The sequence below is a fragment of the Stenotrophomonas sp. 3(2025) genome, assembly GCF_052665395.1.
The window spans coordinates 1-52,577 of record NZ_JBQOIF010000030.1 but is presented as its reverse complement, the minus strand read 5'-3'; the positions used below and the strand labels follow the sequence as shown (position 1 = coordinate 52,577).

The 52,577-nt window shown below is 67.3% G+C and carries 46 protein-coding genes; 43 read left to right on the top strand and 3 right to left on the bottom strand.

The annotated features are described in order from the left end of the window. Window positions 1-317: 317 nt before the first annotated feature. The 41 genes from fliE to ACUXVE_RS18125 all read left to right on the top strand — a co-directional run bounded on the left by fliE (window position 318) and on the right by ACUXVE_RS18125 (window position 45,582). Window positions 318-683 (top strand): flagellar hook-basal body complex protein FliE, encoded by a 366-nt coding sequence (gene fliE, locus ACUXVE_RS18325; protein WP_025878997.1) that lies wholly within the window; start codon window positions 318-320, stop codon window positions 681-683. A gap of 12 nt (window positions 684-695) precedes the next feature. Continuing rightward, window positions 696-2,342 carry a flagellar basal-body MS-ring/collar protein FliF gene (gene fliF / locus ACUXVE_RS18320; protein ID WP_222389700.1) on the top strand — a complete coding sequence of 549 codons (1,647 nt, stop codon included), beginning with the start codon at window positions 696-698 and terminating at the stop codon, window positions 2,340-2,342. A 10-nt stretch (window positions 2,343-2,352) separates the two neighbouring features. Next, a complete protein-coding gene (gene fliG, locus ACUXVE_RS18315) occupies window positions 2,353-3,339 on the top strand; it encodes a flagellar motor switch protein FliG (protein WP_025878995.1) in 987 nt (328 codons plus the stop codon). After that, window positions 3,336-3,977: a FliH/SctL family protein gene (locus ACUXVE_RS18310; protein WP_140227014.1), complete on the top strand. Its 642-nt coding sequence runs from the start codon at window positions 3,336-3,338 to the stop codon at window positions 3,975-3,977. The genes fliG and ACUXVE_RS18310 overlap by 4 nt, the downstream gene beginning before the upstream one ends. Continuing rightward, window positions 3,974-5,374 carry a flagellar protein export ATPase FliI gene (fliI, locus tag ACUXVE_RS18305; RefSeq protein WP_080148829.1) on the top strand — a complete coding sequence of 467 codons (1,401 nt, stop codon included), beginning with the start codon at window positions 3,974-3,976 and terminating at the stop codon, window positions 5,372-5,374. Before ACUXVE_RS18310 ends, fliI begins: the two co-directional genes overlap by 4 nt. After that, the gene (gene fliJ / locus ACUXVE_RS18300) at window positions 5,371-5,838 is read left to right on the top strand and encodes a flagellar export protein FliJ (protein WP_025878992.1); all 468 of its coding nucleotides are present in this window, start codon (window positions 5,371-5,373) and stop codon (window positions 5,836-5,838) included. Before fliI ends, fliJ begins: the two co-directional genes overlap by 4 nt. Continuing rightward, window positions 5,838-7,001, top strand: coding sequence for a flagellar hook-length control protein FliK (locus ACUXVE_RS18295; protein WP_445514915.1), 1,164 nt, complete (start codon window positions 5,838-5,840; stop codon window positions 6,999-7,001). The genes fliJ and ACUXVE_RS18295 overlap by 1 nt, the downstream gene beginning before the upstream one ends. 198 nt (window positions 7,002-7,199) lie before the next feature. After that, window positions 7,200-7,715 (top strand): flagellar basal body-associated FliL family protein, encoded by a 516-nt coding sequence (locus ACUXVE_RS18290; RefSeq protein ID WP_025878990.1) that lies wholly within the window; start codon window positions 7,200-7,202, stop codon window positions 7,713-7,715. A 10-nt stretch (window positions 7,716-7,725) separates the two neighbouring features. Continuing rightward, window positions 7,726-8,730, top strand: coding sequence for a flagellar motor switch protein FliM (gene fliM, locus ACUXVE_RS18285; RefSeq protein ID WP_025878989.1), 1,005 nt, complete (start codon window positions 7,726-7,728; stop codon window positions 8,728-8,730). After that, window positions 8,727-9,062 (top strand): flagellar motor switch protein FliN, encoded by a 336-nt coding sequence (fliN, locus tag ACUXVE_RS18280; protein ID WP_025878988.1) that lies wholly within the window; start codon window positions 8,727-8,729, stop codon window positions 9,060-9,062. The genes fliM and fliN overlap by 4 nt, the downstream gene beginning before the upstream one ends. After that, window positions 9,059-9,466 carry a flagellar biosynthetic protein FliO gene (gene fliO / locus ACUXVE_RS18275; RefSeq protein WP_180167000.1) on the top strand — a complete coding sequence of 136 codons (408 nt, stop codon included), beginning with the start codon at window positions 9,059-9,061 and terminating at the stop codon, window positions 9,464-9,466. Before fliN ends, fliO begins: the two co-directional genes overlap by 4 nt. Before the next feature lies 1 nt (window position 9,467). After that, window positions 9,468-10,247, top strand: coding sequence for a flagellar type III secretion system pore protein FliP (gene fliP, locus ACUXVE_RS18270; RefSeq protein WP_099818390.1), 780 nt, complete (start codon window positions 9,468-9,470; stop codon window positions 10,245-10,247). 109 nt (window positions 10,248-10,356) lie between these two features. Then, window positions 10,357-10,626, top strand: coding sequence for a flagellar biosynthetic protein FliQ (locus ACUXVE_RS18265; RefSeq protein ID WP_005413254.1), 270 nt, complete (start codon window positions 10,357-10,359; stop codon window positions 10,624-10,626). 16 nt (window positions 10,627-10,642) lie between these two features. Next, window positions 10,643-11,434, top strand: coding sequence for a flagellar biosynthetic protein FliR (gene fliR / locus ACUXVE_RS18260; RefSeq protein ID WP_105164005.1), 792 nt, complete (start codon window positions 10,643-10,645; stop codon window positions 11,432-11,434). Between the two features lie 161 nt (window positions 11,435-11,595). Continuing rightward, a complete protein-coding gene (locus ACUXVE_RS18255; protein ID WP_222389704.1) occupies window positions 11,596-13,725 on the top strand; it encodes a putative bifunctional diguanylate cyclase/phosphodiesterase in 2,130 nt (709 codons plus the stop codon). Between the two features lie 166 nt (window positions 13,726-13,891). After that, the gene (flhB, locus tag ACUXVE_RS18250) at window positions 13,892-15,022 is read left to right on the top strand and encodes a flagellar biosynthesis protein FlhB (protein ID WP_033831035.1); all 1,131 of its coding nucleotides are present in this window, start codon (window positions 13,892-13,894) and stop codon (window positions 15,020-15,022) included. Beyond that, window positions 15,019-17,121, top strand: a complete 2,103-nt coding sequence (gene flhA, locus ACUXVE_RS18245; RefSeq protein ID WP_312402014.1) for a flagellar biosynthesis protein FlhA — start codon at window positions 15,019-15,021, stop codon at window positions 17,119-17,121. The genes flhB and flhA overlap by 4 nt, the downstream gene beginning before the upstream one ends. Before the next feature lie 145 nt (window positions 17,122-17,266). Then, window positions 17,267-18,886 (top strand): flagellar biosynthesis protein FlhF, encoded by a 1,620-nt coding sequence (gene flhF / locus ACUXVE_RS18240; RefSeq protein WP_093818244.1) that lies wholly within the window; start codon window positions 17,267-17,269, stop codon window positions 18,884-18,886. Then, a complete protein-coding gene (locus ACUXVE_RS18235) occupies window positions 18,873-19,760 on the top strand; it encodes a MinD/ParA family ATP-binding protein (protein WP_025878980.1) in 888 nt (295 codons plus the stop codon). Before flhF ends, ACUXVE_RS18235 begins: the two co-directional genes overlap by 14 nt. Further along, window positions 19,757-20,500: an RNA polymerase sigma factor FliA gene (locus ACUXVE_RS18230; RefSeq protein WP_025878979.1), complete on the top strand. Its 744-nt coding sequence runs from the start codon at window positions 19,757-19,759 to the stop codon at window positions 20,498-20,500. Before ACUXVE_RS18235 ends, ACUXVE_RS18230 begins: the two co-directional genes overlap by 4 nt. A gap of 19 nt (window positions 20,501-20,519) precedes the next feature. After that, window positions 20,520-20,912: a chemotaxis response regulator CheY gene (gene cheY / locus ACUXVE_RS18225; protein ID WP_005413247.1), complete on the top strand. Its 393-nt coding sequence runs from the start codon at window positions 20,520-20,522 to the stop codon at window positions 20,910-20,912. Further along, window positions 20,912-21,517 (top strand): protein phosphatase CheZ, encoded by a 606-nt coding sequence (locus tag ACUXVE_RS18220; RefSeq protein WP_025878978.1) that lies wholly within the window; start codon window positions 20,912-20,914, stop codon window positions 21,515-21,517. Before cheY ends, ACUXVE_RS18220 begins: the two co-directional genes overlap by 1 nt. A gap of 2 nt (window positions 21,518-21,519) precedes the next feature. Further along, window positions 21,520-23,346, top strand: a complete 1,827-nt coding sequence (locus ACUXVE_RS18215; protein WP_222389706.1) for a chemotaxis protein CheA — start codon at window positions 21,520-21,522, stop codon at window positions 23,344-23,346. Window positions 23,347-23,492: 146 nt separating this feature from the next. Then, a complete protein-coding gene (locus ACUXVE_RS18210) occupies window positions 23,493-24,233 on the top strand; it encodes a flagellar motor protein (protein WP_025878976.1) in 741 nt (246 codons plus the stop codon). 1 nt (window position 24,234) lies between these two features. Continuing rightward, window positions 24,235-25,248, top strand: coding sequence for a flagellar motor protein MotD (gene motD / locus ACUXVE_RS18205; protein WP_445514914.1), 1,014 nt, complete (start codon window positions 24,235-24,237; stop codon window positions 25,246-25,248). Between the two features lie 4 nt (window positions 25,249-25,252). Further along, a complete protein-coding gene (locus tag ACUXVE_RS18200) occupies window positions 25,253-26,035 on the top strand; it encodes a ParA family protein (protein WP_093818241.1) in 783 nt (260 codons plus the stop codon). Beyond that, window positions 26,032-27,396 carry a chemotaxis protein CheW gene (locus tag ACUXVE_RS18195; protein ID WP_445514913.1) on the top strand — a complete coding sequence of 455 codons (1,365 nt, stop codon included), beginning with the start codon at window positions 26,032-26,034 and terminating at the stop codon, window positions 27,394-27,396. Before ACUXVE_RS18200 ends, ACUXVE_RS18195 begins: the two co-directional genes overlap by 4 nt. 94 nt (window positions 27,397-27,490) lie before the next feature. Further along, window positions 27,491-27,799, top strand: a complete 309-nt coding sequence (locus ACUXVE_RS18190) for an STAS domain-containing protein (RefSeq protein WP_059064119.1) — start codon at window positions 27,491-27,493, stop codon at window positions 27,797-27,799. Beyond that, window positions 27,796-28,161, top strand: coding sequence for a response regulator (locus ACUXVE_RS18185; RefSeq protein WP_025878971.1), 366 nt, complete (start codon window positions 27,796-27,798; stop codon window positions 28,159-28,161). The genes ACUXVE_RS18190 and ACUXVE_RS18185 overlap by 4 nt, the downstream gene beginning before the upstream one ends. Before the next feature lie 45 nt (window positions 28,162-28,206). Next, window positions 28,207-30,186 (top strand): chemotaxis protein CheA, encoded by a 1,980-nt coding sequence (locus ACUXVE_RS18180; protein WP_025878970.1) that lies wholly within the window; start codon window positions 28,207-28,209, stop codon window positions 30,184-30,186. Between the two features lie 385 nt (window positions 30,187-30,571). Next, window positions 30,572-32,824, top strand: a complete 2,253-nt coding sequence (locus tag ACUXVE_RS18175; protein ID WP_222389708.1) for a methyl-accepting chemotaxis protein — start codon at window positions 30,572-30,574, stop codon at window positions 32,822-32,824. Window positions 32,825-33,037: 213 nt separating this feature from the next. Further along, window positions 33,038-33,811, top strand: coding sequence for a flagellar brake protein (locus tag ACUXVE_RS18170; protein ID WP_222389709.1), 774 nt, complete (start codon window positions 33,038-33,040; stop codon window positions 33,809-33,811). A 230-nt stretch (window positions 33,812-34,041) separates the two neighbouring features. Then, complete coding sequence (locus ACUXVE_RS18165) at window positions 34,042-34,533, top strand: chemotaxis protein CheW (protein WP_025878967.1); 492 nt, start codon at window positions 34,042-34,044, stop codon at window positions 34,531-34,533. 137 nt (window positions 34,534-34,670) lie between these two features. Then, window positions 34,671-35,054, top strand: coding sequence for a hypothetical protein (locus tag ACUXVE_RS18160; protein ID WP_025878966.1), 384 nt, complete (start codon window positions 34,671-34,673; stop codon window positions 35,052-35,054). 98 nt (window positions 35,055-35,152) lie between these two features. Next, window positions 35,153-37,528, top strand: coding sequence for a methyl-accepting chemotaxis protein (locus ACUXVE_RS18155; protein ID WP_222389710.1), 2,376 nt, complete (start codon window positions 35,153-35,155; stop codon window positions 37,526-37,528). 516 nt (window positions 37,529-38,044) lie between these two features. Further along, a complete protein-coding gene (locus tag ACUXVE_RS18150) occupies window positions 38,045-40,309 on the top strand; it encodes a methyl-accepting chemotaxis protein (protein ID WP_445514912.1) in 2,265 nt (754 codons plus the stop codon). A gap of 32 nt (window positions 40,310-40,341) precedes the next feature. Continuing rightward, a complete protein-coding gene (locus tag ACUXVE_RS18145; protein ID WP_032975462.1) occupies window positions 40,342-41,211 on the top strand; it encodes a CheR family methyltransferase in 870 nt (289 codons plus the stop codon). Continuing rightward, complete coding sequence (cheD, locus tag ACUXVE_RS18140) at window positions 41,208-41,804, top strand: chemoreceptor glutamine deamidase CheD (protein WP_025878962.1); 597 nt, start codon at window positions 41,208-41,210, stop codon at window positions 41,802-41,804. The genes ACUXVE_RS18145 and cheD overlap by 4 nt, the downstream gene beginning before the upstream one ends. Next, entirely contained in the window at window positions 41,801-42,874 is a 1,074-nt protein-coding gene (locus ACUXVE_RS18135; protein ID WP_222389714.1) for a protein-glutamate methylesterase/protein-glutamine glutaminase, read from the top strand. The genes cheD and ACUXVE_RS18135 overlap by 4 nt, the downstream gene beginning before the upstream one ends. Window positions 42,875-42,961: 87 nt before the next feature. Beyond that, window positions 42,962-44,557 (top strand): hypothetical protein, encoded by a 1,596-nt coding sequence (locus tag ACUXVE_RS18130; RefSeq protein WP_445514911.1) that lies wholly within the window; start codon window positions 42,962-42,964, stop codon window positions 44,555-44,557. A 44-nt stretch (window positions 44,558-44,601) separates the two neighbouring features. Continuing rightward, on the top strand, window positions 44,602-45,582 hold the full coding sequence (locus ACUXVE_RS18125; RefSeq protein ID WP_445514910.1) for a hypothetical protein: 981 nt from the start codon (window positions 44,602-44,604) through the stop codon (window positions 45,580-45,582). 128 nt (window positions 45,583-45,710) lie between these two features. Here ACUXVE_RS18125 and acnB read toward each other — a convergent pair whose 3' ends face one another. Genes acnB through ACUXVE_RS18110 form a run of 3 tightly spaced genes read right to left on the bottom strand, consistent with a single transcriptional unit; the run spans window position 45,711 to window position 48,976 of the window. Further along, the gene (gene acnB, locus ACUXVE_RS18120) at window positions 45,711-48,302 is read right to left on the bottom strand and encodes a bifunctional aconitate hydratase 2/2-methylisocitrate dehydratase (protein WP_445514909.1); all 2,592 of its coding nucleotides are present in this window, start codon (window positions 48,300-48,302) and stop codon (window positions 45,711-45,713) included. 41 nt (window positions 48,303-48,343) lie between these two features. After that, complete coding sequence (locus ACUXVE_RS18115; protein ID WP_025878956.1) at window positions 48,344-48,745, bottom strand: type II toxin-antitoxin system VapC family toxin; 402 nt, start codon at window positions 48,743-48,745, stop codon at window positions 48,344-48,346. Window positions 48,746-48,751: 6 nt separating this feature from the next. Beyond that, the gene (locus ACUXVE_RS18110) at window positions 48,752-48,976 is read right to left on the bottom strand and encodes an AbrB/MazE/SpoVT family DNA-binding domain-containing protein (RefSeq protein WP_025878955.1); all 225 of its coding nucleotides are present in this window, start codon (window positions 48,974-48,976) and stop codon (window positions 48,752-48,754) included. 190 nt (window positions 48,977-49,166) lie between these two features. On the opposite strand from ACUXVE_RS18110, the gene bamE reads away from it, so the two are divergent. Both bamE and acnA read left to right on the top strand, forming a co-directional pair. Next, window positions 49,167-49,538, top strand: coding sequence for an outer membrane protein assembly factor BamE domain-containing protein (gene bamE / locus ACUXVE_RS18105; RefSeq protein WP_093818232.1), 372 nt, complete (start codon window positions 49,167-49,169; stop codon window positions 49,536-49,538). Window positions 49,539-49,795: 257 nt separating this feature from the next. Then, a complete protein-coding gene (gene acnA, locus ACUXVE_RS18100; RefSeq protein ID WP_445514908.1) occupies window positions 49,796-52,549 on the top strand; it encodes an aconitate hydratase AcnA in 2,754 nt (917 codons plus the stop codon). The last annotated feature ends 28 nt before the right edge of the window (window positions 52,550-52,577 follow it).

Below are 52,577 nucleotides of genomic sequence, written 5' to 3'. Positions count from 1 at the left end.
GAGCCCGGTAAAGTACCGGGAACAGGTCGCGCTGGCCGCCTGATCCCCCAACTGTCCAACTTTAGGGGGTCACTTCATGGACGGGTTTACGGCGTCCCCCGCCACCGGACCCACCCCGCCATCCCACAGGAACCCCGCTTTTGCTTCGGCTGTTGCTGTTGAGGTTGCCGGCCAGCGGCCGGCACTACCGCGGGGCGCGGGGTGCAACCCCGCAAAGCAATACCCCCCTCACTTCACTGAACCGATCAGCCATTTCGGCACGGCACTTGCACTAGCTCCAGCAGACACCCCCATCCCTGTTTCTGGAACCGTTGCAGATGTCCCACTCCGTCACTTCGATCCTTTCCCAGATCCGCTCCTACCAGACCCAGGTGGGACAGCCCGCGCTCAACCCGCTGGCCGAAGCGCCGCGTAGCAATGCCCTGCCGGGCACGGTGCTGGATGCGCCGCAGGTCCAGCCTGCCAGCTTCACTGAAACCCTGCGCGGCGCCATAGCCGGCGTCAACGATGCGCAACAGAAATCCGGCGCGCTGGCCAAGGCCTTCGAACTGGGTGAACCCGGTGCCGACCTGGCCAAGGTGATGGTCGCCTCGCAGCAGTCCCAGATCGCCTTCCGCGCCACCGTGGAAGTCCGTAACCGTCTCGTCCAGGCCTACCAGGACGTGATGAACATGCCGCTGTAAGGATAGAACCGCATGGCCCTGTCGCTCTCCAAGGAATCCCTGAACGCCGAAAAGGCGGGCCAGTGGTTCGATCGGCTGCAAAGCCTGCAGATCACCCGTCGGCTCGGACTGATGGCGATGATCGCCGTGGCCGTCGCGGCCGGGCTGTTCGTGTTCTTCTGGTCGCAGAAGCCGGGCATGGTGCCGCTGTACACCGGCCTGGACCAGAAGGCCACCGCTGAAGCGACCGATCTGCTGCGTGCCGCACAGATTCCGTTCCAGCTGGACCCGGCCACCGGCGGCATCACCGTGCCGGAGAAGAACCTGCATGATGCCCGCCTGAAACTGGCGGGCTCGGGCCTGACCGACAGCGGCAAGCTCGGCTTCGAGCTGATGGAGCGCGACCCCGGTTTTGGTGTCAGCCAGTTCGTGGAAAGCGCGCGCTACCAGCATGCGCTGGAAACCGAGCTGTCGCGCACCATCAACACGCTGCGCCCGGTGCGCGATTCGCGCGTGCACCTGGCCATTCCCAAGCCCAGTGCGTTCACCCGCCAGCGTGACGTGGCCAGTGCCTCGGTCACCCTTGAACTGCGTGGCGGCCAGCAGCTGGAACGCAGCCAGGTTGATGCGATCGTGCACATGGTCGCTGCAGCCATTCCCGATCTGGCGCCGGAACGGGTGACCGTGGTCGACCAGAGCGGTCGCATGCTCAGCGTCAGCGACCCCAACAGCGAAGCGGCCGTCAACGCTGCCCAGTTCGAACAGGTGCGCCGCCAGGAAACCTCGTTCAACCAGCGCATCCGCGAGCTGCTGGAACCGATGACCGGCCCCGGCCGGGTCAACCCCGAAGTCAGTGTCGACATGGACTTCTCGGTGACCGAGGAAGCGCGCGAGCTGTACAACGGCGAGCCGCAGAAGCTGCGCAGCGAGCAGATGAGCGAGAACACCAGCAGCACGCCGGGCCCGCAGGGCGTACCGGGTGCCACCAGCAACAGCCCGCCAGGCCAGGCCACCGCACCGGCCACCGCGCAGGCACCGACCGAAAGCAGCAAGAACGCGACCCGCAACTACGAGCTGGACCGTACCCTGCAGCACACCCGCCAGCCGGCCGGCCGCATCAAGCGCGTGTCGGTGGCGGTGCTGGTGGACAACGTGCCGCGCGCCGGCGCCAACGGCAAGGTTGCACCGCAGCCGCTGTCGGCGGCCGAACTGACCCGGGTCGAGGCACTGGTCAAGCAGGCCGTCGGTTTCAGTGCCGAGCGTGGCGACACCGTGTCGGTGATGAATGCCCCGTTCGTGCGTGACACCACGCCGGTGGAGGGCCCGAACTGGTGGGAACTGCCGTGGGTGCACGATGCCGGCCGCATGCTGCTGGGTGCGCTGGTGGTGATGGCGTTGCTGTTCGGCGTGCTGCGCCCGGCACTGCGCGGCATCACCGGGCAGAACCGCACGAACGAAGAACTGGCGCTGGAACCGCACACCGCGGACGTGCAGCTGGTCGATGACGATGGCACCCCGCTGCCGGCGCTGGGCGCCGACCGGGTCAGCCTGGGCGGGCCGGAAGCACTGGCCCTGCCGGTGGATTCTTATGAGGAACGATTGCGGATGGCCCGTGAAGCCGTGAAGACCGACTCCAAGCGCGTGGCCCAGGTGGTCAAGGGCTGGGTGGCCAATGACTGAGGTCGCGCCCCTGACCGGCGTGCAGCGCGCCGCCGTCCTGCTGCTGTCGCTGGGTGAACTGGACGCGGCCGAAGTGCTGCGCCACATGGAGCCGAAGGAGGTGCAGAAGATCGGCATCGCCATGGCCACCATGTCCGACATCACCCGCGAACAGGTGGAACGGGTGATGGACCAGTTCAGCCAGGAACTGGGCTCGAAGACCTCGCTGGGCGTGGGCTCGGACGACTACATCCGCAACATGCTGGTGCAGGCGCTGGGCAGCGAGAAGGCCGGCAACCTGATCGACCGCATCCTGCTGGGCCGCAACACCACCGGCCTGGACGCACTGAAGTGGATGGACCCGCGTGCGGTGGCCGACCTGGTGCGCAACGAGCATCCGCAGATCATCGCCATCGTGATGGCGCACCTGGAAACCGACCAGGCTGCCGACGCGCTGAAGCTGCTGCCCGAGCGCACCCGCGTGGACGTACTGCTGCGCATCGCCACCCTCGACGGCATTCCGCCCAATGCGCTGAACGAACTCAACGAGATCATGGAACGCCAGTTCGCCGGCAACCAGAACCTGAAGTCGTCCAACATCGGCGGCGTGCAGTGCGCGGCCAACATCCTCAACTTCATGGACAGCGGCCAGGACCAGGCGATCCTCGGCGAGATCGCGCGCATCGACGCACCGCTGAGTGGCCGCATCCAGGACCTGATGTTCGTGTTCGACGACCTGGTGGACCTGGACGACCGGGAGATGCAGCTGGTGCTGCGCGAAGTCAGCGGCGAGCGACTGGGCCTGGCCCTGCGTGGTGCAGACATCAAGGTGCGCGACAAGATCACCCGCAACATGTCCCAGCGTGCAGCCGAGATCCTGCTGGAAGACATGGAAGCGCGCGGCCCGGTACGCCTGTCCGACGTGGAAGTGGCGCAGCGCGAGATCCTGGCCATCGTCAAGCGCATGGCCGATGAGGGCACTGTCACCATCGGCGGCAGCGCGGAGGCGATGCTGTGAGCAACGTCGTGCGCTGGCTCGCCCCGGACCTGCTGGCCCAGCCCGAACCGGTGCTGGACCAGGACGAGGCCTTCGAACTCACCGAGCCGGACCCGGAGCATGAGCCGGAGCCGCCGCTGCAGCTGCCGACCCTGGAGGAAATCCAGGCGATCCAGGACAGCGCCGAGAAGGAAGGCTTCGACCAGGGCCATGCCGATGGCTTCAGCCAGGGCCAGGCCGAAGTGCGCCGCTTGGTCGCGCAGATCGAGGGCATCCTCGACAACTTCGGCCGGCCGCTGGCACGCCTGGAAAATGAAGTGGTCGGCGCCCTCGGCGAACTGGCGGTACGCATTGCCGGTGCGCTGGTAGGCCGTGCCTACGAGGCCGACCCGGCGCTGTTGGGACAACTGGTCGGCGAGGCGATTGACGCCGTCGGCGGCAGCAACCGCGAGGTGGAAGTACGCCTGCACCCCGATGACATCAACGCCCTCGCCCCGTTGCTGACCCTGTCGCCGCAGCAGCGCCTGGTGCCTGATACCAGCCTGAGCCGTGGCGACCTGCGCGTGCATGCCGAAGCGGTACGCATCGACGGCACCCTGGAAGCCCGCCTGCGCGGCGCGCTGGACGCCGTGATCCGCCAGACCGGAGCCATCGCATGAATACCAATACCGCTTCCCAGCCGTCGCCGCCGGCCGACTGGGCCGTTGCCCGCAACCTGCGCCTGGCCAACCGCCTCGACGGCCTGAAGGTCGACACCGCGCACGGTCGCGGGCTGATCCGCGAAGGCGTGCTGCGGCGGGCGGTCGGCCTGACCCTGGAAGCGGTCGGCTGCGAAGCGCCGCTCGGCGCCAGCTGCAAGGTGGAAGTGGTTGACGGCGGCTGGGTCGATGCCGAAGTGGTCGGCTTCGCCGGCGAACGCACCTACCTGATGCCCAGCGCCGAACTGCACGGGCTGCTGCCGAATGCGCGAGTGGTGCCCTCGGCCCGTCGTGGCGGCGTGGAAGTGGGCGAAGGCCTGCTCGGCCGTGTCATCGACAGTGATGGCGTACCGCTGGATGGCAAGGGCCCGATCCGCGCTGAAGGCCACGTCGGCATGGCCGGCGTTTCGATCAATCCGCTGGCGCGCGAACCGATCACCCAGCCGCTGGACGTGGGCGTGCGCGCGATCAACGCGCTGCTGCCGATCGGCCGCGGCCAGCGTGTGGGCCTGTTCGCCGGCTCCGGCGTTGGCAAATCGACGCTGCTGGGCATGATGACCCGCTACACCGCCGCCGACGTGATCGTGGTTGGCCTGATCGGTGAGCGTGGCCGCGAAGTGCGCGATTTCGTTGAAAGCACGCTGGGTGAGGAAGGCCTGCGCCGCGCGGTGGTGGTGGCCAGCCCGGCCGACCGGCCGCCGCTGGCCCGCCTGCATGGCGCCTACCGCGCCACGGCCATCGCCGAGTGGTTCCGCGACCAGGGCCTGAACGTCCTGCTGCTGATGGATTCGCTGACCCGCTTCGCGCAGGCGCAGCGCGAGATCGGCCTGTCGGTGGGCGAGCCGCCCACCACGCGCGGCTATCCGCCATCGGTGTTCGCCAAGCTGCCGGCACTGGTGGAACGTGCAGGCAACGGCGCCAAGGGGCGCGGTTCGATCACCGCCTTCTACACCGTGCTGACCGAAGGCGACGATCCGCAGGATCCGATCGCCGATGCCGCGCGCGCGATTCTTGACGGCCACATCCTGCTCTCGCGCCGCGTGGCCGACAGCGGCCTGTACCCGGCCATCGACGTGGAATCGTCGGTCAGCCGCGTGGTCACGGAAATCGCCGACGAAGCGTGGCGCCTGCGTATCCGCAAGTTGAAACGGCTGGTCTCGGCCTACTCGGCCAACCGCGACCTGATCGCCATCGGCGCCTATCAGCGCGGCAACGACGCGGCCACCGATGAAGCCCTTGAGCGCTGGCCGGAAATCATGGAATTCCTCGGCCAGGATGTGGCCAAGGCCGCAGATCTACCGCACAGCCAGGCGGCGTTGCAGCGCCTGGTGGAACAAGAGAACGAGAGGCTGACATGATCCAGTCCAAGCGCATCGACCCCCTGCTGAAGCGGGCCCAGGAACACGAGGACGCGGTCGCCCGCGACCTGGCCGAACGCCAGAACGTGCTCGACACCCATCTGTCGCGCCTGGACGAACTGCGGCGCTACGCCGAGGAGTACGCCAACGCGCAGATGGCCGCGACCAGCCCGGCGCAGCTGTTGAACCGGCGCGCATTCCTGGACCGGCTGGACAGCGCGGTGGAGCAGCAGCAGCAGACCGTCAACGGCAACCTCGAAAAAGTGGAGGCCGAACGCGCGCGCCTGATCCTGGCCAGCCGTGACAAGGCCGTGCTGGAGCAGCTGGCCGCCAGCTACCGCGCGCAGGAAAAAGTGGTGACCGACCGCCGCGACCAGCGCGAGATGGATGACATCGGCGCACGCCGCGCGCGCCTGGCACAGACCGAAGACCAGGACGATGGCGAGCAGGGAGGCCGGTCGTGATGCCCTCCCCGTTGAGCAGCAACGCCAGCGCACCGACGCCCGGCGGCAGTGGCAATGCCGGCAGCGCACGCGCCTCGCGCAGCGATTCCGGCAAGGATTTCGGCCAGATGCTGCAGGGCGGCGGCGCGTCGACCGGCACTCCCGGTACCGCCACAAACGCCAGCAATCCGGCAACACCGGCCAACGCTGCAACACCACCCGACGGCAACCCGGGCAAGGCGACGCCGCGGCCGACCGACGGCGAAGCAGCCGCCACGGAGGCCAGCACATCGACACCTGCTGTACCGGCGACGTCGGCAGCCAGCGATGACAAGGACACCCCGGCCAACGCGGACGACGCGCCCTGGCCACCACTCGGATTGGCCGGCCTGATGCTGGCCGTGCCCACCGGCGTCGATCCGGCGCCTGTGCTGCCGCCGCCAGCGGCCAGCGATGCCGAAGGCGGCGCGCTGCCCTCCACTGCACTGGCACCCGCGACCGCCGCAGTGGCGACCAACGCGAGCCAGGGCGCGGCAGCGCCGACCGCCAGCGCTCCGGCATCCGCTGCCGGCGATGATGAGGCCAGTGGCCTGCCGTTGCCGGAGCTGGTGATGGGTGGCAAGGCATTGGATCGTGCCGACGACGGTGACAGCCTGCAGATCGGCGACCGCGCACCGCCGGCGCCGCTGCAGCCCCCCCTGCCCGCCGCCCTGCAGGACCTGAAGGCCGCACTGGCCAGCAATGCCGTCTTCAATGGCGAACCGACTCCGAAGCCGGTGCTGGGCGATGATGGTTTCGACCAGGCCATCGGCGCGCGCATCGGCTGGCTGGCCGACCAGAAGATCGGCCATGCCCACATCCGCCTCAACCCGGAAGACCTGGGGCCGGTGGACGTGCGCCTGCAGATGAACGGTGACAGGGTCCATGCCAGCTTCAGCAGCCCGCATGTGGATGTACGCCAGGCGCTGGAAAGCAGCCTGCCGCGCCTGCGTGAACTGCTCGGCGAGCAGGGCTTCCAGCTGGCCCATGCCGATGTCGGCCAGCAGCACAGTGGCGACGGCACTCCGGGCAGCCCGGCGGGCGGCGGCGGTCGTGGTGGTGACGGAGAACCGTCACTGGGCGACACCACGGTGTCGGCGTCGCAGCTGATCCGCCAGCGCGGGTTGTTGGACGCGTACGCCTGACCGTGCGTGCCGACCAAGGTCGGCACCTGGCAGAACACGGGTAGCGCGGGCCATGCCCGGCGGATTCCCGACATTCCGCCGGGCATGGCCCGGCGCTGCCGATATGAACACCCGACGGAATTCCGTCACCGCCCTCCCCGGCCACTCCGGCACACCCCTTGCATATCCCGGTGAAGCAACCCTCAGGAGCTTCACCCCGTGGCCGCAGCCGCTGACAAAACCAAGAAGACCGCCGACAAGGACAAGACCGCCAAGCCGCGCAGTCCGATCCTGATCACCGCCCTGGTCGCCGTACTGGCCGCCGGTGCCGCCGGTGGCGGCGTCTGGTTCTTCACCCAGTCCAAGCACGAAGACAAGACCGCGCAGGCGCCGAAGAAGACCACCACCCCGGCCCCGGCCCAGTACTTCGCGCTGGAACCGGCATTCGTGGTCAACCTCAACGGCTCTATCGACGGCCCGCGCTACCTGCAGGTGGAAGTGCAGCTGATGACCCGCGATCCGGCCGCGCTGGAAGCGATCAAGACCCATGCCCCGGCCATCCGCGCGCGCCTGCTGATGCTGTTCTCGCAGGTCAGCCCGCAGCAGATCGCCGACATCGCCGGCAAGCAGAAGCTGCAGGCCGATTCGCTGGCCGAAGTGCAGAAGGTGCTGAAGGCCGAGACCGGCAGCAACGGTGCCGACGACCTGCTGTTCACCAGCTTCGTGACCCAGTAAGGGCTCCCCGATGAATGACCTGCTGTCCCAGGATGAGATCGATGCCCTGTTGCATGGCGTGGACAGTGGCGCGGTCGAAACCGAGCCGGACGCCCCCAGTGGCGAAGCACGCTCCTACGATTTCGCCAGCCAGGACCGCATCATCCGCGGTCGCATGCCGACCCTGGAAATGGTCCACGAGCGCTTTGCGCGCCTGTGGCGGATCGGCCTGTTCAACCTGATCCGGCGTTCGGCCGAACTGTCCGTGCGCGGCATCGAGCTGATCAAGTTCAACGACTACATGCACTCGCTGTATGTGCCGACCAACCTGAACCTGATCCGCTTCAAGCCACTGCGCGGTACCGGCCTGATCGTGTTCGAACCGACCCTGGTGTTCGCCATCGTCGACAACTTCTTCGGCGGCGACGGGCGCTACCCGACGCGCATCGAAGGCCGTGAGTTCACCGCCACCGAGATGCGGGTGATCCACCTGCTGCTGAAGCAGACCTTCGCCGACCTGCGCGAAGCGTGGGCACCGGTGATGGACGTGGAGTTCGAGTACATCAACTCGGAGATCAACCCGCACTTCGCCAACATCGTGACGCCGCGCGAATACGTGGTGGTGTGCCGCCTGCATGTCGAACTCGACGGCGGTGGCGGTGACATCCACGTGACCCTGCCCTACTCGATGCTGGAGCCGATCCGCGAACTGCTCGACGCCGGCATCCAGAGTGACCGCAACGACCGCGACGAGAGCTGGGGCCGCACCCTGCGCGAGCAGCTCAACGTGGCCGAAGTGACCCTGTCCAGCGTACTGGCCAGCAAGCGCATGACCCTGCGCGACCTGACCCGGCTGAAGGTCGGCGACATCCTGCCGATCGACCTGAGCCCGCAGGTGCCGCTGTGCGTGGAGAACATCCCGGTGTTCACCGGTGAGTTCGGCGTCGCCAACGGCATGAACGCCGTAAAGATCACCGCTACCCATCCGCCGGGCACCCGTCCGCGCGTACCCGTCATCCAGGAAGACCCGCAATGAACGATATCGACGCCCTCGAACCGACCCCGGCCCAGTTCAGCAACCTGCAGGCCGATGAAGCGACCGGCCCGGATTTGAACCTGGACGTGATCCTCGACGTGCCGGTGACGCTGTCGCTGGAAGTCGGCCGCGCCCGCCTGCCGATCCGCAACCTGCTGCAGCTCAACCAGGGCTCGGTGGTCGAGCTGGAACGGGGTGCCGGCGAATCGCTGGACGTGTTCGTCAACGGCACGCTGATCGCCCATGGCGAAGTGGTGGTGATCAACGACCGCTTCGGCGTGCGCCTGACCGATGTGGTCAGCCCCAGCGAGCGGATCCGGAGACTGCGTTGAGCCTGCTCGCCGCCACCGCCCTGGCCGTCGCCAAGACGGCCCCGCAGATCGGCCAGCATGCGCCGGCCGCACCGAGCCTGTTCGGTGCGGTGCTGGCCCTGCTGGCAGTGCTGGCCCTGGTCATCGGCCTGGGCTGGCTGCTCAAGCGCCTGCCCGGCAGCGGCTTCCGCCCGGCCGAGGGCATGAAGCTGGTGGCGAGCCTGAATGTCGGCGCCAAGGAGCGCGTGGTGGTGGTCGAGGTCAATGGCCAGCAACTGCTGCTGGGCGTGACCGCCGGTGGCATCAACGCCCTGCACACCCTGCCCGAACCGCTGCCACCGCCTGCGCCGGTACGCGTACCCGACCTGAAGAACCTGCCGAATTTCGCCCAGCTGCTGCAACAGCGGCTGCGCAAGGACCCCTGACATGCGTGTGACCCGTTCCCGTCTTGCCACCCTGCTGCCGTGGCTGAGCCTGATCGCCCTGTGCCTGCTGCCTGCGTTGGCGTTCGCCGCCCCGGGTGCGCCGTCCACGCCGCTGCCGGACATCAACGTCGGCAAGATCGGCGGTGCGCCGGTCAGCCTGCCGTTGCAGACACTGCTGTTGATGACGGCGATCACCCTGATCCCGTCGATGCTGCTGGTGCTGACCTCCTTCACCCGCATCATCATCGTGCTGGGCCTGCTGCGGCAGGCGCTGGGCACCGGCCAGACGCCGTCCAACCAGGTCCTGCTGGGCCTGGCCCTGTTCCTCACCGCGATGATCATGCTGCCGACCTGGGACAAGGCCTGGAGCACCGGCATGGCGCCGTACCTCAATGGCGAGATCGACTTCCAGACTGCCTGGACGCTGACCACCACGCCGCTGCGCGCCTTCATGCTGGCGCAGATCCGCGAGACCGACCTGATGACCTTCGCCGGCATCGCCGGTCACGGCACCTACGCCAGCCCTGATGCGATTCCGTTCCCGGTGCTGGTTGCGTCGTTCGTCACCAGCGAACTGAAGACCGCCTTCGAGATCGGCTTCCTGATCTTCATCCCGTTCGTGATCATCGATCTGGTCGTGGCCAGCGTGCTGATGTCGATGGGCATGATGATGCTGTCGCCCATGCTGGTCTCTGCGCCGTTCAAGATCCTGCTGTTCGTGCTGGTCGATGGTTGGGTGCTGACCGTCGGCACGCTGGCGGCCAGCTTCAATCCGGCCTGATCCGAAGGTCAGCCGAGCATGGCTCGGCTCTACAGAGGCGACGCCGGGCAGTGCCGGACGCCGCATTGACCACCGCCGGGCGTGGCCCGGCGCTACCGATGGAACCATGATGTCCCCCGAACTTGCCTTGACCGAACTGCGTGGCGGCCTGATTACCGTGCTCTGGGTGGCCGGCCCGCTGCTGCTGACCGTACTGGTGGTCGGCGTGGTGGTGGGCGTGGTGCAGGCGGCGACCCAGCTCAACGAGCCGACCATCGCCTTCGTTGCCAAGGCCGCAGCCCTCACTGCCGTTTTGTTTGCACTGGGCAGCCTGCTGATCGGCCATCTGGTCGAATTCACCACGCTGCTGTTCCAGCGCATCCCGCACCTGATCGGCTAGACGGACGCGCACGCAGATGGACGCCGCCACCCAGATGGCTGCCGACGGCCTGAACGCCTTCGGCATGATCGGCACTGTGCTGTGGACCATGCTGCGCATCGGCGCAGTGGCCATGGCGATGCCGATGATCGGTACCCGCGCCGTGCCCGGCCGGGTGCGGGTGATGCTGGCCGGCACCCTGGCAATTGCGTTGGCGCCGCTGCTGCCGCCGGTACCGGACTGGACCGGTTTCGACGCCGCTACCGTGCTGACCATCGCCCGCGAGCTGGCGATCGGCGTGGCCATCGGTTTCATGCTGCGGCTGGTGTTCGAGGCTGGCGCCATGGCCGGCGAACTGGTCGCCCAGGGCACCGGCCTGGCGTTTGCACAGATGAGCGACCCGCTGCGCGGCGGCACCTCCGGTGTCATCGGCCAGTGGTTCTATCTGTTGTTCGGCCTGCTGTTCTTCACCGCCAACGGCCACCTGGCACTGATCTCGCTGGTGGTGGACAGCTACCGCGCCCTGCCCATCGGCGCGCCCCTGCCGGACCCGCATGCCTTCTTCAGCATCGCCCCGACCTTCCTGCTGACCGTGCTGCGTGGCGCGCTGACTCTGGCCATCCCGCTGACCGTGGCGATGCTGGCGGTCAACCTGGCCTTCGGCGTGCTGGCCCGCGCCGCGCCGGCACTGAATCCGATCCAGCTGGGCCTGCCGGTCTCGCTGCTGCTGGGCCTGTTCCTGCTGACCCTGCTGGTCGGTGAAATGGGGCCGCCGGTGCAGCGCCTGTTCGATGCTGCCTTCCAGGCCGCCGATGCGGTGACCCGCTGACGTGGTCGTCACGTTCTGCTGCTTGCCGTCCCCCCCGGTGCCCGCGTTAGAGTGAATGCGCAGCGACCGGGGGGACGCTGCAACCGGCGGCTCTGGTCGCCTGCCTTGCGCATGCCCCACCGTAGTTTTTCCGTTGACAGGCAGGTCCGGGAGACTGACGAATGCTGGTAGGCACGTACAACCCATGGCTGGTGGCGACCTCACTGCTGGTTGCAGTGATGGCGTCCTACACCGCACTGGCGATGGCCGGGCGCACCGTCACCGCGCCCGGCAAGGGCGCGACCTGGTGGTGGCGCCTGGGCGGCGGTTTTGCGATGGGGCTGGGCATCTGGTCGATGCACTTCATCGGCATGCTCGCCTTCGACCTGCCCATTCCCTTGGGCTACGACCTGCCCATCACCCTGCTGTCGCTGGCACTGGCAATCGGCTCGTCGGTCTTCGCGCTCTGGCTGGTATCGCTGCGCACCCTGCCCCATCCCCGCCTGGCCGGCGGAGCGCTGCTGATGGGCAGCGGCATCGCCAGCATGCACTACGTGGGCATGGCCGCAATGCGCATGCAACCGGGCATCGACTACCAGCCGGTGTGGCTGCTGCTGTCGCTGCTGGTCGCGGTGGCCGCGTCGTGGACTGCCTTGTACGTGGCCTTCCGCCTGCGCGCGCAGCACACCCGCATCGGCGACCGCCTGGCCGCCGCCGGCCTGCTCGGCCTGGCCATCGTCGGCATGCACTACACCGGCATGGCCGCTGCCCGCTTCCCGGAAGGCAGCGTCTGCGGCGCAGCGGTGGGCGATGGCCTGCAGAACAACTGGCTGGCGATGCTGGTGGTGGTGCTGACCGTGGCGATCCTGGCGGTGGTGCTGGTGGTGTCCTGGCTGGACCAGCGGGTGGAGGCGCAGCTGTTGCGCCTGCGCAATTCGCTGCTCAGCACCTCCCTGACCGACGCCCAGCAGGAACTGACCCAGGCCGCGCTGCATGACCCGCTCACCCGCCTGCCGAACCGGCTGCTGCTGCAGCGGCGCATCCTGCAGGCTCTGGCCGAGGCCGAACAGGGCGGCAGCCGCTTCGCGGTGATGTTCATGGACCTGGATGGCTTCAAGCAGGTCAACGATGCCTATGGCCACCAGGCCGGCGATGCGCTGCTGGTGGCCGTGGCAGAACGCACCCGCCAGCTGCTGCGGCCGCACGACATGCTGGCACGGCTGGGCGGCGACGAATTCGTGCTGGTGGTGCGCATCGAACAGGACGAGGACCTGCCGACCCTGGCCCGGCGCATCCTGCAGGCGGTGGGCAGCGGCCCGCTGCTGCCGGACCACGAGCTGCAGGTGAGCGCCAGCATCGGCATCGCGATCTGCCCTGACCATGCCGCCAGCGAACGTCAGCTGATGGCCTTCGCCGATGCAGCGATGTACCAGGCCAAGGAGTCGGGCCGCAACGCGTTCGTGCTGTTCGCCGACTGGATGAACGACAGCGCCGAGCAGCAGTTCCGCCTGCTGGCCGACCTGCGCCGGGCAATCGGCAGCGAGCAGTTGTTCCTGCATTACCAGCCGAAGATCCGCGTGGCTACGCAGAAGGTGGCTGGCGCCGAAGCACTCATCCGCTGGCGTCACCCGGAACAGGGCCTGATTCCGCCGGACCGCTTCATCCGCCTGGCCGAGCGCAGTGGCGCCATCAACGAGATCGGCCGCTGGGCACTGGACCAGGCCTGCCAGCAGCTGCGCCATTGGCACGATGCCGGCCACGAAGGCTGGACGATGTCGGTGAACCTGTCACCGGTGCAGTTCAGTTCGCCGCACCTGCTGCAGGACGTACGCGAGGTGATCGAGCGCTACGCGATCGCCCCGCGCAACCTGGTGCTGGAGATCACCGAAAGCACGGTGATGCGCGATACCGATACCAGCCTGCGCCTGCTGCAGAGCTTCTCCGCCCTGGGCGTCGGCATCTCCATCGATGATTTCGGCACCGGCTACTCCAGCCTGCTGTACCTCAAGCGCCTGCCGGCCACCGAGATCAAGATCGACCACGCATTCGTGCGCGACCTGGAACACAGCGCCGAAGACGTGGTGATCGTGTCGGCCATCGTTGCGCTGGGCCATGCGCTGGACATGGACATCGTGGCCGAGGGCGTGGAGACCGCCGCGCAGCGCGCCTACCTGGAGCGGCTGGGCTGCGACTACCTGCAGGGATTCCTGCTGGGCCGCCCGGTGGACGCGGCCCGCTTCATGCAGCTGCACGACCTGCCACGGCCACGGGTGGAACTGGCGCAGAGCCCGCCGGACCGGCCCCCGGGGTAGCGCCGGGCCATGCCCGGCGGATGCAATGATCCAGGCTGCCCGCTCACCGGGCATGGCCCGGCGCTACCGGTACCTGCTCCGGCAGGCGCCAACTTCGGTTGGCACATGCACCCGCAACGGAACGATTCTTGCACGCACCCCGGCATCCCCTGCTGCAGTGCCTGTGATGTCCGAGAACGAATCCGCCGGCGAAAAAACCGAACAACCGACAGAAAAACGCCTGCGCGACGCCCGCGAACAGGGCAACCTGCCGCGCTCGCGTGAACTGGGCACGGCCGCCGTGTTCGGCGCCGGGGTGATCGCGGTAATGGCCATGAGCGGCTCGATGGCCAGCGGCGCCAGCGCCTGGATGCGCCATGCGCTCAGCCCCGAACAGAGCCTGCGCCAGCACCCGAAGGCGCTGTTCGGCCACTTCGGCGACCTGCTGCTGCAGCTGATGTGGGTGATCGCCCCGCTGGTGCTGGTCTGCCTGCTGGCCAGTTTCCTGGCGCCGGTGGTGATGGGCGGCCTGCGCTGGTCGGCCAAGGCGATGATGCCCGACATCAACCGCATGAACCCGATGAGCGGGCTCAAGCGCCTGTATGGCCCGGAAGCCATCGCCGAGTTCATCAAGTCGCTGCTGCGGGTGGCCTTCGTCGGCGTCGCCGCCGGCATGGTGGTCTGGACCAGCTTCAACACCCTGCGCGGGCTGATCCACCAGCCGCTGGAAACGGCCATCGGCGACGGCCTGGGCTTCACCCTGCGGCTGCTGCTGGCCACCGCCGGGGCGATGCTGGTGCTGGCCGCCATCGACGCGCCGTACCAGCGCTGGAACTGGATGCGCAAGCTGAAGATGACCCGCGAGGAGCTGCGCCGGGAGATGAAGGAAAGCGAAGGCAGCCCGGAAGTGAAGGGCCGCATCCGCCAGCTGCAGCAGCAGATGGCCAACCGCCGGATGATGGAGGCGGTCCCCACTGCCGACGTGGTGGTGGTCAACCCCACCCACTACGCGGTGGCCCTGAAGTACGAAGGCGGGGCCATGAATGCCCCCACCGTGGTCGCCCTGGGCGTGGATGAAACCGCCTTGCGCATCCGTGAAGTGGCCGACGGCAACAAGGTCGCCATCGTCTCTGCCCCGCCTTTGGCACGCGCCTTGTATCGGGAAGGCCAACTCGGCAAGGAAATCCCCGTGAGACTGTATTCAGCCGTCGCCCAGGTCCTCTCTTACGTCTACCAGCTGCGCAGCTGGCGGACCGGCCCGATGCCGTCCACGCCACACATCCAGGTTGATGAGTTCGGCAACGGGGGCCGTCCATGAGCGCCCAGGCATCCAGCTTCAATACCCGCCGCGCGCTTGAAATGATCCGCCAGGGCCTTGGCGCGCCGCTGATCGTGCTAGCCCTGCTGGCCATGGTCGTGGTGCCGCTGGCCGCGCCGGTGCTCGACGCACTGTTCACCTTCAACATCGCCATCTCGCTGATGGTGCTGCTGGCGGTGGTCTACGTGAAGCGCCCGCTGGATTTCACCATCTTCCCGATCGTGCTGCTGATCACCACCATGCTGCGGCTGGCGCTGAACGTGGCCTCCACCCGCGTGATCCTGCTCAACGGCCAGAACGGCCACGATGCAGCCGGCAAGGTGATCGCCGCATTCGGTGAATTCGTGATCGGCGGCAACTACGCCGTCGGCATCGTGGTCTTCGCGATCCTGACCATCATCAATTTCGTGGTCATCACCAAGGGCGCCGGCCGCGTCTCGGAAGTGACCGCGCGCTTCATCCTTGACGCCATGCCCGGCAAGCAGATGGCGATCGACGCCGACCTCAACGCCGGTTTGCTGACGCGCGAGGAAGCCAAGCTGCGCCGCGAGGAAGTACGCGAGGAAGCGGACTTCTACGGTGCGATGGACGGTGCCAGCAAGTTCATCCGCGGCGACGCGATCGCCGGCATCCTGATCCTGTTCATCAACATGCTGGGCGGCCTGGCCGTGGGCGTGCTGCAGCATGGCATGCCGTTCGGCGATGCCGCCGCCACCTACACCCTGCTGTCGATCGGTGATGGCCTGGTGGCGCAGCTGCCGGCGCTGCTGGTCTCCAGCGCGGTGGCGATGCTGGTTACCCGTGCCTCGCGCTCGCAGGACATGGCGCAGGCGATGACCGGCCAGGTGTTTGGCCAGTACCGTGCGCTGGCCATCACCGCCGGCATCCTCGGCGTGGTCGGCCTGGTGCCGGGCATGCCCAACGTCGCTTTCCTGACGCTGGCGGCCATCCTCGGCTTCATCGCCTGGAAGGTGTACCGCAAGGGCCTGGTGCCGGCGCAGGCCGACACCGCTGCAGGCGATGCCAACGCACTGAACGCGCTGGGCCGCCCCGCGGCCCCCGCACCCACCGCGGAACTGAGCTGGGACGAGCTGCGCCCGGTCGATCCGCTGGGCCTGGAAGTGGGCTATCGATTGATTTCGCTGGTGGACAGCAACCAGGGCGGCGAGCTGATGCCGCGCATCAAGGGCGTGCGCCGCAAGCTGACCCAGGACGTCGGCTTCCTGATTCCCTCGGTGCACATCCGCGACAACCTGGAACTGCCGGCCAACGGCTACCGGGTACTGGTGCATGGCGTGCCGGTGGCCACTGCCGAGATCCATCCCGACCGCGAACTGGCGCTGGACCCGGGCAGTGCCCTCGGCCCGCTGGAAGGCATCGCCGGCAAGGATCCGGCCTTCGGCCTGGATGCGACCTGGATCCAGCCACACCAGCGCGCCCAGGCCGAAACCCTGGGCTATACCGTGGTCGACCCGGCCACGGTGGTGGCCACCCACCTTTCGCACCTGATCCGCGAGCACGCACCGGAACTGCTCGGCCACGAGGAAGTGCAGCACCTGCTGGCCAACCTGGCCAAGAGCGCGCCCAAGCTCGTCGAAGATCTGACGCCGAAGGCGCTGCCGCTGTCGGCGGTGGTGCGCGTGCTGCAGAACCTGCTGGTCGAACGCATTCCGATCCGCCAGCTGCGCAAGATCGCCGAAGCACTGGTCGAACACGCCCCGCACAGCCAGGACCCGGCCACGCTGACCGCCGCCGTGCGCACCGCACTGGGCCGCTTCATCGTGCAGGAGATCGCCGGAATGTCGGCGGAGCTGCCGGTGTTCACCCTCAACCCGCAATTGGAACGTGTCTTGCAGGAGTCCACGCAGGGCAACGGCGCCGCGCTGGAACCCGGACTCGCTGAGCGACTGCACCAGAGCCTGGCCGAATGTGTCAGCAAGCAGGAAGCCCGCAACGAGCCCGCGGTGGTGCTGGTACCTGGCCCGGTGCGAGCCGCGCTGGCCCGCCTGGTCCGCCACAGCGTTCCGTCGCTGTCGGTCCTGGCCTACAGCGAGGTGCCGGAGGACAAGCGCCTGAAGCTGGTCGGAACGATCAGCTGACGCAGCCCTGCAACGCGCCAGAAAACAGACACCACTTTCAAACACCCGCAACAGACAGATTCCGAGGGGAACCCGAACCGTGCAGACCACCGACCATCCGCGTTCTCCGACCGCCACTCCGCCGACTTCGTCCCGTGACCACAGCATGAAAATCAAACGATTCGTCGCCGCCGACATGCGCTCGGCCATGAACCTGGTGCGCAAGGAACATGGTCCTGATGCCGTGATCCTGTCCAACCGCCGGATCGAGGAAGGCATCGAGATCGTGGCCGCCGCCAACTACGATGAGAGCGCCGTACAGCGCGCCCTGGAAGCGTCGCGCCGCGACGTGGCACCGCCGCCCGCGCCGAAGCCGCGCAGCGCGGCCGACGCAGTGATCGCCGCGGTCACCCGCCGTCGCAGCGGCACCCCGGCACCGGAGCCGGTGGCCGCCACCACCTCGGCCGTCGCCGCTCTGGCCCGCGCCGCCGTCGGCGCTACCGGCCGCACCCTGGACAGCGCCGACGAGATCGTGCCGACGCGTGGCAGCACCGGCTTCGCCTCCACCCTGGCGCGTGCCGCCGTCAATGAAGCGACGCTGCCGGAACAGATCTTCGCCCCGTTTGCCGACGCCATCGTGGCGCCCTCGCCTGCGGCAGCCGCGCCGGTGAACCGCGCCCGCTTCCAGATCGACCCGCCGCTGGAAGACAGCGCGCAGATGCCGGCAGTGACGCCGCCGCCGTTGCCGGTTGCACTGCAGGCCACCACGGCCCCCGAAGACGAAGCCTCACGCGCGCCGGTTGCCGTGCAGCCGACCGAGGCTGCACCGGCACCGATGCCGGCGCTGGCGCCAGCACCCGCGCTGACCCTGGTCGCCGATGACGCCGAGATCCGCCACCTGCGCCAGGAAGTGGCCGGCATGCGCCAGGTGATCGAGCGCGAGATGAACCGCTTCACCGACGAGCGCCTGCGCGGTAGTCCGGTGCGCGCTACGGCACTGGACCTGATGGACGAGTACGGCTTCGATGCCGGCATCGCCCGCGACGTGGCCATGCAGATCCCGCTGGAAACCGAAGCGCATCGCGGCCGCGGCCTGATGCTGGGGCTGATCTCGCGCAAGCTGCCGATCGCCCCGGTCGATCCGATGGAGGAAGGCGGCGTGATCGCCCTGGTCGGCCCGACCGGCGCCGGCAAGACCACCACCATCGCCAAGCTGGCCTCGCGCTTCGCCGAAGCCCATGCCGCCCGCGACGTCGCCCTGGTCACCACCGATACGATGCGCATCGGCGCCCGCGAACAGCTGTACGGCTACGGCCGCCAGCTCGGCATCGCCGTGCACGAGGCCAACAGCGGTACCGACCTGGACCAGCTGCTGGAACGCCTGAAGGACTACAAGCTGGTGCTGATCGACACCGCTGGCCTGGGCCCGCGCGACCGTGCGCTGGCCGCCCAGCTGCAGTGGCTGCGCGCCGCCCGCCAGGTCCGCACCCTGCTGGTACTGCCGGCCAACACCAGCTTCGGCGACATGGACGAGGTGGTCCGCCGCTTCGGCGCGGCCAACCTGCAGGGCCTGGTGCTGAGCAAGCTGGACGAGACCGGCCGCTTCGGCAACGCCCTGTCGGTGGCGGTGGACCACAAGCTGCCGATCACCTGGGTGACCGATGGCCAGGACGTCCCGGACGACCTGCACCGGGCCAGTGCAGCCAATCTTGTACTTCGCCTTGAAGATTTGCGCCGCGCGGCCGATATGCCCTGCAACCCGGAGTTGAACCATGCCGTCGCGTGAGTACGCCAAGCTGACCACCACCTTCCCGCTGACGGCGACCCGCAGCGAGCCGCTGGGCCCTGTGCGCACGATTGCCGTGACCGGCGGCAAGGGCGGCGTCGGCAAGACCAACGTATCGGCCAACCTGGCCGTGGCGCTTGCCGGAATGGGCAAACGCACCCTGTTGCTGGACGCCGACCTGGGCCTGGCCAACATCGACGTGATCCTGGGCCTGAGCCCCACCAACACCCTGGCCGACCTGGTCGCTGGCCGCTGCAGCCTGGATGACGTGATCATCGAAGGCCCGAACGGCGTGCTGGTGGTACCGGCTGCGTCCGGCCGCCGGCACATGGCCGAGCTGGCCCCGGCCGAGCATGTCGGCCTGGTCAACGTGTTCTCCGAACTGGAGCGCGAGCTGGACATCATGGTGGTGGACACCGCCGCCGGCATCACCGACGGCGTGCTGACCTTCTGCCAGGCCGCGCAGGACACCGTGGTGGTGGTCTGTGATGAACCGGCCTCGATCACCGACGCCTATGCGCTGATCAAGGTGCTGTCACGCGAACGTGGCGTGGACCGCATCCAAGTGGTGGCCAACATGGTGCGCGACCCCAACGAAGGCCGCGTGCTGTACGAGAAGCTGACCCGCGTCTGCGAGAAATTCCTCGCCGATGTCTCGCTGAACTACCTCGGCTGCGTGCCGCAGGACGACTGGCTGCGCCTGTCGGTGCAGCGCCAGCAGCCGGTGGTGAAGGCCTATCCGTCCAGCCCGTCGGCACTGGCGATCACCGAGATCGCCCGCCGCACCGCCCGCTGGCAGGCACCGACCGAGCCGCGCGGGGGCGTCGAGTTCTTCCTCGAACGCATCATCAAGCAGCGCGGGGTGGCCGCATGAAAGGCGCCGCCCAGTACAGAGAGGTCCAGCGCACGGCGGCCAACGAGGTCATCGCCCAGCACTCGGACCTGGTGCGGCGCATCGCCCACCATCTGGCCGCACGCCTGCCGGCCAGCGTTGAGGTGGACGACCTGATCCAGGCCGGCATGATGGGCCTGATCGAAGCCTCGCGCAGCTACGACGCCGACCAGGGCGCCTCGTTCGAGACCTACGCCTCGATCCGCATCCGTGGTTCGATGATCGATGAGATCCGACGTGGCGACTGGGTACCGCGTTCGGTGCACCGCCGTGCGCGTGACGCTGCGGCCACCATCCGCCGCCTGGAGCAGAGCACCGGCCGCGCCGCGAGTGCCACCGAAGTGGCCGCCGCGATGGAGATGCCGCTGCCCGAGTACCTGCGCCTGATGGAGGACGCCTCGCGCGGCCAGGTACTGAGCCTGGAGTCGCGCATTGAAGACCAGGGCGAGCTGGACACCGTCGCCCAGGGCGGCCCGACCCCGCAGCAGGTGTTGGAGCGCGGTGAATTCGGCCGCGAGCTGGGCAATGCCATCGGCCACCTGCCCGAGCGCGAACAGCTGGTGCTGTCGCTCTACTACGAGCAGGAACTGAACCTGAAGGAGATCGGCGCAGTGCTCGGCGTGAGCGAGTCGCGGGTCTGCCAGATCCACGGCCAGGCGGTCCTGCGCCTGCGTGGCCGACTGAAGATTTTCGAGGCGGCCGACGCCGGCCTCGAGAGCTGATCAACAAAGGAACTCTGCTTTGAACAAGAACATGCGCATCCTGATCGTCGACGATTTCTCGACCATGCGTCGTATCGTCAAGAACCTGCTGGGCGATCTGGGCTTCACCAATACCGCCGAAGCCGAGGACGGGCATGCCGCGCTGTCGCTGCTGCAGAGCCAGCCGTTCGACTTCGTGGTCACCGACTGGAACATGCCGGTGATGACCGGCATCGAACTGCTCAAGGCCATCCGTGCCGATGCCAAGCTGAAGACCCTGCCGGTGCTGATGGTGACTGCCGAAGCCAAGCGCGAGCAGATCATCGAAGCGGCGCAGAACGGCGTGAACGGTTACATCATCAAGCCGTTCACCGCACAGACGCTGGAAGAGAAGCTCGGCAAGATCTTCGAACGCCTGGCGGCCAGCGCTTGATGGATACCACGGTCGACAAGAGCGCCCTCGCCCTGCGCCTGCAGGAAGCACTGGATGCACTGGAATCCGGCGACGAGGCGGCGTGGCGCCAGCGCATCGACGGCCTGGTCGCGCTGCGCACCCAGCCGATGATGAGCGGCCTTTCGCGGCTCGCCCGCGAGCTGGGCCAGGCGCTGGGCGAACTGCCGACCGTGCCCGATGAAGCCGGCGAGCTGGACGATGCCTGCGCGCGCCTGGACCACGTGGTGGCGATGACCGAACAGGCCACCCACCGCACCCTGGACCTGGCCGAAGAGTGCCGCAGCCTGACCGAACAGCTGCGCGCCGACGGCCTGCAGCCGGGCCAGGACGTACAGCTCGACCGCATCCGCCACAACCTCACCGAGATCGCCCTGACCCAGAGCTACCAGGACCTGACCGGGCAGATCATCCGTCGCGTGGTGGGCATCGTCCGCCGCGTGCACGAAGGCTTCGGCGCGCTCGGCCTGCCGCCGGAACAGCATCGCACCGATCCGGAACTGGCTGGGCCGGCACTGAAGGGACTGGACCGCCATGCGGTCTCGCAGAACGACGCCGACGACCTGTTGTCGGATCTGGGGCTGTAACCATGGGCGCAGTAGCCGACGACATCACTGCCGATTTCATCATCGAGGCCCAGGAGATCCTGGATCGCCTCGGCGAACAGCTGGTGTCGCTGGAACAGGCACCGCAGGACAATGAACAGCTCAACGCGGTGTTCCGCGGCTACCACACGCTGAAGGGCGGCGCAGGTTTCCTCGGCATCACCGCAATGGTCGAGCTGTGCCACGCCGCCGAGGAAGCGCTGGGCGCCGCACGCGCCGGCCAGGCCGTCCTGCAGGCGCATCACTTCGATGCCGCCCAGCAGTCACTGGATTACCTGCAATCGATGCTTGACGCGGTGTCTTCGGGCACCGAGCCGGGCTTTGCCCCGCCCGAACTGGTCGCCCAGTTCGACGTGCATGGCGGCGGCGCTGCCGCGCCTGCGGCCGCGACGCCGGGTGCGGGCGGCGGCGACCTGATCACCGACGACGAATTCGAGGCCCTGCTCGACCAGCTGCATGGCGGCAAGGCGCCGACAACCGTGGCGGCGGCGAAGAAGGCCGACGACATGATCAGCGAGGACGAGTTCGAGGCATTGCTCGACCAGCTGCACGGCGGCGCCGCCCCGGGCAGCAACACCACCGCAGCGGCTGTTGCGGCACCGGCACCGCGACCGGCGCCCTCGCCGGCCCCGCCCGCTGCCAAGCCCGCACCCAACAAGCCTGTCGCCGAAGCCGAACACACCGTGCGCGTGGACACCAAGCGCCTGGACGCCATCGTCAACCTGATCGGCGAACTGGTGCTGTCACGAAACCGGTTGAAGACGCTGCGCACGCGCCTGCGCGACGAAGAACTGGACCGCGCCGTGTCCACGCTGGATATCGCCACCGCACGCCTGCAGTCGGCGGTGATGCGCACCCGCATGCAGCCGGTCGGCAAGGTGTTCTCGCGCTTCCCGAAGGTGGCGCGCGACGTTGCGCGTTCGCTGAAGAAGGAAGTGGACCTGGAACTGATCGGCGCCGAAACCGAGCTCGACCGCAACCTGGTCGAAGCGCTGGCCGACCCGCTGGTGCACCTGGTCCGCAACGCCATCGACCATGGCGTGGAAATGCCTGACCTGCGCGAAGCGCAGGGCAAGCCGCGGATGGGCCACGTGCGCCTGTCGGCACAGCAGGAAGGCGACTACGTCAGCATCGAAGTGCAGGACGACGGTGCCGGCATCGATCCGGAAAAACTGCGCGCCAAGGCGCGCGAGAAGGGCCTGATCGATCCGGAAGCCGCCGCCCGCCTGAGCAGCGAGGAATGCCTGCACCTGGTGTTCCTGCCGGGGTTCTCGACCAAGCAGCAGGTCACCGACATTTCCGGCCGCGGCGTCGGCATGGACGTGGTGCAGTCACGCATCCGCGAACTGAGCGGGCAGATCCAGATCCAGTCGGAACTGGGCCGCGGCAGCCGCTTCATGATCCGCGTACCGCTGACCCTGGCGATCCTGCCGACCCTGCTGGTGCAGGCCGGCGAAGACGTCTACGCGCTGCCGCTGGCCCGTGTGATGGAAGTGCTGCATGCGCCGCGCACCTCGCTGGGCTGGTTCGACGGTCGCGCCGTGCTTGACCGTCGCTCGCACACGCTGCCGCTGGTGGACCTGCGGCAATGGCTGGATGTGACGCCGGCCGCCTCGCCCCTGCTGACGATCGTCGTGCTGCAGGCCGGTGAAGCACGCTTCGGGCTGGTGGTGGACCAGGTGCGCGGCCGTGAGGAAGTGGTCATCAAGCCACTGCCCAGGGCCCTGCGCGGCCTGCGCGGTTATGCCGGTGCAACCTTGATCGGCGATGGTCGCATGGCCCTGATCCTGGACGTGGATGGGCTGCGCTGAAGCCCGCCGGGCATGGCCCGGCGCTACCGGAAACGGCCCCGCAGGGTAGCGCCGGGCCATGCCCGGCGACCCGAAAACTGTGACTACCGTCTGTACACGACCTACCGGTGTCTCAAGTCCCATTCATACAAGCCGATACCGGACCCATGGATAGACTCAGCCTCATTGGACTTTTCCTCGCCCTGGCCTCGCTGGTCGGTGGCAGCATCCTCAAGGGCGCCGGCCTGGCGTCGTTGTGGTCGCCTGCGGCGTTCGTGATCGTCATCGTCGGCACCATCGCCGCCATCCTGCTGCACACCTCGCCAGCGGTGTTCAAGCACGCCTTCAAGATCGTGCGCTGGGTCGTGCGGCCGCCGCACAGCGACCGTCGTGAACTGATCCAGCAGATCGTGGAGTGGAGCAACATCGCCCGCCGCCAGGGCCTGCTCGGCCTGGAATCGCAGGTGGAAGCGCAGCAGGACCCGTTCCTGCGCAAGGGCCTGCAGCTGCTGGTGGACGGCGTTGAACCCGAATCGATCCGGCACATGCTGGAGATCGAACTGGGCAGCCAGGAGCACCAGGACCAGGCCGCTGCCAAGGTCTTTGAAAGCATGGGCATCTATGCGCCCACGCTGGGCATCATCGGCGCCGTGCTCGGCCTGATCGCGGTGATGAAGAACCTCGCCGACCCGAGCAAGCTCGGCCACGGCATCGCCGCCGCGTTCACCGCCACCATCTACGGCATCGCCTCGGCCAACCTGCTGTTCCTGCCCATCGCCGCCAAGCTGAAGGGCGTCATCGCCCATTCCAGCCGCGACCGCGAAATGGTCATCGAAGGCCTGATCTCGATTGCCCAGGGCGAGAACCCGCGCAACATCGAAACCAACCTCTCCGGCTTCCTGCACTGACATGGCCCGCCGCAAGCACCACGAAGAGCACGCCAATCACGAGGCATGGGCCATCCCCTATGCCGACCTGATGACGCTGCTGCTCGCCTTCTTCGTGGTCATGTACGCAATCTCCTCGGTCAACGAGGGCAAGTACCGGATCATGGCCGACGCCCTCACCGATGCCTTCGGTGGTGCGCCGCGCACCATCAATCCGGTGCAGGTGGGCAACAAGCAGGTGCAGGGCGGCGGCTGGGACAGCCCGTCGGTGATCAAGTCCGGCACCAAGATCGGGCCGTCCGCTCCCGCGCCCTCGCACGACCCCACCCTGCTGCCGGCGATGGCCTCGCAGATGCGCATGCCGGTGTCGGTGCACGACCAGGAACAGATCGCGCGTGCCGAGCGCCAGCTCAACAGCATCGCCGACCGCCTGACCGCGGCGCTGGCGCCACTGATCGACCGCGGCATGATCAGCGTGCGCCGTACCGAACTGTGGATCGAAGTGGAGATCAACAGCGACATCCTGTTCCCGACCGGCTCGGCGGCGCTGGACGTGCATGCGCGCGACACCCTGGCCAGCCTGGCCGGCGTGCTGCGCGACGTGCCCAACAGCGTTCGCGTGGAAGGACACACCGACAACGTGCCAATCGCCACCGCCACCTTCCCGTCCAACTGGGAACTGTCGGCCGGGCGCGCGGCCAGCGTGGTGCATCTGTTTGCCGACCAGGGGCTGCAGCCATCGCGGCTGGCGATGGTCGGCTACGGCCAGTTCCGCCCGCGCGAAGCCAACGACACCGCACAGGGCCGCAATCGCAACCGGCGGGTGATGGTCATCATCCTGGCCGACACCAGTCATTCGGTGGACCCGCTCGGCGAGCGCCTGAATGCCGCCACCGGCGCTGCCCGCGGCGCCAGCAAACAGGCCGCCACCGCACCGGCCACCACCCCCACTTCCCCCATCGCACCGGTGCAGTTGCCACCGGTGCCGGCTGGCAGCCGTGTCGGCGCCGCCGTTCCCCCGGCAATGAAGGAGTAATCCGATGCGCATCTGGGCAGTCGCCAACCAGAAGGGCGGAGTCGGCAAGACCACCACCACCCTCGCCCTCGGTCGCGGCCTGGCCGCGCTCGGCCACCGCGTGCTGCTGATCGATCTCGATCCGCATGCCTCGCTGACCCGCGCCTTCGGCGTGCCGATCGAGCCGGCACCGACCGGCGTGCTGGAACTGTTCGGCGCACCGCCGGCCGACCTGTCCGCGCTCAGCCATGCCAGCAACATCGGCGGACTCGATTACGTGTGCGCACAGGCCTCACTGGCCACGCTGGAACGACGCAGCGCCAACCAGCCCGGCCTCGGCCTGGCCCTGCAGAACGCGCTCGCCCGCCACCAGGGCCAGCACGACTACATCCTGCTGGACTGCGCACCGACCTTGGGCCTGCTGATGATCAACGCACTGGCCGCGGCCGATCGCCTGATCATTCCCACCCAGGCCGAGCCGTTGGCCCTGCACGGCCTGGATGGCATGGTCCGCACCGGCGAGATGGTCGAGCGTTCGCGCCGCCGGCCGCTGCCGATCTCGATCCTGCCGACGCTGTTCGACCGCCGCACCCGCACCGGCAATGAATCGCTGCGCGCCATGCAGGACCGCCACGCAAGCCGCGTCTGGGAAGACGCGATTCCGATCGACACCCGCATCAGCAACGCGGCCGGCCTGACCCTGCCGAGCATCGGCGAGGACTACCCGGGACGCGGCCTGGCGGCCTATCGACGCGCGTTGAACTGGATCCTCGGTGAGGACGCACGTGCCCTGGAGCAGGCAGCATGAACACCACCGGCATGCTGGACGACTATCTGGACGAGCTGCTAGGCGACATTGCCGCCACACCGGTCGCCGCTGATGCCGCGCCACGCCCGACGAGCGCAGCGGCCGACGGCGAGCGCGAGCCGACCTGGGACGATCTGCCGGCGGAAGTGATCTACGAAACCGACGCCGTCGCAGCCGTCCCGGCCAACGATGATGCGGCGCTGGAAGCCGCCTTCGACGCGGCCGCCACGCCTGCGGCCGACGCCGAACGCGAGCCGACCTGGGACGATCTGCCGGCCGAGGCCATCTACGAAACCGACGCCGTCGCAGTGGCCCCGGCCAGCGACGATGCTTCGCTCGAAGCTGCCTTCGCCGCCGTTGCCACGCCCGCGACCGATACCGGGCGCGAGCCGACCTGGGACGATCTGCCGGCAGAAGTGATCTACGAAACCGACACCGTCGCAGCCGCTCCGGCCAACGATGATGCGACGCTGGAAGCCGCCTTCGACGCTGCTGCCGCACCTGCCGCCGACGCCGACCGCGAGCCCACCTGGGACGATCTGCCGGCCGAGGTTGTCCATGAAACCGCGCCCGTGGCCACTGCCGCTGTCGCACCGCCCGCGCCGGAACCCACCTGGGATGACCTGCCGGACGAAGTGATCTACGAAACCGACGCCGCCGACAGCCTGGCGCACACCGACAGCCCCGGATTGCAGGCCGCCTTCGAAGCCGCCGCCGACGGCGAGGTGGTTGCTGACATCGCTGCGCCGGCCGTTGCCAAGGCCGCCGCGCGTCCCGCACCAGCACCGATGCCATCGATGACCCGCGCCGCTGTCGCACCGCCGCCGCAGTTCGCGGTGGACACCCCCTCCAGCAACCGCCCCGGTTCCTGGCAGGAGCTGCAGGCCCAGGCGCATCAGCCCGCCAGCAGCCCGCATCCGCAGAATCGCCGCGCCGGCGAACGCACGTCGCGTTGGCTGCGCCTGCGCTGTGGCACCCAGGCCTACGCGCTGGAACTGCTGAAGGTGCAGGAAGTGGTGCTGCCGGTGCCGTTGCTGCCATTGCGCGGCACTGCCCCGGAAATGCTCGGCATCATGAACCTGCGTGGCCAGGTGGTGCCGGTGATGGATCTCGGCCTGCACCTGGGTGCGGCCTCCGCCGAGGATGACGCGCAGACCCGCATTGTCGTGCTTGAAGAGAACGGCGAGACCCTGGGCCTGCGTGTGTCGGCCGTGGAGGACGTCGCCAACCTGACCGACTCGCAGATCGAGCCACCCGATACCGCCCGCATCTGCCAGATCTCCAATGAACTGTTCCGTGGCGTGGCCCGCATCAGCCAGCGGCCGATGATCCTGCTCGACGCCACGCAGCTGCTGGGGTGAATCCGTGCTCTGAATCGGCGCGCAGCGCCGATACCCCTAAAGAACCGCCCCACGGTGCCGTTATGAATGCTGGAACCGTTTGTCCGGAGCAACGATGAGCACTGTCGAACTGGGTGAGGATCTCGGCATCGAGAGCAGCACCGAGCTCAAGAACCGCCTTTCGCCCTTGGTGGCGGAAGCAGGCGAGCTGACCCTGGATGCAAGCCAGGTCGGCCGCATCCACACCGCCAGCGTGCAGGTGCTGTGCGCCTTCGTGCAGGCCCGCCGCGAGGCAGGCCTGGGCACCGGCTTCCACGGTTGCACTGCAACCTTCCGTGACGCTGCACGCCTGTTGGGCGTCACCCAGGCCCTGGGCCTGGACGTACCCCATGACAACCTGAAATCTGTGGAGAACGCTGCATGAGCGCACGTATCTTGGTGGTGGACGATTCGGCGTCGATGCGCCAGATGGTTTCCTTCGCCCTCACCTCGGCCGGTTTTGCCGTCGAAGAAGCTGAAGACGGCGCGGTCGCGCTCGGACGTGCCAAAGGCCAGCGCTTCAATGCGGTGGTCACCGACGTCAACATGCCGAACATGGACGGCATCGCGCTGATCCGCGAACTGCGCCAGCTGCCGGACTACAAGTTCACGCCGATGCTGATGCTGACCACCGAGTCGGCAGCGGACAAGAAGTCCGAAGGCAAGGCCGCCGGTGCCACCGGCTGGCTGGTCAAGCCGTTCAATCCCGAACAGCTGGTCGCCACCGTGCAGAAAGTGCTGGGCTGATCGCCCCGCACTGCTCCCCCTCTTCGCTTCCGGATCGCCACTGCCATGAGCATGGACCTGCAACGCTTCCACGCCACCTTCTTCGAGGAGAGCCGCGAAGGCCTCGACGCCATGGAGGCTGGCCTGCTGGCCCTGGAATCGGGACAACAGGACCCGGAGATCATCAACTCGGTGTTCCGTGCCGCCCACTCCATCAAGGGTGGCGCAGGCACGTTCGGCTTCGATGCCATCGCCGGGCTGACCCACGTGCTGGAGACGCTGCTCGATGAGCTGCGGGCCGGCAAGCGCGCACTGGAAGGCAACGCCGTCGATGCGATGCTTTCGTCGGTGGACGTACTGCGCGCCCTGTTGCGCGAGGCCGAGCATGGCCAGCCCGCCGATCCTGCAGCGGTTGCTGCGGTGAAGGCGCGCCTGGAAGCGGTGCTGTCCGGACAGGCGCCCGCCGCCGCTGCACCCGCTGCCGCCAGCAAGGTGGACGACACGCCGGAAGCCTGGCAGATCGGCTTCACCCCGGCACCGTCACTGTTCATGAGTGGCAACGACCCGTTGCGCATCATCCGCGAACTGGAACACCTGGGTTCGCTGCAGGTGGCCGCGCGCATGGATCGCCTGCCCGGCTTCGCCCAGCTCGACCCGCTCGAAGCCCACCTGGCGTGGGACCTGGGCCTGGTCGGCAAGGTGCCGCGCAGCAAGATCGAAGATACCTTCGCCTGGGTGCTGGACGACTGCGAATTGGACATCCGTCCGGCCGCACCGCCAAGCCTGGCCACCCAGGCACCGGCCGCCGCGCCGGTCGCTGCCCCTGCGCCCGCCGCTGCCGCACCGACGGCCAGTACCGGCGCCAGCCAGGAAGCAGAAACCTCCATCCGTGTCAGCGTCGACAAGGTCGATGCACTGATCAACCTGGTCGGTGAGCTGGTCATCACCCAGGCCATGCTCAAGCAGGTCTCGCACGCACTGGACCCTGTGCATGCCGAGAGCCTGTTCGCCGGCCTGGACCTGCTTGAACGCAATACCCGCGACCTGCAGGAGGCCGTGATCGGCGTGCGCATGCTGCCGGTCGACGCAGTGTTCCGCCGCTTCCCGCGCCTGGTCCGCGACCTGTCCGGCCGCCTGGGCAAGCACGTCCGCCTGCGCACCATCGGCGAAGGCACCGAGCTGGACAAGGGCCTGATCGAGAAGATTGCCGATCCGCTGGTGCATCTGGTCCGCAACTCCATCGACCACGGCCTGGAAATGCCCGACGTGCGTCGCGATGCTGGCAAGGACGAGACCGGCACGATCACCCTGGCGGCCTCGCACCAGGGCGGCCACATCGTCATCGAAGTCAGCGACGATGGCCGCGGCCTGAACCGCGAGAAGATCCTGGCCAAGGCGCAGGAACGCGGCCTGGCCGTACCGGACAACCCCACCGACTCGCAGGTCTGGGACCTGATCTTCCAGCCCGGCTTCTCCACCGCCGATGCGGTCACCGACCTCTCCGGTCGTGGCGTGGGCATGGACGTGGTCCGCCGCAACATCCAGGCGCTCGGTGGCGAGGTGCAGATTGAAAGTGGCCTCGGCACCGGCACGCGTACGCTGATCCGGCTGCCGTTGACCCTGGCCATCCTCGACGGCATGACCGTGGCGGTGGCCGGCGAAACCCTGATCCTGCCGCTGGCCTACGTGCTTGAAGCACTGCAGCCGCAGCCCGACGACATCCGCAGCATGGCCGGCGAAGGCCGCGTGCTGCGCGTGCGTGGCGAATACCTGCCGATCCTGTCGCTGAGCGAGTACTACGGCTATGGCCAGCGCGCACCCGGCAGTGAATCGCTGGTGGTGGTGGTTGAAGGCGATGGCCAGAAGATCGCGCTGGAAGTGGACGAACTGGTCGGCCAGCAGCAGGTCGTGGTGAAGAACATCGAGAACAACTACCGCCGTATCGGTGGGGTTTCCGGTGCCACCATCCTCGGCGATGGTCGCGTCGCCCTGATCGTCGACATCGGCGGCCTGGTGCGCTCGCTGCGGGTGCCGCAGGCCGCCTGATCTGCGCTACACGTTGTACCTGACCGCCGCCCTCCGGGGCGGCGGTTTTCGTTTGCGCGCGGGCGCCGGCAGCATTCGTACCCACGCGCAACGCGGCGGCGCCCACAACTGTGAACTCCGTCGTCCTGCGTCGTGAACCTGATCGAGCGCATGGTTTCGCCTGAAACCACGCCGTTACTGCGAAAGCCCCGCCACTGCTTGCTTTCCGTTGGTTTCCCCTACGCCAGCGAATGTGACATCGGTCCATAAAGTACGGCGCAGCTGCGCCGCTATCTCGGGTTGACGGCAGTCACCGATCCTTCACCCGGCACCACCGTTCCCTCCTGCAACGACCTTTTGCCCGCGGCGCCGCCGCCGGTATTCTGCCCACCCTGGAGCACCCTGCATGAAGTGGTTCCACGATCTGCCCATCGCCCGCAAGCTGGCTGTGGGATTCACCCTGACCACCCTGATGACCGTCGTGCTGGGTGCGTTCGCCCTGGTCCGCCTGTCCGAAGCCAACGCGCAGCTCAGCGCGATGGCCTCCAACGATATTCCGTCGGTGCAGTACCTCGGCGAAGTGCGCTCGCAGCTCGGTGAGTTCCGTACCTACGAACTGGCCCAGATCAGCATGCTGGACCAGCCGGAGAAGGTGGCCGACTACAACAAGCGCATGAACGACACCGCCACGGTGGTGCGCCAGCAGCTGGCCGCCTACGCCGCCCTGCCGGCCGGGGCCAAGGAGCGTGCGCTGTACCAGTCCGTGCAGGCCGACATCGATGGCTACTTCGCAGCCAACACCAAGCTGCGCGAAGCGGCCACCGCCGGTGATGGCGAATTGGCCCGGCAGATCTCCGACGAACAGTCGCGCCCGCTGCGCCGCAAGGCCTTCGAGGACCTCAAGACACTGGGCGCTTACAGCAGCTCGCTCATGCAGGGCAAGATCGACGCCGCCAATGCGACCCACCGCAACAGCATGCTGGCCATCATCGCCGCCATCGTGCTGCTGGTCGTGGTTGCCGCCACCCTGGCCGTGGTCATCTCGCGCGCCGTGGTCGGCCCGCTGGGCAAGGCCGTGCAGGCCATCCAGGCCGTCGCCCGCGGCGATCTCAGCGTCACTACCCAGGCCACCGGCAAGGATGAGGCGGGTCGCATGCTGGCGGCCACCGCGGAGATGACCGCGATGCTGCGTCGCTTCTCCGAGCAGACCCAGCTGATGGCACAGATGCATGCCGGTCCCGATATCAGCCACCGCATTCCGGAAGACTTCCCGGGTGTCTATGGCCAGCTCGCCGGCGGCATCAACACGGTGATCTTCGAACACCTCGATGCAATCCGTGATGCCATCGATGTGCTCAACCAGTACGCCACCGGCAACCTCGCCCCCGATGCGCGCCGGTTGCCGGGCAGCCGCGCGATCCTGCACGAATCGATGGATGCTGCCAAGGCCAGCCTGCTGGCCATCAACACGCAGATCCAGCAGCTGGCATCGGCCGCCGCCGCCGGCGACTTCAGCCAGCGCGGCGATGCGCAGCGCTTCAATCACGATTTCCGCTTGATGATCGAGCAGCTCAACAGCATGATGGAGGTCGCCGACGGCAATCTTGGCCAGCTCTCGCAGCTGCTGCAGTCCATCGCCGCGGGCGACCTGACCGCACGCATGGACGGCCAGTTCCACGGCGTGTTCGCCCGCATGCGTGACGATGCCAACACCACCGTCGCACAGTTGACCCAGATCGTCAGCCAGATCCAGGCCAGCACCTCGAGCATCACCCTGGCCTCGGGCGAAATCGCCTCGGGCAACAGTGACCTGTCGCGCCGTACCGAACAGCAGGCCGCCAATCTGGAAGAAACCGCCGCCTCGATGGAGGAACTGACCTCCACCGTGCGCCAGAATGCCGAGCACGCCCGCCAGGCCAACCAGCTCGCCATCGGCGCGCACGGCGTGGCCTCGCAGGGCGGCGAAGTGGTCGGCCAGGTGGTCACCACCATGTCGGCCATCGAAGCGTCCTCGAAGAAGATCGCCGAGATCATCTCGGTCATCGACGGCATCGCCTTCCAGACCAACATCCTGGCGCTGAATGCCGCAGTGGAAGCGGCCCGTGCAGGCGAACAGGGCCGTGGCTTTGCCGTGGTCGCCAGCGAAGTGCGTACCCTCGCCCAGCGCTCGGCCGCCGCCGCCAAGGAGATCAAGGGGCTGATCGACGAATCGGTCGGCAAGGTCGCCGAGGGTTCCAGCCTGGTCCACCAGGCCGGCAGCACCATGGGCGAGATCGTCGCGTCGGTGCAGCGCGTGACCGACATCATGGCCGAGATCTCCGCCGCCTCGCAGGAACAGTCGGCCGGCATCGAGCAGGTCAACCAGACCGTGGTGCAGATGGACGAAACCACCCAGCAGAACGCCGCGCTGGTGGAAGAAGCCACCGCCGCCGCGCGGGCGATGGAAGACCAGGCCGCACAGCTGGGCGAGGCCGTCGCACGCTTCCGCCTGGCCGCACCGAGCGCGGGCAATGCGCTACCGCGCGCAGCCATGGCCGTGGCCGTGGCCAGCAGTGCTCCGCGCAAGGCGGCGCCCGCATCCATCGCCGCACCTGCGCGCGTGCGCAAGCCCGTTGCGCAGCCGGCCCTGGCCGGTGACGGCGACTGGCAGGAGTTCTGATCGCAGCATCGGGGTGGCCGCGCGCCACCCCGTCAGCGGAAAGGCAGCGCCGGGCCATGCCCGGCCCGGGCACCACGCTTGCCCGACCGCCGCGGGCATGGCACAACGGAGCAAACGAGTGCGTTCGGTGCTACATAAATCCGCAACGCAGCCGATACCTCTTTCGAGCCACGCGCCCACACGCGTCGGCGCCCGCCCCTGACCACAGATTCCATGTCCGACGGCCACGACACTGCACTGCCCGAAGTCCATGCGGCCGACGCCGCGGATGATCGCTTTCTGGTCCGCAACCCCCGCCAGGTGAGGCAGCTGCTGCGTTCACTGATCGACCAGCGATCACTGATCAACGCCCATATCGACGGCCGCGATCGATCCTTCCCCACCGCCCTGCTGGAACTGGACGACGACGAGGATTTCCTGCTGCTCGATGGCAGCCCGCAGGAGGCCTCCAACCGCGCCGCCGAACAGTCCGACCACCTGCTCTGCTTCGCCCAGCTGGAACGGGTACTGGTGCGTTTCCGCCTGCATGACCTGCAGCGCGTGGACAACGAGGGCCATGTGGCGTTCCGCGCACCGCTGCCCGATGAACTGGTGCACCTGCAGCGGCGCGAACTGTACCGGCTGGAGACCCCCATCACCGACTCACCGCAATTGCTGCTGCCAGCGGGCGAGGCCCGCGCCGAAGCCTTGTCGATGCGGGTGGTGGACATCAGTGGCGGCGGCCTGGCGGTGACCGTGCCCACCGACTGCGCCATCTTCAGCCTGCAGCAGCGCTACCGGGCGCAGCTGTCGATGCCCGATGGCCCGGACCTGCAGATCGAACTGGTGGTCTGCAACCTGCTGCCGCAACGCCTGCCCAACGGCACCGAGGTCAAGCGCGTCGGCATGCGCTTCGACGACCTGCCGCGCGGCGGCGACAGCGCCATCCAGCGCTACATCTTCCGCATCGACCGCCAGCGCAAGGCACGCCGCAACGGCGAGCTCTGACACCCCCACGTTGGGTAGTGCCGGCCGCTGGCCGGCAACCTCGAAACCGCGTGGATACCGGTGCCAGCAGATCCACGCCATGCGTGGACGCAGGAGCCAGTAGACCCACGCCATGCGTGGATGCAGGAACTGCCGGCCAGCGGCCGGCACTACCAGATGCCTAAAGTCCCCCACCCAGGGGCCGATATCGAGCCTGACACCGGCACTTCCGGCAGAACCAGGACCCCTCGATGAACGACAAGAACAGCTCCGCCGCCGGCGCCGATGGCGAATTCCTCAGCTTCACCCTCGGCGCCGAGCACTACGGCGTGGACATCCTCAAGGTGCAGGAAATCCGCGGCTACGACGCCGTCACCCGCGTCCCCGATGCCCCGGACTACATCAAGGGCGTGATCAACCTGCGCGGCACCATCGTGCCGGTGATCGACCTGCGCCTGAAGCTGCGCCTGGAAGACGCCCGCTACGACGCCTTCACCGTGATGATCGTGCTCAACGTGGAAGACCGCGTGGTCGGCATTGTGGTCGACAGCGTCTCCGACGTGATCCCGCTGTCGGCCGAGCAGATCCGCCCGACCCCGGAATTCGGCGCGGCCGTCGACACCCGCTTCATCTCCGGCATCGGCACCCACGACGACCGCATGCTGATCCTGCTGGATATCGAAACCCTGCTGGACAGCGCCGACATGGGCCAGACCAACGTCGTCGAAGACGCTGCCGCCTGAGCAAACGGACCTTTTTCACGTTTCTGTTACGCAGCCCTTCAGTTCCCCTCATCCACGCCGATAGGGGGACAGAAGCCGGTCGCGCAGGAACGCGCCAAGGCCGGATCCACCATCACCATCCCCGGAGAATCACCCCGATGAAGTCCCTGCTTGCGTTCGTTTCGGCTGCCGTCCTGGCCACCACCGCTTCCTCCGCCTTCGCGCAGTCGGCCGAGATGATTCCGCCGGAGATGGCACCGCGCGCCGTCGGCAAGGACGGCATGGTCTGCGGCAAGGTCGAAAAGGCCCGCTTCGCAGAAGGTTCCGAAGGCCAGCCGACCTTCCTGTACATGGGCGGCGCCTTCCCGCGCCACACCTTCTCGGCACGCATCGCCGGCGAGAACCGCGGCAAGTTCTCCTTCCCGCTGGAAACCCTGGAAGGCAAGACCGTGTGCGTGATCGGCAAGATCCAGCGCGACGCCTCGCGCGCGGAAATCGAAGTCAGCTCGCCGTCCAGCCTGAAGCTGGCCAACATCAAGTAATCCGCTGTCCGTCAGACCGCGCCGGCCAGCGTGCCGGCGTGGCTGTTGCAACCGGGCCCCGCGCCCGGCCGCGTCTGCCTTAGGAGATCGCAACGCCCATGCCGTGGATCAACAACCTGAAACTGATGCCGAAGCTCATGCTGACCTTCGGTGTCCTCTTGCTGGTGATGCTGCTGCAGGGCATCGTCGCCTACCGTGGCCTGCATTCGCTGAACAACGTGACCACCGAACTGGCTGGTTCACGCATGGAGAGCATCCGCATGGCCGGCGAGATGCGCGGCATGCTCGGCGAGTACCGCAACAGCGCCTACCAGCAGCTGATCCGCGCCAGCGACGACGTCAAGGCCGACGCCCGCAAGCAGGCCGTCGAACTGCGCACCAGCATGGACAAGTCGATCAAGGACTATCCGAAGCTGGTCGACAACGCACAGCAGAAGAAGCTGTTCGACACCTTCGCCAAGGACTGGAAGGACGCGCTGGCCTCCTATGACAGCGTCACCGAAATGCTGGAGCTGGACCTGCCCGACGATGCGATCGACACCTTCGTCGGCGAAACCCGCACCAAACACCGCAAGGCCGGCGCCGCGCTTGAAGCGCTGATCGCCGAAGACAACCGCCTCGCCCGCGCCTCGCGCGACGAAGCCGCCTCCACCTATTCCGCCTCGGCCGTGCTGACCGTCATCGCCCTGCTCGGCGGCGCCGCGCTCGGCCTGGTGCTGGTGTGGCTGTTCGCCCGTGCCCTGGTCGGCAGCGTGCGTGGCGCTGTCTCGGTGGCCAACGACGTCGCCGGTGGCAAGCTTGATGGCCATATCGACGTCAGCCGCCAGGACGAAGTGGGCGAACTGATGCAGGCCATGCAGCGCATGCAGCGCGACCTGCGCGAGCGCACCGAAACCGACCAGGCCATCGCCCGCGAGAACCTGCGCATCCGCACCGCGCTGGATTACAGCTCGACCGGCGTCTACCTGACCGACCCCAACAACACCATCGTCTACAGCAACCGCGCCCTGCAGCAGACCCTGGCCCAGTACCAGGACGAGCTGCGCCGCGACCTGCCCGACTTCGACGTCCACGCCTCACTGGTCGGCAAGCCGGTCACCGTGCTTGAACACCGCGGCGAGATGGACAACACCCTGCTGGCCAACCTCAAGCAGCATGGCGTTGCCCGCCGCCCGATGCAGTATGGCGATGCCCAGTTCGCCCAGGTCGTGTCGACCATCCGCAACGAAGACGGCGACACCGTCGGCTACGTGGTGGAATGGCGCGACCGCACCCAGGAAGCGCAGGTCGAGGCGGAAGTGGCACGGGTGATCGCCCAGGCCGCTGCCGGCGACCTGTCCGGCCGCATCGATGCCAACGACAAGGAAGGCTTCTTCCTGCAGCTGGCCCACCAGATCAACGGCCTGCTGGACGCCAACTCGGGCAGCATCGAACAGATCTCCGGCCTGCTCGCCGCACTGTCGCAGGGTGACCTGACCGTGCGCATGCACGGCGACTACCAGGGCGTGTTCGCCCGCATGCGCGACGATGCCAATGCCACCGCCGCGCAGCTGAGCGAGATCGTCACCCGCATCAAGCAGTCCAGCCGTGCGATCAGCTCGGCCGCCGGTGAAATCGCCTCCGGCAACAGCGACCTGTCGCGCCGCACCGAACAGCAGGCCGCGAACCTGGAAGAAACCGCCGCCTCGATGGAAGAACTGACCTCCACCGTGCGCCAGAACGCCGAGCACGCCCGCCAGGCCAACCAGCTCGCCATCGGCGCGCACGGCGTGGCGTCGCAGGGTGGCGAAGTCGTCGGCCAGGTGGTCACCACCATGTCGGCCATCCAGGCCTCGTCGAAGAAGATCGCGGAAATCATCTCGGTGATCGACGGCATTGCCTTCCAGACCAACATCCTGGCGCTGAACGCCGCGGTGGAAGCAGCCCGTGCCGGCGAACAGGGCCGCGGCTTCGCCGTGGTCGCCAGTGAAGTGCGCACCCTCGCCCAGCGCTCGGCCGCTGCCGCCAAGGAGATCAAGGGCCTGATCGACGACTCGGTCGGCAAGGTCAACGACGGCTCGGCACTGGTGCACAAGGCCGGGGCCACCATGGGCGAGATCGTTGCCTCGGTGCAGCGCGTGACCGACATCATGGCCGAGATCTCCGCTGCCTCGCAGGAACAGTCGGCCGGCATCGAGCAGGTCAACCAGACCGTGGTGCAGATGGACGAAACCACCCAGCAGAACGCCGCGCTGGTGGAAGAAGCCACCGCCGCCGCACGTGCGATGGAAGAACAGGCGGGCCACCTCAGCGAGGCGGTCTCGATCTTCGTGGTCGACGAAGCCGAAGCCGTGGTCGCCACGCGCGCACCGGCACCACGCGCGCCGGCACCGGCAGCCCCGGGTCCGGCAGCGGCCGCAGCGCCAGCCCGCCGCAGCACCGGCGGCCGATCCATGGCCACCGAACTGGCTGATGGAGACTGGCAGGAATTCTGATTCCTGCCTGACCTGAGGCACGAAAACGCCCCGGCCCTGCGCTGGGGCGTTTTCCTTTGCGGCCTCGCCAGGTGTTGTCCAGCCAATGGCGCAGTGCTTCGGGGTCAGATCCGTTTTCCGTAGGAAAACGGATCTGACCCCTCTTTCCAATTGGAAACTCAACGCACTTGCCGTCCGACACCGGGACGCCAGATGAGTCGTGCGGGGATGGGCTGGCGGGACCGTTGGCGCCATGGATGGCGCCATCGAGCCCCCATGGATGGGTTTACGGCGTGTCCCGCCAGCCCATCCCCGCACGGCTCCCCCTCAACATTGCAGAGCCGACCATCCGCAGTTGCTGTTGCTCTCGCTCCAAAAGCCTGCCGCAGGCAGCGCCGCAGCCGCCGCTGCAAACGAACCTGAATACGTTCGAACAGCCCACCTCAATCCCCCGCCCCCGCGGCCGATAACGGTCATGTCACCGCTGCTCCCGATCAGCACCGGCGCCTCCACCCACCACCACCCGGGTACTGCTCGATGAATCTCCTGCATCGCTGGCAACACTACTTCAGCAATCTCTCCGTCCGACGCAAGCTCAATCTGCTCACGCTGCTGATCGCACTCGGCGTGATCGCGCTCTCGGTGATCGCTGCCCGCATGCAGTACCTGGACCTGACCGATACCCGCAAGTCTTCGCTGAAGACCCAGGTCGAACTGAGCTACGGCATCCTCGACCACTACCATCGCCTGGCCGGAACCGGCGAGCTCAGCGAAGAAGCGGCCAAGGCTGCCGCGCTGCAGGCGCTGGAAGTCATGCGCGCGCACAACGATACCTATTACTACAACATCTACGACACCGGCTATCACGTGCTCATGCACCCGTTCCGCAAGGATCTGGTAGGCAAGGACATGAAGGATTTCCGTACCGGCGATGGCATCCGCATCTACTACGACCAGATCGAAGCAGCCAAGGCCGGCGGCGGTTTCGTCGCCTATCGCTGGGCCAAGCCCGGCGAGAAGGGGGAAGTCGAAAAGGTCGCCTACGCTGGCCTGTTCAAGCCCTGGAACTGGGTGGTCAGCAGCGGCGTGTACATGGATGACGTGCAGCAGCAGGCACTGGCCTTCACCGCCATCATGACCCTGGCCGGCGGCGTGCTGGTGCTGATCGTGCTGGCATTGAGCTGGGTCATCGGCAACCGCATCGCACGCCCACTGAAGCTGGCCACCGCCGTGGCCGAAGGCATCGCCGGCGGCAAGCTGGACAGCCACATCGGCCCCCAGCCGCATGACGAAACCGGTCGCCTGCTCGAAGCCATGTCGCGCATGCAGCAGCAGCTGCACGCGGTCATCAGCGGCCAGCGCGAGATGGCGCGCCGTCACGATGGCGGTGAACTCAGCTACCGCATCGACGCCAGCAGCTTCCCCGGTGAGTACGGACTGATGGTGCAGGAAACCAACGTCCTGGTCGGCAGCCACGTGCAGACCCTGCACGATGTACTGAACGTCGTGCAGCAGTACGCCGTGGGCGACCTCAGCAGCGACATCGCGCGCTATCCGGGCGAAAAGGCGGCGATGACCACCACCGTCGACACGGTCAAGGCCAACCTCGGCCGCATCAACGCCGAGATCAAGCGCCTGGCCAGTGCCGCCGCCGCGGGCGACTTCAGCCAGCGCGGCGACGCACAGCACTTCGATCACGATTTCCGCACCATGCTGGAGAACCTCAATGCCATGATGGCAGTCAGCGATGACAACCTCGGCAAGCTCTCGCAGCTGCTGTCGTCCATTGCCGACGGCGACCTGACGGCGCGCATGCACGGTGACTACCAGGGCGTGTTCGCCCGCATGCGCGACGATGCAAACGCCACGGTCAGCCAGCTGACCCAGATCGTCGGCCAGATCCAGGCCAGTGCCTCCAGCATCACCCTGTCGGCCGGCGAAATCGCCTCGGGCAACAGCGACCTGTCGCGCCGTACCGAACAGCAGGCCGCCAATCTGGAAGAAACCGCCGCTTCGATGGAGGAACTGACCTCCACCGTGCGCCAGAACGCCGAGCATGCACGCCAGGCCAACCAGCTCGCCATCGGCGCGCATGGCGTGGCCTCGCAGGGCGGCAGCGTGGTCGGCCAGGTGGTCACCACCATGTCGGCCATCGAAGCGTCCTCGAAGAAGATCGCCGAGATCATCTCGGTCATCGATGGCATTGCCTTCCAGACCAACATCCTGGCGCTGAACGCCGCGGTGGAAGCAGCCCGTGCCGGCGAACAGGGCCGTGGCTTTGCCGTGGTCGCCAGCGAAGTGCGTACCCTTGCCCAGCGCTCGGCCGCCGCCGCCAAGGAAATCAAGGGCCTGATCGACGACTCGGTCGGCAAGGTCGCCGAGGGTTCCAGCCTGGTCCACCAGGCCGGCAGCACCATGGGCGAGATCGTCGCCTCGGTGCAGCGCGTGACCGACATCATGGCCGAGATCTCCGCCGCCTCGCAGGAGCAGTCCGCCGGCATCGAGCAGGTCAACCAGACCGTGGTGCAGATGGACGAAACCACCCAGCAGAACGCCGCGCTGGTGGAAGAAGCCACCGCCGCCGCGCGGGCGATGGAAGACCAGGCCGCACAGCTGGCCGACGCCGTGGCGATCTTCCGCCTCGACAACCAGGTCGCTGTCGCAGTGAAGGCGGTGACCGCCAAGGTCGCGCCGAAGGCTGCCAGCCCTGCGCCTTCGCGACCGCTGTCGACGCCGGCACCGATCCGCCGTACCCACTCCAGCACCGTCGTCTCCAACGACGGCGACTGGCAGGAATTCTGATCCTCGCGGCGGCTCCGGCCGCCGCCCCGCCGATGGACACGTCACCCGTGCAGAGCCCTACCCCCATCGTCAGCGGTACGCGCGAATTCGAATTCGCCGACCGTGATTTCCGCCGCGTCTGCGACCTGATCTACCAGCGCGTGGGCATCGCCCTCGCCCCGGCCAAGCGCGACATGGTGTACGGACGCCTGTCGCGCCGCCTGCGTACGCTGGGTATGCGCAGCTTCCAGCAGTACCTGGACCACCTGGAACAGGGTGATGGTGACGAGTGGCAGGCATTCACCAATGCGCTGACCACCAACCTCACTGCGTTCTTCCGCGAGCCGCACCATTTCGACAAGCTGCGCGAAGAGCTGCAGCAGCGCAACGGGCGCGGTCCGCTGCTGTTGTGGTCGTGCGCCGCCTCCACCGGCGAAGAGCCCTACTCGATGGCGATCACCGCCTGCGAAGCGTTCGGCACCCTGAAGCCGCCGGTACGCATCGTCGCCACCGACGTCGACACCCAGGTGCTGGCCACCGCCGGGCGCGGCGTCTACAACATCGACCGTGTCGCCGGCCTCGACCCGGACCTGCGTCGCCGCTATTTCCAGCGTGGCAGTGGCCCCAACGAAGGCCAGTGCCGCGTGCTGCCGGCGCTGCGCGAACTGATCGAATTCCGCCCGTTGAATCTGCTGGCACCGCGTTACGACGTCGGCGGCCCGTTCGATGCGCTGTTCTGCCGCAACGTGATGATCTACTTCGACAAGCCGACCCAGCGCGCGATTCTTGGCCGCCTGGTCAACCACCTGGCCGACGACGGCCTGCTCTATACCGGCCACTCGGAGAACTACCTGCACGCGGCCGACCTGATCCAGCCCTGCGGCCGTACCCTGTACCGTCGTGCGGCAAAGGCCGGCGCATGAACGCATCACTGCGTACCGACGATGTGATGCGCTACCAGGACGCACGCTTCAAGACCATCGCCGCCAAGCTGCTGCCAACCCAGTACCTGGTGGTGGATGACACCACCGCGCTGACCACTACGCTGGGCTCCTGCGTGGCGGCTTGCCTGCGCGACCCGGTACTGAAGATCGGCGGCATGAACCACTTTCTGCTGCCCGAAGGCAACGCCGGCGACGGCGCGCCCGCACGTTATGGCAGCTATGCGATGGAACTGCTGATCAACGACATGCTCAAGCGCGGCGCCCACCGCAAGCGCATCGAGGCGAAGGTGTTCGGCGGCGCCAACGTGCTGAAGGGTTTCACCAGCAATCCGGTAGGCACCCGCAACGCCGAGTTCGTGCGCCAGTACCTGCAGGCCGAACACATCCCGATCCTCGCCGAGGACCTGTGCGGCATCCATCCGCGCAAGATCTGGTTCTTCGCCGATACCGGCCGCGTGGTGGTGCAGCGCCTGCCACACGCCCACGAAGCCGAAGTCGCCGCGACCGAATCGGCCGTGCGCGCACGCCTGTCCAAGGCCCCGGTCACCGGTGGCGTGGAGCTGTTCGAATGACCCTGACCGGCAACGCCCCCTGCCGGGTCCTGATCGTCGACGACTCCGCCGTCGTGCGGCAGATGCTTACCGAGATCCTGTCCAGCGATCCGGCCATCGACGTGGTCGGCACCGCCGCCGACCCGCTGCTGGCCCGCGAGAAGATCAAGCGCCTGGCCCCGGACGTGATCACCCTGGACGTGGAAATGCCACGCATGGATGGCCTGGCGTTCCTGGAAAACCTGATGCGCCTGCACCCGCTGCCGGTGGTGATGATCTCCTCGCTGACCGAACGCGGCGCCGATACCACCCTGCAGGCACTGGGCCTGGGCGCGGTGGACTTCGTGTCCAAGCCCAAGCTCGACGTGGCCCGCGGCCTGCAGAGCTATGCCGATGAAATCATCGCCAAGGTAAAGATGGCTGCGCGTTCCCGGGTGCGCCCGCTGGTACGCGTGGCCACGCCGAAACTCACGCTGGACACAGCACCTGCCGCGCGCCCGGCAGCAACGCAGTTCCGCACCACCGACCGCCTGATCGCCATCGGCTCGTCGGCTGGCGGTACCGAAGCATTGCGCGTGGTGCTGGAAGGCATGCCCGCCGACGGTCCGGCCGTGGTGATGACCCAGCACCTGCCCGCCAGCTTCAGCACCGCCTTCGCCGAACGACTGGACCGTCACTCGGCGATGGCCGTTCGCGAAGCCAGCGACGGTGAAGCGGTATTGCCCGGCCACGCCTACCTCCCTCCGGGCGGCAAGCACCTGCGGATCATCCGCGACGGTGCGCGCTGGCGCTGCCGTGTCGACGATGGTCCTGCGGTGAACCGGCACAAGCCGGCGGTGGACGTGCTGTTCCGCTCGGTGGCACAGAGCGCGGGCGGCAATGCCATCGGCGCGATCCTCACCGGCATGGGCGACGACGGCGCACGCGGCCTGCTGGAAATGCGCCAGGCCGGCGCGCCGACGCTGGTGCAGGACGAGGCGACCAGCGTGGTCTGGGGCATGCCCGGCGCGGCCTTCAAGCTCGGCGCTGCCGAGGAACAGGTGCCGCTGGAGCGCATTGCCGAACGACTGCTGGCGATGGCCCGCGGCTGACCGACCACAGCGCCGCAGCGCCTCATCCCGTCTTTCAAACGCCGGCCCCGGAGGGGTCAGCTTTTTCGCTTTTCAAGGAGCTATACCATGGCCCAGCGCCGCTTCCCCACCCGAACCTCGCTGCTGGCTGCCGCGCTGCTGGCCCCGCTGGCGGCCACGTCTGCCGCACAACCAGCATCGCCCCACCCAACACCCGCCGCTGCCACCGACACCGCTACCACCACCGACCACCCTGCCCCCTGGACTGATCGGGTACAGATCCAGAGCGGTCCGGCCGGCGCGCTGAAGCGCATGCACGCACCCGACGTGGCGCTGCGCATCGTCACTCCCGATGACAGTGAGGCGCTCACGCCGAAGGGGCTCGCGCTTCTCTTCAGCGGCAACGAGCCGGACTACTTCCAGCGTAACAATCTGCCCGGCAGCATCATCGAAGGACAAGCCAGTCCCGCCATCACGCTGATGCCAAACGTGGCCAAGGCGCTGGTGGGCGGCTACTTCCGCTATGCACCCGACGCGCTGCCCGCGCAGACCAGTATCCTGCGCTTCAGTGCAGACACGTGGGCGCTGGTGCACCAGGGCAACACACGCAAGGATCCGCTCTACCGCCTCAACCACTCCAGCACCATCGAGCAGCGGCGTGCCGACGGTACGCTGGCGGAAATCATCAGCTGCAATGACAGCGACAACCGCGCAACCCTGGAAGCGTGGCAAGCCGATGATTACGCGCGGCTCAAGGCGGCCGCGCAGATGATCACGATGAAATGCATCGAGAAGTTGGTCAAGAGGATCCCCGCGATGTACCCGCGCCCGTTGGCCGCTGAAGATGTCAGCGCCTATGCTGACGGCGCCGCTCCCCCGGCACGGGTGCGCGTCTACGCCGCCCTGGGGCGCACCACCACCCTGTACACCGATGCCGCCTGCCGCGAAGACTACCGCGACAGGATCGACGTCAAGTACAACAACGCCGGCGACAAGGGCGTGCTCGGCATCCCCGTTACGGAAACCCTGCGCAGCAAAGAGAACGAGCGGTTTTCCACGCTCAGCTACCAGGAATACGAAGTACCCGGTGGCAAGCCGCTGATCTTCGAGGCACGCTTCGACGCAAGCAGTCGCGTGTACTGCGACGGCAAGCTGTCGGGTCAGTTCGTGGCCAGGCCCGGCCAGGATTACGAGGTGGAATTTGAAGTGGCCGACAAGATCTGTCGGCTGCATATCCGCCAGGTGCATACCGATGGCAGCGTGACACCGCAGCAGGCGCGGCCAACCCCCACGATCTGCGAGGGCACCCGCGCGCCGGTGCGCATCGAACCGCGCCAGGACATGCAGGTCCTGCTGTTCACCCCGGGCAAGCTGCAGATCCAGGACACCACGCAGAACAGTGCGCCCCAGCAGCTGAGCGACAACGCCAACGCCAACGCCGCACTGCAGCAGGTGCTGCAGCAGGCCAGCAGCACCCCCGGTACGCGGTTGTGCATCGTGACGCCCGGCAGCACCTACAGCAGCCCACTGCGCGACGCGCTCTGGAACCGGGTGCTGGAATCGCCACAGGCGCTGCCCAGTCTGTGGCTGGAGGCTGCCGCAGTCACTCCGTCGCACAGCGCCGCAGCAGGCGCCCAGGTCGACCTCGCCACCGCCATGACCCACTGCAAGGCCATCCCGATCAAGGAATTCGCGGCGCAGTGAGTTGCAGCGCGCGCACCCGTCACGTTTCCCCAAGGAGTACCACCGTGGCATTACGCCCAACCTGCCTCACCGCCGCGTTCGCAGCCAGCCTGCTGCTGGCTCCGTCGGCCCACGCCGTCGACGAAGGACACGCACCGGCGCCCGATGCCGCCGCCGTGACCACGATCGATGCAACGCCCGATCGGGCAACGGATGCCATGCCGGCCCCTGAAACATCGGCCACCTCCCCCGTGGTCGATGCCGTTGGTGACGCGCCGGCAACCATGGTCGTTGCCGGACCGGCCGCCGGGGACGTCACAGTGGCTGTGGCACCCGCACTGGATCTCAGCAGCCTGCAACGGGTAAAGGTCACTTCCGGCCTGGGCGTCGGTCCCAACGGCAATCGCGTGGGCGACCATGTGCTGCGCCTGGTGATGCGCGGTGACACCGCCGCGGTCACCGCAGCCAAGGTCGGTCTGTCTGCCTTGGCGTTCGTCACCGGCGTGGGTGACATCGGCACCAGCAACAGCTTCAGCAAGAACAACGTGCGCGGCGAGGACATCCAGTCCGTTCCCAGCCCGGCCTTCGGCGCGTTGCCCGGCATGATCCGCGAGCAGCTGGCGCTCTATTTCGCAGCGCATCCCGGCGCCATTCCCAGTGACGAGCGCACCGTGGAAGCCAGCGCCGGTCAGTGGTCGCTGGTGTACCAGAAGCTCAGCGACGCAGAGACCCAGTATGAGCTGCGCCACGATGTAACCATCGGCTTCCCGCTGGTGCGCAAGCTGTTCCGCAGCGCCAGTGGCGGCCAGGGAGTGCACTGCCAGGACGAAGCGCGTGTTGCTCCGCTGCAGGAATGGCAGGCCGACGACTACGCCAAGGCGAAAGCCGCATCGCGTGAGTTCGCCGAAGCCTGCATCGTCCGCTTCGTCGCCGAGCTGCCGCGCCTGTTCCCTGACCACGGCGCGTTGCCGGAAACGGCCGCGGACCCGGAGCTGCCGACGGACACGCCAGCGGTGACCGAGGAAACGGCCGCCGCCCTGGCCTGACCCCGCACGGACCTGAATCGCGGCCAGCGGCCGGCACTACCAGGCATCATCGGCACAACAAAAAACCCCCGGCTCTCACCGGGGGTTCTTCGTTTCAACGGGCTGCCGGCCAGCGGCCGGCACTACCCTCAGGCAGCGACCGTGTTGGCCACGTCCTGGTATTCCTCGATCTGGTCGAAGTTCATGTAACGGTAGATCTCGCTGCCGCTGGCGGCGATCACACCGATATCGGCCATGTACTCTTCCTTGGTCGGGATGCGGCCCAGGCGCGAGCAGATTGCCGCCAGTTCCGCCGAACCCAGGTACACGTTGGTGTTGCGGCCCAGGCGGTTCGGGAAGTTGCGGGTCGAGGTCGACATCGCGGTGGAGCCTTCGCGGATCTGCGCCTGGTTGCCCATGCACAGCGAGCAGCCCGGCATTTCCATGCGTGCGCCGGTCGCGCCGAAGGTGCCGTACACGCCTTCCTTGGTCAGCTCGGACGCATCCATCTTGGTCGGCGGGGCCACCCACAGGCGGGTCGGCAGGTCACGCTTGCCTTCCAGCAGCTTGGCAGCCGCACGGAAGTGACCGATGTTGGTCATGCACGAACCGATGAACACTTCGTCGATCTTGGCGCCAGCGACTTCGGACAGGGTCTTCACGTCGTCCGGGTCGTTCGGGCAGGCCACGATCGGCTCGTGGATGTCGGCCAGGTCGATCTCGATGACGGCGGCGTACTCGGCGTCGGCATCCGGCTCCAGCAGCTCCGGGTTGGCCAGCCACGCTTCCATCTTCTCGATACGGCGCTGCAGCGAGCGCGGATCCTGGTAACCCTCGGCAATCATCCACTTCAGCAGCGTGATGTTGCTGGTGAGGTACTCGATGATCGGCTCCTTGTTCAGGCGCACCGAGCAGCCGGCCGCCGAACGCTCGGCCGAGGCATCGGACAGTTCGAACGCCTGTTCGACCTTCAGCTCCGGCAGGCCTTCGATCTCCAGGATGCGGCCGGAGAAGATGTTCTTCTTGCCAGCCTTGGCCACGGTCAGCAGGCCCGACTTCATCGCGTACAGCGGAATCGCGTTGACCAGGTCACGCAGGGTCACGCCCGGCTGCATCTTGCCCTTGAAGCGCACCAGCACCGACTCCGGCATGTCCAGCGGCATCACGCCGGTGGCAGCGGCGAAGGCGACCAGGCCCGAACCGGCCGGGAACGAAATGCCCACCGGGAAACGGGTGTGCGAGTCGCCACCGGTGCCGACGGTGTCCGGCAGCAGCATGCGGTTGAGCCAGCTGTGGATCACGCCGTCGCCCGGACGCAGCGAAATGCCGCCGCGGGTGGAGATGAATTCCGGCAGGGTGTGGTGGGTCTTGACGTCCACCGGCTTCGGGTAGGCCGCGGTGTGGCAGAACGACTGCATCACCAGGTCGGCCGAGAAGCCCAGGCAGGCCAGGTCCTTCAGCTCGTCGCGGGTCATCGGGCCGGTGGTGTCCTGCGAGCCCACCGAGGTCATCTTCGGTTCGCAGTAGGTGCCCGGGCGCATGCCCTGGCCTTCCGGCAGGCCACAGGCGCGGCCAACCATCTTCTGCGCCAGCGAGAAGCCCTTGCCGGTGTCGGCCGGCTGCACCGGCAGGCGGAACAGATCGGTCGGGGCCAGGCCCAGCGCTTCACGCGCCTTGCCGGTCAGGCCACGGCCGATGATCAGTGGAATGCGGCCACCGGCGCGCACTTCGTCGAACAGCACTTCGGACTTGACCTGGAACTCGGCGATCACTTCACCGTTCTTCAGCGCCTTGCCTTCGTACGGACGCAGCTCGACCACATCGCCGTGCTCCATCTTCGACACGTCCAGCTCGATCGGCAGCGCGCCGGCATCTTCCATGGTGTTGTAGAAGATCGGGGCGATCTTCGAACCCAGGCAGACGCCACCGGCGCGCTTGTTCGGGATGTACGGAATGTCATCGCCGGTCCACCACAGCACGCTGTTGGTGGCCGACTTGCGCGAGGAACCGGTGCCGACCACGTCGCCGACATAGGCGACCAGATGGCCCTTGTCCTTCAGCGACAGGATCTGCTGGATCGGGCCACGCTTGCCATCTTCTTCCGGGGTGAACGGCGCGTCGTCGCGCTTGTTCTTCAGCATCGCCAGTGCGTGCATCGGAATGTCCGGGCGGGTGGTCGCGTCCGGTGCCGGCGACAGGTCGTCGGTGTTGGTTTCGCCCGGCACCTTGAATACGGTGACGGTCAGGCTCTGCGGCACTTCCGGGTTGCTGGTGAACCACTCGGCATCGGCCCAGCTCTGCAGTACGGCCTGGGCGTTGGCGTTGCCGGCCTTGGCCTTTTCCTGCACGTCGTGGAAGGCATCGAACACCAGCAGGGTCTTCTTCAGACCGTTGGCGGCGATGGTGCCGATGGCGGCATCGTCCAGCAGCTGCACCAGCGGCGCGACGTTGTAGCCGCCCAGCATGGTGCCCAGCAGCTCGGCGGCGCGCTCGCGGCTGATCAGCGGGTTCTGCTCGCTGCCCAGTGCGATCGCAGCCAGGTACGAGGCCTTGACCTTGGCCGCGTCATCGACGCCGGCCGGCACGCGGTGGGTCAGCAGGTCGAGCAGGAACTCGGCCTCGCCCTGCGGCGGGTTCTTCAGCAGTTCGATGACATCGGCCGTCTGCTGCGCGGTCAGCGGCAGGGGCGGGATGCCAAGCGCAGCGCGCTCGGCGACGTGGTGGCGGTAGGCTTCCAACATGACAACTCCCGGGTAATGCGTGAGGTGAATAAAAAGTGGGCTCAGGCTTGCGGCACGATCAGCTTCAGGCCCTTGAAGTAGTCGCGATAAAACGTGTCGTTCCAGGTGATCAGGCCATCGCACTGCAGCAGGGCGTGCGCGCCGATCATGAATTCGTCCAGGCCACGGCGATGGCTGCCGCCGCGCTGGCGATGGCGGCGATGCATCTCACCCGCGCGCAGTGCCGATTTGGCTTCCAGCGCGTTGAAGTGCACGCCCATTTCCTCCAGCGCTTCCAGCACCTCGGCGCCGCCGCGCAGCGCCGCACAGATCTCGGCCAGGGTCGCGCCGCAGACCACCACGCGGCCACCGACCAGGCTCTGCCGCAGGCAGGCTTCCACCGCATCGGCCTGCGGGCCGTTGCTGAGCAGTTCGACCAGTACCGGTGAATCGACGGCGATCATCACCGCTTACTCCTCGTCGCGCAGGTCGCGCACGGCCGCGTCGGCCGATTCGAAGCCGTCCAGCGAGAACTTTCCACGGGCGCGGGAGATCGCATCGTCCACGCTCTTGCGCAGGATGATCCGGCTGCCTTCCAGCTCCACCTTCAGCAAGGTGCCCTTGGTCAGGCCCAGCGCATCGCGCACTGCCTTGGGCAGGGTGATCTGTCCGCGTTCAGCAACGGTGGCTTCCATGGGGTACGCCTCAAAAAGTATGCATGAATTATACATACCCGTCGCATCCGGAACAAACCTCCCGATATGCGACCCTGATCTCTCGTCAGTCGCAGCCGGGGGTTAGACTCGCCCAGCAGCCCTGCTGCGCCCCGGCTGGACGCCCCGGCGCTCCAACCGCACCTATCCGCTCCATAAATAAGGAAGTTTCATGCGCGCGCTCGCCCTTGCCCTGATCCTCGCAGTCCCGCTGGCCGTTTCGACGACCTCCGCCCATGCCAACCCGTTCGGCGCCTACACCACCGGCATCGAGATCACCCAGCAGCAGATGGACACCCTGGAGGTGGGCAAGACCACCCAGGACAATATCCGTGAGAAATTCGGCGCCCCCGGCCGCCGCGAACAGCTGGGCGACACCCAGGTCTGGTACTACGACTTCGTGAAGATCAAGAGCTTCGGCAAGAACATCCAGGAAGCGACCGTACTGGAGTTCAACAAGCAGGGCGTGCTGACGGCCAAGTCCAAGAGCAACGCTGTCGGCAAGACCGGCAATCCGCTGATCGATGCCGCCAACGGCAAGTAAGTCCTGCAGCCGATGCATTCCTGGACGGGGCGCCCATGAGCGCCCCGTCTGCGTGCGGGCCGGCGCAGAAACGATGCACACGCTGACACGAAGGCTACACACACCGCTGTAACCTTGCGTTCCAAGCCTGCCGGGTCATTGCCGGGCACTGGATCGCCGATACTGGGCAGGATCCGGGGCCGGAGTGCCACCGGCAAACGCAAGCAGGCCCGCCCATGCGGGCCACTGCAAGCCATCCGCAAGAGGAGTCATCCCGCATGAGCGATTCGTTCTCCACCCGCAGCCAGCTGGACGTCGGCGGCAAGACCTACGACTACTTCAGCCTGCCCAAGCTGGGCCAGCGCTTCGACATCTCCCACCTGCCCTACTCGATGAAGATCCTGCTGGAGAACCTGCTCCGGCACGAGGATGGCGGCGTCACCGTCGGCAAGGATCACATCGAGGCCGTCGCCCGCTGGCAGCCCAGCGCCGAACCGGATACCGAAATCGCCTTCATGCCCGCGCGCGTGGTCCTGCAGGACTTCACCGGCGTGCCCTGCGTGGTCGACCTGGCCGCGATGCGCGATGCGGTGGTCAAGCTCGGCGGCCGCCCCGAACAGATCAATCCGCTGATTCCCTCCGAACTGGTCATCGACCACTCGGTGCAGGTGGATGTGTTCGGCAAGCCCGACGCACTGGACCTCAACGGCAAGATTGAATTCCAGCGCAACCAGGAACGCTACGGCTTCCTGCGCTGGGGCCAGAAGGCCTTCGACAACTTCAAGGTGGTGCCGCCCAACACCGGCATCGTCCACCAGGTGAACCTGGAAAATCTGGCCCGCGTGGTGATGACTGCGGACAAGGACGGCAAGGCCGTTGCGTATCCGGATACCGTGTTCGGCACCGACAGCCACACCACGATGATCAACGGCATCGGCGTGCTCGGCTGGGGCGTGGGCGGCATCGAAGCCGAGGCGGCCATGCTCGGCCAGCCTTCGTCGATGCTGATTCCGCAGGTGGTCGGCTTCAAGCTGACCGGCAAGCTGCCCGAAGGCGCCACCGCCACCGACCTGGTGCTGACCGTCACCCAGATGCTGCGCAAGCTCGGCGTGGTCGGCAAGTTCGTCGAGTTCTACGGTGATGGCCTGCAGCATCTGCCACTGGCCGACCGCGCGACCATCGGCAACATGGCCCCCGAATACGGCGCCACCTGCGGCATCTTCCCGATCGACAACGAATCGCTGACCTACCTGCGCCTGTCCGGCCGCAGCGAAGAGCAGATCGCCCTGGTCGAAGCCTACGCCAAGGCGCAGGGCCTGTGGCACGACGCCAACAGCCCGCATGCGCAGTACAGCACCACGCTGGAACTGGACATGGGTACGGTGAAGCCCTCGCTGGCCGGCCCCAAACGCCCGCAGGACCGCGTGCTGCTGGAAGACGTGCAGAAGAACTACCGCGACGCGCTGGTCGGCATGACCGCCAACCGCGACAAGCGCAGCGAGGATGTCTCCACCTTCGTCAATGAAGGCGGCGGCGCCGCAGTGGGCAACGAGCAGCTGGCCAAGGGCCATGCCGACATCGAGATGGACGGCAGGAAGGTGCGGCTGAAGGATGGTGCGGTGGTCATCGCCGCCATCACCTCGTGCACCAACACCTCCAACCCGGCAGTGATGATCGGTGCCGGCCTGCTGGCCCGCAACGCGGCCGCCAAGGGGCTGGACCGCAAGCCGTGGGTCAAGACCTCGCTCGGCCCAGGCTCGCGCGTGGTCACCGACTATCTTGAAAAGGCCGGCGTTCTCACCGAGCTGGAGAAGATCGGCTTCTACGTGGTGGGCTATGGCTGCACCACCTGCATCGGCAACTCCGGCCCGCTGCCGACCGAAGTCAGCGCCGGCATCGCCAGTGGTGATCTGGTAGTGACCTCGGTGCTGTCGGGCAACCGCAACTTCGAGGGCCGCGTGCACCCCGAAGTGAAGATGAACTACCTGGCCAGCCCGCCGCTGGTGGTGGCCTACGCCATCGCCGGCACCACCGACATCGACCTGACCACCGAACCGCTGGGCGCCGGCAGCGATGGCCAGCCGGTGTACCTGCGCGACATCTGGCCGAGCAACAAGGAGATCGGCGACGTCATCGCCGCCACCGTCGGCCCGGAGATGTTCAAGCAGAACTACGCCGACGTGTTCAAGGGCGATACCCGCTGGAACACCATCGCCTCGCCGGACGGTGACCTGTACGAATGGAGCGATGCGTCCACCTACATCAAGAACCCGCCCTACTTCGATGGCATGACCATGCAGGTCGGCAGCATCGATGATGTGCACGGCGCACGGGTGATGGGCCTGTTCGGCGATTCGATCACCACCGACCACATCTCCCCGGCCGGCAACATCAAGAAGGATTCGCCGGCGGGCCGCTTCCTGCAGGAGCGCGGCGTGCAGCCGGCCGACTTCAACAGCTACGGCAGCCGCCGCGGCAACGATGACGTGATGGTCCGCGGCACCTTCGCCAACATCCGCATCAAGAACCTGATGTTCGGTGGCGAAGAAGGCGGCAACACCCTGTACTACCCGGGCAACGGCGGCCAGCCGGAAAAGCTGGCGATCTACGATGCGGCAATGAAGTACAAGGCCGACAAGGTGCCGCTGGTGGTGCTGGCCGGCAAGGAATACGGTACCGGCTCGTCGCGTGACTGGGCCGCCAAGGGCACCCTGCTGCTGGGGGTGAAGGCGGTCATCGCCGAAAGCTTCGAACGCATCCACCGCTCCAACCTGGTCGGCATGGGCGTGCTGCCGCTGCAGTTCCGCAACGGCGAAAACGCACAGTCGCTGGGCCTGGATGGCTCGGAAGTGATCGATGTCACCGGCCTGCAGGACGGCGCCAGCAAGCGCGCCACGGTCACCGCGACCAAGGCCGATGGCACGAAGAAGACCTTCGAAGTCTCGGTGATGCTGCTGACCCCGAAGGAAGTGGAGTACTTCCGCCACGGTGGCCTGCTGCAGTACGTGCTGCGCCAGCTGGCAGGTCGCTGAACCCTTCCGTGGACCCAATGGGCGGAAG

Coding starts and splice junctions, on each gene's coding strand:
- fliM (WP_025878989.1), top strand. CDS start 7,726: ATGAATGACCTGCTGTCCCAGGATGAGATCGATGCCCTGTTGCATGGC.
- ACUXVE_RS18150 (WP_445514912.1), top strand. CDS start 38,045: ATGAATCTCCTGCATCGCTGGCAACACTACTTCAGCAATCTCTCCGTC.
- ACUXVE_RS18255 (WP_222389704.1), top strand. CDS start 11,596: ATGCTGGTAGGCACGTACAACCCATGGCTGGTGGCGACCTCACTGCTG.
- ACUXVE_RS18170 (WP_222389709.1), top strand. CDS start 33,038: ATGTCCGACGGCCACGACACTGCACTGCCCGAAGTCCATGCGGCCGAC.
- ACUXVE_RS18175 (WP_222389708.1), top strand. CDS start 30,572: ATGAAGTGGTTCCACGATCTGCCCATCGCCCGCAAGCTGGCTGTGGGA.
- ACUXVE_RS18220 (WP_025878978.1), top strand. CDS start 20,912: ATGGATACCACGGTCGACAAGAGCGCCCTCGCCCTGCGCCTGCAGGAA.
- ACUXVE_RS18210 (WP_025878976.1), top strand. CDS start 23,493: ATGGATAGACTCAGCCTCATTGGACTTTTCCTCGCCCTGGCCTCGCTG.
- ACUXVE_RS18215 (WP_222389706.1), top strand. CDS start 21,520: ATGGGCGCAGTAGCCGACGACATCACTGCCGATTTCATCATCGAGGCC.
- ACUXVE_RS18155 (WP_222389710.1), top strand. CDS start 35,153: ATGCCGTGGATCAACAACCTGAAACTGATGCCGAAGCTCATGCTGACC.
- fliF (WP_222389700.1), top strand. CDS start 696: ATGGCCCTGTCGCTCTCCAAGGAATCCCTGAACGCCGAAAAGGCGGGC.
- fliP (WP_099818390.1), top strand. CDS start 9,468: ATGCGTGTGACCCGTTCCCGTCTTGCCACCCTGCTGCCGTGGCTGAGC.
- ACUXVE_RS18265 (WP_005413254.1), top strand. CDS start 10,357: ATGTCCCCCGAACTTGCCTTGACCGAACTGCGTGGCGGCCTGATTACC.
- acnB (WP_445514909.1), bottom strand. CDS start 48,302: ATGTTGGAAGCCTACCGCCACCACGTCGCCGAGCGCGCTGCGCTTGGC.
- fliE (WP_025878997.1), top strand. CDS start 318: ATGTCCCACTCCGTCACTTCGATCCTTTCCCAGATCCGCTCCTACCAG.
- acnA (WP_445514908.1), top strand. CDS start 49,796: ATGAGCGATTCGTTCTCCACCCGCAGCCAGCTGGACGTCGGCGGCAAG.
- flhB (WP_033831035.1), top strand. CDS start 13,892: ATGTCCGAGAACGAATCCGCCGGCGAAAAAACCGAACAACCGACAGAA.
- ACUXVE_RS18195 (WP_445514913.1), top strand. CDS start 26,032: ATGAACACCACCGGCATGCTGGACGACTATCTGGACGAGCTGCTAGGC.
- ACUXVE_RS18130 (WP_445514911.1), top strand. CDS start 42,962: ATGGCCCAGCGCCGCTTCCCCACCCGAACCTCGCTGCTGGCTGCCGCG.
- fliI (WP_080148829.1), top strand. CDS start 3,974: ATGAATACCAATACCGCTTCCCAGCCGTCGCCGCCGGCCGACTGGGCC.
- ACUXVE_RS18235 (WP_025878980.1), top strand. CDS start 18,873: ATGCCGTCGCGTGAGTACGCCAAGCTGACCACCACCTTCCCGCTGACG.
- ACUXVE_RS18230 (WP_025878979.1), top strand. CDS start 19,757: ATGAAAGGCGCCGCCCAGTACAGAGAGGTCCAGCGCACGGCGGCCAAC.
- ACUXVE_RS18135 (WP_222389714.1), top strand. CDS start 41,801: ATGACCCTGACCGGCAACGCCCCCTGCCGGGTCCTGATCGTCGACGAC.
- ACUXVE_RS18185 (WP_025878971.1), top strand. CDS start 27,796: ATGAGCGCACGTATCTTGGTGGTGGACGATTCGGCGTCGATGCGCCAG.
- ACUXVE_RS18110 (WP_025878955.1), bottom strand. CDS start 48,976: ATGGAAGCCACCGTTGCTGAACGCGGACAGATCACCCTGCCCAAGGCA.
- ACUXVE_RS18200 (WP_093818241.1), top strand. CDS start 25,253: ATGCGCATCTGGGCAGTCGCCAACCAGAAGGGCGGAGTCGGCAAGACC.
- ACUXVE_RS18295 (WP_445514915.1), top strand. CDS start 5,838: ATGCCCTCCCCGTTGAGCAGCAACGCCAGCGCACCGACGCCCGGCGGC.
- bamE (WP_093818232.1), top strand. CDS start 49,167: ATGCGCGCGCTCGCCCTTGCCCTGATCCTCGCAGTCCCGCTGGCCGTT.
- fliR (WP_105164005.1), top strand. CDS start 10,643: ATGGACGCCGCCACCCAGATGGCTGCCGACGGCCTGAACGCCTTCGGC.
- flhA (WP_312402014.1), top strand. CDS start 15,019: ATGAGCGCCCAGGCATCCAGCTTCAATACCCGCCGCGCGCTTGAAATG.
- ACUXVE_RS18145 (WP_032975462.1), top strand. CDS start 40,342: ATGGACACGTCACCCGTGCAGAGCCCTACCCCCATCGTCAGCGGTACG.
- ACUXVE_RS18190 (WP_059064119.1), top strand. CDS start 27,491: ATGAGCACTGTCGAACTGGGTGAGGATCTCGGCATCGAGAGCAGCACC.
- ACUXVE_RS18160 (WP_025878966.1), top strand. CDS start 34,671: ATGAAGTCCCTGCTTGCGTTCGTTTCGGCTGCCGTCCTGGCCACCACC.
- ACUXVE_RS18115 (WP_025878956.1), bottom strand. CDS start 48,745: ATGATCGCCGTCGATTCACCGGTACTGGTCGAACTGCTCAGCAACGGC.
- flhF (WP_093818244.1), top strand. CDS start 17,267: ATGAAAATCAAACGATTCGTCGCCGCCGACATGCGCTCGGCCATGAAC.
- fliJ (WP_025878992.1), top strand. CDS start 5,371: ATGATCCAGTCCAAGCGCATCGACCCCCTGCTGAAGCGGGCCCAGGAA.
- cheD (WP_025878962.1), top strand. CDS start 41,208: ATGAACGCATCACTGCGTACCGACGATGTGATGCGCTACCAGGACGCA.
- motD (WP_445514914.1), top strand. CDS start 24,235: ATGGCCCGCCGCAAGCACCACGAAGAGCACGCCAATCACGAGGCATGG.
- fliN (WP_025878988.1), top strand. CDS start 8,727: ATGAACGATATCGACGCCCTCGAACCGACCCCGGCCCAGTTCAGCAAC.
- ACUXVE_RS18180 (WP_025878970.1), top strand. CDS start 28,207: ATGAGCATGGACCTGCAACGCTTCCACGCCACCTTCTTCGAGGAGAGC.
- ACUXVE_RS18165 (WP_025878967.1), top strand. CDS start 34,042: ATGAACGACAAGAACAGCTCCGCCGCCGGCGCCGATGGCGAATTCCTC.